This window comes from Aquiflexum lacus (assembly GCF_015476655.1).
In the GTDB taxonomy this organism is placed as follows: Bacteria; Bacteroidota; Bacteroidia; order Cytophagales; family Cyclobacteriaceae; genus Aquiflexum; species Aquiflexum lacus.
Window position 1 is genome coordinate 115,344 of sequence record NZ_JABFHF010000009.1, and the last position, 57,671, is coordinate 173,014.

48 protein-coding genes (2 of these 48 cut by a window edge) are annotated in these 57,671 nt (G+C 38.8%); 21 read left to right on the forward strand and 27 right to left on the reverse strand.

Annotated elements, in window-relative coordinates; all coding sequences use genetic code 11:
- The 3 genes in view from HMJ38_RS10260 to HMJ38_RS10270 are tightly spaced (at most 24 nt apart) and all read left to right on the forward strand, a layout consistent with a single transcriptional unit that may run on beyond the window.
- On the forward strand, nucleotides 1-1,806 hold the 3' portion of the coding sequence (locus HMJ38_RS10260; protein ID WP_194974298.1) for a PVC-type heme-binding CxxCH protein. 1,254 nt of this gene lie to the left of the window's left edge; 1,806 of the gene's 3,060 nt are visible here — the last part of the coding sequence; its start codon lies beyond the left edge, outside the window; the stop codon is at nucleotides 1,804-1,806.
- 6 nt (nucleotides 1,807-1,812) lie between these two features.
- Complete coding sequence (locus HMJ38_RS10265; RefSeq protein ID WP_194974299.1) at nucleotides 1,813-3,048, forward strand: FG-GAP repeat domain-containing protein; 1,236 nt, start codon at nucleotides 1,813-1,815, stop codon at nucleotides 3,046-3,048.
- Between the two features lie 24 nt (nucleotides 3,049-3,072).
- On the forward strand, nucleotides 3,073-3,327 hold the full coding sequence (locus tag HMJ38_RS10270) for a VF530 family protein (RefSeq protein WP_194974300.1): 255 nt from the start codon (nucleotides 3,073-3,075) through the stop codon (nucleotides 3,325-3,327).
- A gap of 175 nt (nucleotides 3,328-3,502) precedes the next feature.
- On the opposite strand, the gene HMJ38_RS10275 is transcribed toward HMJ38_RS10270, so the two are convergent.
- The 6 genes from HMJ38_RS10275 to HMJ38_RS10300 all read right to left on the reverse strand — a co-directional run bounded on the left by HMJ38_RS10275 (nucleotide 3,503) and on the right by HMJ38_RS10300 (nucleotide 12,601).
- On the reverse strand, nucleotides 3,503-4,459 hold the full coding sequence (locus HMJ38_RS10275) for a DUF1593 domain-containing protein (RefSeq protein WP_194974301.1): 957 nt from the start codon (nucleotides 4,457-4,459) through the stop codon (nucleotides 3,503-3,505).
- 252 nt (nucleotides 4,460-4,711) lie between these two features.
- On the reverse strand, nucleotides 4,712-5,773 hold the full coding sequence (locus HMJ38_RS10280) for a zinc-binding metallopeptidase family protein (RefSeq protein WP_194974302.1): 1,062 nt from the start codon (nucleotides 5,771-5,773) through the stop codon (nucleotides 4,712-4,714).
- Nucleotides 5,774-5,953: 180 nt separating this feature from the next.
- Nucleotides 5,954-6,688: a sugar isomerase domain-containing protein gene (locus tag HMJ38_RS10285; RefSeq protein ID WP_194974303.1), complete on the reverse strand. Its 735-nt coding sequence runs from the start codon at nucleotides 6,686-6,688 to the stop codon at nucleotides 5,954-5,956.
- A gap of 1 nt (nucleotide 6,689) precedes the next feature.
- Nucleotides 6,690-8,828, reverse strand: coding sequence for a chitobiase/beta-hexosaminidase C-terminal domain-containing protein (locus HMJ38_RS10290; RefSeq protein WP_194974304.1), 2,139 nt, complete (start codon nucleotides 8,826-8,828; stop codon nucleotides 6,690-6,692).
- Between the two features lie 13 nt (nucleotides 8,829-8,841).
- A complete protein-coding gene (locus tag HMJ38_RS10295) occupies nucleotides 8,842-10,293 on the reverse strand; it encodes a DUF1501 domain-containing protein (RefSeq protein WP_194974305.1) in 1,452 nt (483 codons plus the stop codon).
- Nucleotide 10,294: 1 nt separating this feature from the next.
- Nucleotides 10,295-12,601, reverse strand: a complete 2,307-nt coding sequence (locus HMJ38_RS10300; RefSeq protein ID WP_194974306.1) for a PSD1 and planctomycete cytochrome C domain-containing protein — start codon at nucleotides 12,599-12,601, stop codon at nucleotides 10,295-10,297.
- A 219-nt stretch (nucleotides 12,602-12,820) separates the two neighbouring features.
- Between HMJ38_RS10300 and fahA the strand changes: the two genes are divergently transcribed.
- Nucleotides 12,821-14,092 carry a fumarylacetoacetase gene (gene fahA, locus HMJ38_RS10305; RefSeq protein ID WP_228779994.1) on the forward strand — a complete coding sequence of 424 codons (1,272 nt, stop codon included), beginning with the start codon at nucleotides 12,821-12,823 and terminating at the stop codon, nucleotides 14,090-14,092.
- Between the two features lie 242 nt (nucleotides 14,093-14,334).
- On the opposite strand, the gene HMJ38_RS10310 is transcribed toward fahA, so the two are convergent.
- The 4 genes from HMJ38_RS10310 to HMJ38_RS10325 all read right to left on the reverse strand — a co-directional run bounded on the left by HMJ38_RS10310 (nucleotide 14,335) and on the right by HMJ38_RS10325 (nucleotide 16,941).
- A complete protein-coding gene (locus HMJ38_RS10310; protein ID WP_194974307.1) occupies nucleotides 14,335-14,952 on the reverse strand; it encodes a DUF4377 domain-containing protein in 618 nt (205 codons plus the stop codon).
- 78 nt (nucleotides 14,953-15,030) lie between these two features.
- Entirely contained in the window at nucleotides 15,031-15,201 is a 171-nt protein-coding gene (locus HMJ38_RS10315) for a hypothetical protein (RefSeq protein WP_194974308.1), read from the reverse strand.
- Between the two features lie 67 nt (nucleotides 15,202-15,268).
- Nucleotides 15,269-16,000: an energy transducer TonB gene (locus tag HMJ38_RS10320; protein WP_194974309.1), complete on the reverse strand. Its 732-nt coding sequence runs from the start codon at nucleotides 15,998-16,000 to the stop codon at nucleotides 15,269-15,271.
- 194 nt (nucleotides 16,001-16,194) lie between these two features.
- On the reverse strand, nucleotides 16,195-16,941 hold the full coding sequence (locus HMJ38_RS10325; protein WP_194974310.1) for an energy transducer TonB: 747 nt from the start codon (nucleotides 16,939-16,941) through the stop codon (nucleotides 16,195-16,197).
- 156 nt (nucleotides 16,942-17,097) lie between these two features.
- On the opposite strand from HMJ38_RS10325, the gene pgi reads away from it, so the two are divergent.
- Complete coding sequence (pgi, locus tag HMJ38_RS10330) at nucleotides 17,098-18,744, forward strand: glucose-6-phosphate isomerase (protein WP_194974311.1); 1,647 nt, start codon at nucleotides 17,098-17,100, stop codon at nucleotides 18,742-18,744.
- 76 nt (nucleotides 18,745-18,820) lie between these two features.
- On the opposite strand, the gene HMJ38_RS10335 is transcribed toward pgi, so the two are convergent.
- The 4 genes from HMJ38_RS10335 to pdxA all read right to left on the reverse strand — a co-directional run bounded on the left by HMJ38_RS10335 (nucleotide 18,821) and on the right by pdxA (nucleotide 23,978).
- On the reverse strand, nucleotides 18,821-19,837 hold the full coding sequence (locus HMJ38_RS10335; RefSeq protein WP_194974312.1) for a response regulator: 1,017 nt from the start codon (nucleotides 19,835-19,837) through the stop codon (nucleotides 18,821-18,823).
- A 270-nt stretch (nucleotides 19,838-20,107) separates the two neighbouring features.
- Nucleotides 20,108-21,280 (reverse strand): MFS transporter, encoded by a 1,173-nt coding sequence (locus tag HMJ38_RS10340; RefSeq protein ID WP_194974313.1) that lies wholly within the window; start codon nucleotides 21,278-21,280, stop codon nucleotides 20,108-20,110.
- An 8-nt stretch (nucleotides 21,281-21,288) separates the two neighbouring features.
- Nucleotides 21,289-22,947 carry an amidase gene (locus tag HMJ38_RS10345; protein ID WP_194974314.1) on the reverse strand — a complete coding sequence of 553 codons (1,659 nt, stop codon included), beginning with the start codon at nucleotides 22,945-22,947 and terminating at the stop codon, nucleotides 21,289-21,291.
- A gap of 5 nt (nucleotides 22,948-22,952) precedes the next feature.
- On the reverse strand, nucleotides 22,953-23,978 hold the full coding sequence (gene pdxA / locus HMJ38_RS10350) for a 4-hydroxythreonine-4-phosphate dehydrogenase PdxA (protein WP_194974315.1): 1,026 nt from the start codon (nucleotides 23,976-23,978) through the stop codon (nucleotides 22,953-22,955).
- 197 nt (nucleotides 23,979-24,175) lie between these two features.
- Here pdxA and rsmA point away from each other — a divergent pair, with 197 nt between their 5' ends.
- Both rsmA and mgtE read left to right on the forward strand, forming a co-directional pair.
- Complete coding sequence (gene rsmA, locus HMJ38_RS10355; protein WP_194974316.1) at nucleotides 24,176-24,958, forward strand: 16S rRNA (adenine(1518)-N(6)/adenine(1519)-N(6))-dimethyltransferase RsmA; 783 nt, start codon at nucleotides 24,176-24,178, stop codon at nucleotides 24,956-24,958.
- Nucleotides 24,946-26,313: a magnesium transporter gene (gene mgtE / locus HMJ38_RS10360; RefSeq protein WP_194974317.1), complete on the forward strand. Its 1,368-nt coding sequence runs from the start codon at nucleotides 24,946-24,948 to the stop codon at nucleotides 26,311-26,313. Before rsmA ends, mgtE begins: the two co-directional genes overlap by 13 nt.
- 150 nt (nucleotides 26,314-26,463) lie before the next feature.
- Here the strand turns inward: mgtE and HMJ38_RS10365 are convergent, their stop codons facing one another.
- Nucleotides 26,464-27,810, reverse strand: coding sequence for a DUF5723 family protein (locus tag HMJ38_RS10365; RefSeq protein ID WP_194974318.1), 1,347 nt, complete (start codon nucleotides 27,808-27,810; stop codon nucleotides 26,464-26,466).
- A 137-nt stretch (nucleotides 27,811-27,947) separates the two neighbouring features.
- Nucleotides 27,948-29,033 carry a DUF6544 family protein gene (locus HMJ38_RS10370; RefSeq protein WP_194974319.1) on the reverse strand — a complete coding sequence of 362 codons (1,086 nt, stop codon included), beginning with the start codon at nucleotides 29,031-29,033 and terminating at the stop codon, nucleotides 27,948-27,950.
- 187 nt (nucleotides 29,034-29,220) lie between these two features.
- On the opposite strand from HMJ38_RS10370, the gene HMJ38_RS10375 reads away from it, so the two are divergent.
- Nucleotides 29,221-30,345, forward strand: a complete 1,125-nt coding sequence (locus HMJ38_RS10375; RefSeq protein ID WP_228779995.1) for a hypothetical protein — start codon at nucleotides 29,221-29,223, stop codon at nucleotides 30,343-30,345.
- A gap of 4 nt (nucleotides 30,346-30,349) precedes the next feature.
- Here the strand turns inward: HMJ38_RS10375 and aceK are convergent, their stop codons facing one another.
- On the reverse strand, nucleotides 30,350-32,077 hold the full coding sequence (aceK, locus tag HMJ38_RS10380; protein ID WP_194974320.1) for a bifunctional isocitrate dehydrogenase kinase/phosphatase: 1,728 nt from the start codon (nucleotides 32,075-32,077) through the stop codon (nucleotides 30,350-30,352).
- A 486-nt stretch (nucleotides 32,078-32,563) separates the two neighbouring features.
- Between aceK and HMJ38_RS10385 the strand changes: the two genes are divergently transcribed.
- The 4 genes from HMJ38_RS10385 (at nucleotide 32,564) to HMJ38_RS10400 (ending at nucleotide 35,937) form a co-directional block, all read left to right on the forward strand.
- On the forward strand, nucleotides 32,564-33,226 hold the full coding sequence (locus tag HMJ38_RS10385; RefSeq protein ID WP_228779996.1) for a bifunctional isocitrate dehydrogenase kinase/phosphatase: 663 nt from the start codon (nucleotides 32,564-32,566) through the stop codon (nucleotides 33,224-33,226).
- On the forward strand, nucleotides 33,226-33,864 hold the full coding sequence (locus HMJ38_RS10390) for an NUDIX hydrolase (RefSeq protein ID WP_194974321.1): 639 nt from the start codon (nucleotides 33,226-33,228) through the stop codon (nucleotides 33,862-33,864). Before HMJ38_RS10385 ends, HMJ38_RS10390 begins: the two co-directional genes overlap by 1 nt.
- A 45-nt stretch (nucleotides 33,865-33,909) precedes the next feature.
- Nucleotides 33,910-35,160, forward strand: a complete 1,251-nt coding sequence (locus HMJ38_RS10395; protein ID WP_194974322.1) for a DUF819 family protein — start codon at nucleotides 33,910-33,912, stop codon at nucleotides 35,158-35,160.
- A 540-nt stretch (nucleotides 35,161-35,700) separates the two neighbouring features.
- Nucleotides 35,701-35,937, forward strand: a complete 237-nt coding sequence (locus HMJ38_RS10400) for a (2Fe-2S) ferredoxin domain-containing protein (protein WP_194974323.1) — start codon at nucleotides 35,701-35,703, stop codon at nucleotides 35,935-35,937.
- A 339-nt stretch (nucleotides 35,938-36,276) separates the two neighbouring features.
- On the opposite strand, the gene lepB is transcribed toward HMJ38_RS10400, so the two are convergent.
- The 9 genes from lepB to HMJ38_RS10445 all read right to left on the reverse strand — a co-directional run bounded on the left by lepB (nucleotide 36,277) and on the right by HMJ38_RS10445 (nucleotide 45,404).
- Nucleotides 36,277-37,353 carry a signal peptidase I gene (lepB, locus tag HMJ38_RS10405; protein ID WP_194974324.1) on the reverse strand — a complete coding sequence of 359 codons (1,077 nt, stop codon included), beginning with the start codon at nucleotides 37,351-37,353 and terminating at the stop codon, nucleotides 36,277-36,279.
- A 14-nt stretch (nucleotides 37,354-37,367) separates the two neighbouring features.
- Nucleotides 37,368-38,090 carry a 4-hydroxy-tetrahydrodipicolinate reductase gene (dapB, locus tag HMJ38_RS10410; protein ID WP_194974325.1) on the reverse strand — a complete coding sequence of 241 codons (723 nt, stop codon included), beginning with the start codon at nucleotides 38,088-38,090 and terminating at the stop codon, nucleotides 37,368-37,370.
- A 7-nt stretch (nucleotides 38,091-38,097) separates the two neighbouring features.
- Complete coding sequence (locus tag HMJ38_RS10415) at nucleotides 38,098-38,661, reverse strand: DUF5683 domain-containing protein (RefSeq protein WP_194974326.1); 564 nt, start codon at nucleotides 38,659-38,661, stop codon at nucleotides 38,098-38,100.
- A 51-nt stretch (nucleotides 38,662-38,712) separates the two neighbouring features.
- The gene (locus HMJ38_RS10420) at nucleotides 38,713-39,630 is read right to left on the reverse strand and encodes a ParB/RepB/Spo0J family partition protein (RefSeq protein WP_194974327.1); all 918 of its coding nucleotides are present in this window, start codon (nucleotides 39,628-39,630) and stop codon (nucleotides 38,713-38,715) included.
- Between the two features lie 13 nt (nucleotides 39,631-39,643).
- Nucleotides 39,644-40,423, reverse strand: coding sequence for a ParA family protein (locus tag HMJ38_RS10425; RefSeq protein ID WP_194974328.1), 780 nt, complete (start codon nucleotides 40,421-40,423; stop codon nucleotides 39,644-39,646).
- 7 nt (nucleotides 40,424-40,430) lie between these two features.
- Entirely contained in the window at nucleotides 40,431-41,114 is a 684-nt protein-coding gene (locus HMJ38_RS10430) for a metal-dependent hydrolase (protein WP_194974329.1), read from the reverse strand.
- A gap of 209 nt (nucleotides 41,115-41,323) precedes the next feature.
- Entirely contained in the window at nucleotides 41,324-43,123 is a 1,800-nt protein-coding gene (gene yidC / locus HMJ38_RS10435) for a membrane protein insertase YidC (protein ID WP_194974330.1), read from the reverse strand.
- An 88-nt stretch (nucleotides 43,124-43,211) separates the two neighbouring features.
- Nucleotides 43,212-44,831 (reverse strand): CTP synthase, encoded by a 1,620-nt coding sequence (locus tag HMJ38_RS10440; RefSeq protein WP_194974331.1) that lies wholly within the window; start codon nucleotides 44,829-44,831, stop codon nucleotides 43,212-43,214.
- Nucleotides 44,832-45,119: 288 nt separating this feature from the next.
- Nucleotides 45,120-45,404 carry a hypothetical protein gene (locus HMJ38_RS10445; protein ID WP_194974332.1) on the reverse strand — a complete coding sequence of 95 codons (285 nt, stop codon included), beginning with the start codon at nucleotides 45,402-45,404 and terminating at the stop codon, nucleotides 45,120-45,122.
- A gap of 364 nt (nucleotides 45,405-45,768) precedes the next feature.
- Between HMJ38_RS10445 and HMJ38_RS10450 the strand changes: the two genes are divergently transcribed.
- From HMJ38_RS10450 to HMJ38_RS10490, 9 genes are all read left to right on the forward strand, one after another.
- Complete coding sequence (locus HMJ38_RS10450) at nucleotides 45,769-46,449, forward strand: aspartate/glutamate racemase family protein (RefSeq protein ID WP_194974333.1); 681 nt, start codon at nucleotides 45,769-45,771, stop codon at nucleotides 46,447-46,449.
- Nucleotides 46,450-46,571: 122 nt separating this feature from the next.
- Nucleotides 46,572-47,045 carry a hypothetical protein gene (locus HMJ38_RS10455; protein WP_194974334.1) on the forward strand — a complete coding sequence of 158 codons (474 nt, stop codon included), beginning with the start codon at nucleotides 46,572-46,574 and terminating at the stop codon, nucleotides 47,043-47,045.
- Complete coding sequence (locus tag HMJ38_RS10460; protein WP_194974335.1) at nucleotides 47,042-48,460, forward strand: CCA tRNA nucleotidyltransferase; 1,419 nt, start codon at nucleotides 47,042-47,044, stop codon at nucleotides 48,458-48,460. Before HMJ38_RS10455 ends, HMJ38_RS10460 begins: the two co-directional genes overlap by 4 nt.
- Nucleotides 48,461-48,469: 9 nt before the next feature.
- Entirely contained in the window at nucleotides 48,470-49,183 is a 714-nt protein-coding gene (locus HMJ38_RS10465; protein WP_194974336.1) for a tetratricopeptide repeat protein, read from the forward strand.
- A gap of 210 nt (nucleotides 49,184-49,393) precedes the next feature.
- On the forward strand, nucleotides 49,394-50,986 hold the full coding sequence (locus HMJ38_RS10470; protein WP_194974337.1) for a tetratricopeptide repeat protein: 1,593 nt from the start codon (nucleotides 49,394-49,396) through the stop codon (nucleotides 50,984-50,986).
- A 189-nt stretch (nucleotides 50,987-51,175) separates the two neighbouring features.
- Nucleotides 51,176-52,255 (forward strand): phytase, encoded by a 1,080-nt coding sequence (locus tag HMJ38_RS10475; RefSeq protein ID WP_194974338.1) that lies wholly within the window; start codon nucleotides 51,176-51,178, stop codon nucleotides 52,253-52,255.
- Nucleotides 52,256-52,278: 23 nt separating this feature from the next.
- Nucleotides 52,279-55,077, forward strand: a complete 2,799-nt coding sequence (locus tag HMJ38_RS10480) for a TonB-dependent receptor (protein ID WP_194974339.1) — start codon at nucleotides 52,279-52,281, stop codon at nucleotides 55,075-55,077.
- A gap of 71 nt (nucleotides 55,078-55,148) precedes the next feature.
- Nucleotides 55,149-56,456 carry a purple acid phosphatase family protein gene (locus tag HMJ38_RS10485; RefSeq protein WP_194974340.1) on the forward strand — a complete coding sequence of 436 codons (1,308 nt, stop codon included), beginning with the start codon at nucleotides 55,149-55,151 and terminating at the stop codon, nucleotides 56,454-56,456.
- A gap of 11 nt (nucleotides 56,457-56,467) precedes the next feature.
- Complete coding sequence (locus HMJ38_RS10490) at nucleotides 56,468-57,238, forward strand: hypothetical protein (RefSeq protein WP_194974341.1); 771 nt, start codon at nucleotides 56,468-56,470, stop codon at nucleotides 57,236-57,238.
- Here HMJ38_RS10490 and HMJ38_RS10495 read toward each other — a convergent pair.
- A protein-coding gene (locus HMJ38_RS10495; protein WP_228779997.1) for a GNAT family N-acetyltransferase crosses the window boundary here: on the reverse strand, nucleotides 57,225-57,671 show its 3' portion. 30 nt of this gene lie beyond the right edge of the window; only the last 447 of its 477 coding nucleotides appear in the window; its start codon lies beyond the right edge, outside the window — the gene reads right to left on this strand; its stop codon occupies nucleotides 57,225-57,227. The genes HMJ38_RS10490 and HMJ38_RS10495 overlap by 14 nt on opposite strands.

Here is a 57,671-nt window from a genome sequence, read left to right on the forward strand (position 1 = left end):
ATAGCGGGTATGGGCAATCCCATCCTTCAGATAAGAATGACGGCAACGGATGAATTGGTGGATAGGTTAGGGGAATCGGCTGTGCCACAGCTTTTGGAATGGGTTAAAGAAGGTGAAACTGATCCTGTTCACTATATTCAGGGGATTTGGGCCTTATTCAGGTTGGAAGTTTTGCCAGATGAAATTTTGGAATCGGCCATCAAACATGAGGATAGGAGGGTAAGGGTACACGCCTACAAATTAATGGCAAACTATCTTCAATTATCAGAAGAGCAACTTTCCTGGGCGATAAGGGATTTATCGGATTCAGATCCTCATATCCAAAGGGCTGCTGCCGAAATGTTGAACAGACATCCCAACCCAAAAAGCTATAAAGCTTTGGTTACACTTCATACACAAGTCCCTTCCCATGATAGCCATCTGGCATATACAACCTTGATGGCGCTTTCCAATCATTTGCAAAAAAAGGAAATCTTGCAAATGGCCATAAAAGAAAGCTGGAATGAAGAGGAGGCAAGGTTGATCGCGCTTGTGGCTTCGGATATGAATTTGCCCGAAGCAGGGGAATTTCTTTTGGCACATGTAGAATCCTACAAACAACCAAAAGAAAAAAGTATTGCCTTTACCGAGTCAATTGCGCGGAGTGTTGATGCTGCGAAGTTGGGCCGTTTGCTGGGTTGGATTAAAAAAACTGTGGATTCACAGTCTGATGAAGCTTTTAGATGGGCTATTGCCTCAGATCAGGGATTTACCCAAAGGGGGATGAAAATGCCTTCTTCCTTTGCATCATGGTACCAAAGTTTGGCCAGTCAAATGCTGCTTGATATTCCAAACGAGATATCTTGGACCGATTCAGATAAACAAAGGCTGATATATGCCAATGGTGTAGCTGCCAGGTATAAAATGGCTGATTTGTCAACATCAATCATGAAATTGATTTCCACAAAAGAAGCTGATGAGGAAGTGAGATCTTCAGCAGCATTGGCGGTCATGCAGCTAAATCCTTTGGAGGGTGCAGAAAAAATTGCAGAAAGAATTTATGATGGAGAGGAAGAAATAAGTATCAAAAGGAAATTCGCAGTGGCTTTGGGAACATGGGATGATAATCGGTCGAGGAAATTACTTGGTGAAGCCATGAAAAATTCTCCCACGGAATTGCAAGAGACTATTGCTTCCGTATTGGCCAAAAGTCCACAGGGAAAAAGCCAATTGATGACTTTAATCAAAAATGGAGATGCTCCTGCAAGACTGTTAAAAGCAAGGTCCGTGGAAGAATCCCTGTTGGCCAAGCTTTCCTCAGAACAAATGAAGGTTTACGAAGAACTCACGGCCAACCTGACTCCGATTTCAGATGAAAGAGAAAAGTTGATCACCAGCAGGTTAGCTGATTTTGATCCAAATAATAGTCAGGTTGATGGTGGCCATATTTATGAAAGCAATTGCAGTATGTGTCATCAGATCGATAAAAAGGGCGGCCTGATAGGACCACAATTGGATGGCGTTGGCAATTGGGGAAAAACTGCTTTGGCGACCAAAATCCTGGATCCTAACAGAAATATTTCAGAAAACTTCAGAACCTACAACATCAGCCTTAAAAATGGTCAGACTGTATCAGGGCTCTTTAGAAGGGAAGAGGGACAAACCGTCGTATTGGCCAATCAGGTAGGGGAAGAATTTACCGTTTCCCGTCAGGAAATCAAGGAAATGGTTCCTTCCAAATATACCTTGATGCCGGATAACTTTCACACATCCTTATCAAAAGCAGAGTTTGACGGATTACTTGTTTATTTATTGAATATCAAATAAGAAGAAATGAAAACCCAAAATACCAACCAAAAGAATTTGGCCAAATCAATTAATAGAAATGTTCTCTTTCTTTTTTTGCTGACTTTGGTATTGTCATGTAATGATCAGAAATCCCCACAGCAGTCCCCACAAGCTGTAAAAGGTGAGCGGATAACTTTCAAAAAACATATCCTGACCCATGATTTTTTAGCCGAGGGAGTTGGCGTAGGAGACGTTAATAACGATGGACTCATTGATGTAATGGCTGGAGCTTTTTGGTTTGAAGCTCCCGATTGGACCATGCATCAACTCACCAAGCCCATGAAATTTGAATATGATAAAGGTTATAGCAATGCCTTTGTCAGTCAGGGAATGGATGTCAACCATGACGGTTGGGTAGATTTTGTCAGGATAGGTTTTCCCGGAAAGGAAGTGATGTGGTTTGAAAACCCGAAAAATAAGGGAGGCATTTGGAAATCCCATGCGATCTATCCCACACTAGGAAATGAATCAGCGGGATTTTATGATCTGGATGGAGATGGAAATCTTGAAATCATTGGTGGAAATTCTTCCACAGGAGAGATCATCTGGATAAAAGCCCCGGAATCTACCGAAAATTTGGAATGGAAAGTATATACCGTCAGTCGCAAAGATAGCCCTGGAGCAGCCCCATTTTCCCATGGATTGGGTGTCAGTGATATGAATAGTAATGGGAGAAATGACATCATTGTCAAAGAAGGTTGGTGGGAGTCGCCCGAAGACCCCCGGAGTCCGGATTGGAAGTTTCATCCCGCCAATTTAGGTGAGGCTTCAGCGCAGATGTATGCTCATGATTTTAATGGGGATGGTATGAAGGATGTGCTTTCCTCCTCTGCCCATGAATTGGGTGTTTGGTGGCACCAACAAATTAAAAATCTAAATGGTGAGATTTCATGGAAGACCCATTACATTGACAGTACTTATACCCAAACACACGGAGTGGCTTTTGTAGATGTCAATTCGAACGGATTGCCGGATTTTATCACCGGGAAAAGATTCTTTGCCCACATGGGTTCAGATCCTGGTGGGATGGACCCGCCTTATCTGTACTGGTATGAGTTTTTCTCTGGACAAAATCCACAATGGATTCCGCACAGAATAGATACTGATTCAGGAGTGGGCGTGCATGTCGTGGCAGAAGATATTACAGGTGACGGATTGGTGGATATCATTATTGCCAACAAAAAAGGAGTATTTGTTTTTGAGCAGGAAAGAAAAGAATAGTGATATAATCCTTATTTTTGAAAAATGGAAAATAATCACAACCAAGACCCCAAAGCTCAGCCGAATAATCCATTGCATGGTGTCAGGTTGATTGATATGATTGAATATTTGGTCAATAAGTATGGATGGGAAAGACTTGGAGAAAGAATAACTATCCGTTGTTTTACACATGATCCTTCCATCAATTCCAGCCTGAAATTTCTCCGCAAAACCGAATGGGCAAGAAAGAAAGTTGAAGATCTGTATGTGAGAACGGTAGAGAGGGAGAAGGGAAGATAGAAGGGTGCCATGTACCAACATTTCTCCTCCTTCAATAGAATTTCAATTGTATCAAATAAGTCAGGAAGTATTTAATTTGAGTAGTTTTTTTTATTTGAAAAGTTCACAGTAATTTGTTTAAAATCATTAAGGAGCTGATACTTAAACTTCCGATTTCAAACTTCCCACTTCTTCTCTATTTCAACCAATCCATTCTTCTTGACCAATCGTCCAGAAACTCATTTCTCCATTTGTTGACTGTTTTTGCACCGGGTCTATTGTTTTCTACCATAGTGGGATCTGGATTGTCTGTCCAATAGTTGGAGCCATATCCGGTTTTGACAAAAGATCCTCCCCAACTTTCCGACTCGGGATTTTCGGGATCTCCATGAAGCAAATAAAGTACGGAAGGTGTATCCCCCATCTTGATGTCTTTCTTCTGTTCCCAAAAAAGTCCTCCAAGAAAGCCGTGTCCTTTGATATGTTTTTTTACAAATGATATATTCCCATAATCTCCTGATTGGTCACCGCCCATATACATGCCACGGAAAGTTGTATTGTTTTCAATCCACCATAAGTCTTGATGGTTTCGGAACAAGTATTTCCTGGAATTTGGATCCTGATCTGTATTCCAACTGCCTATAGAATAAATCCTCAAGTTCTTTTTGATGCTAGGGTCATGATGTACGGCTTGGGCAACGTCTGTAATTGATCCCCAAACCAAAACATAAACTGGAGAATCTGGATGATCTCTTATTTGGGAAATTATAAAAGCAGCACCTTCGCTTAGGTTTTCGGGGATTTCGGAGGATTGAGGTTCTGTCGCTCCCTGTTTACTGACCTTTCTAAGATAGTCTGGTTCAGGGAAAGTTTTATTTTGAACCTGTAGTTTTGGGTAGTCTTTTTCATAGGCATCAATGGCTTCAAAAATGTGCACTACCCGGCCATCATGTGGTGGGGAACTGATCAAACCCAAAATATCAAATTTATCCGCATAGACCAGCAAATGCACCATAGACTGAAAATCATCAGGATCACTTCCTCCAATGTCCGTGGAAACAATTATTTTGGGTTTTTGGGCAATTGTGATTTGAAAATTTCCCAAAATGATGCAAATGCTCAGTATAATGAATTTAAATATAAAGCTCTTCATAAATTCAAATTGAAGATCCAGAATAGTTTATTGAAAGTTAAAAAAATTTGAAGTACGGTTTAATTTAAATTTTACTAAAGTTTACAAATATAAATTGGATTGGTAAGAAGGAGACTGGAAACTGCTATCCCAAGTGTCCCGAAGCCAAAGTCTTCTTACAACTGATGCACCTATCATTTCCAAAGATAATCCATTCAAAAATCTGCCTTCAAAAACCTGCGTGCTGTCTGGTCTAAAATCTTCAATCTAAAATCAACTCACCCCATGAATCACCTCATGGATAAATTTTAATTTTTCTTTCACCTTGGCATTGATCACAAAAGGATACAAATCCTTTGCCCCCATACTTCTATTTAGGCTGTTCATGGTAAAAGTGAGGGGAAGCCAGAGTTGGTAAATGGTCTCAAAGTCTTTGCAAAAGTAGGCATTTTGGTCAATGACCGCAGTTTTGACCTCCAGTTTTCTTGCGATTTGAGGGTCAATGGATAAGCCATAAGAATATGCAGTTTCCAGAGTATCTACCATGTGCATATAGTGAGCCCAAGTTTCGGCCCAACTTTCCCAAGGATGCATGGTGGCATAGGCACTGATATAATTTTGGTTCCAATCTGCCGGAGCTCCATTTTTATAGTAATGGTTCAAGGCCTCCTGATAACTGTATCTCTCATCCCCATAAAGTTCTCTGAATTTTGGAAGTATATCTGTGCCCTCAATTAGTCTTTCCCAATAATAATGTCCGATCTCATGTCTAAAGTGTCCCAATACTGTTCTGTAAACTTCATCCATATTGTTTCTGGCCATTTCTCTTTCCACATCATCTGCCTCTGCGATGTTCATGGTAATCAGGCCATTGGCATGGCCTGTCATCACCCTTTGCCCATCAGGCATTGCGGAGTCAGATTTGAAATTGAAAGCCAATCCCCTTTCATAATCCACCGATTTGGGAATGATAGGAAATCCCCACCTTAACAAAGCATAAATCAATCTGTGCTTTGCCAATTCTATTACTTTCCATCTTGATAGGTATTCAGGTTTTGATAAGTCCGGAATGATCCTGTTAAGGGAACAAGCTATACAGAATTTATCAGGATTTTCGTAAGGAATTACCCAATTGCAGACTCCGTATTGCTGATTGCTGCAATATTGATAGCCTTTGCCTGAAATAGATTCTGTTAAAGTCCCATCTTCATGAAGATGCATGGAAACCATCTTAAGTTGGTCGGCGTCAAAACCCAGTTTGTTTTGACATTTCAAACAATGGGTATTGTCAAAATACACCGGTTGACTGCAATGATCACATTTAAAAACCTGCATGGATGGAATTATTCAAGGGAATACTTCTAGTACGGTAAAAATGGAAATTAAATCGATATTATGGTTATAAAGGAAAGGTTCTATTTTGATTTTTTTTGGAATTCAATATCAGTCTACAAATTGCCTTAATTCCATTCTTCAAATTCTTCATCTTCAAAATCATTAATCCATACCAAGTTTTCACAATCCCTTCACAATCCCCTTATATTTCTTGATCAAAGCCTCATTGTGTTCTTCCCCCTCATCCGAATTGGAACTGCTGAATACCTCTGGTTTAAGGCCCATTTGGATCAGGTTTTCGGTAGCCTGCACCATGATACTTTGAAGAATGACGGTACCAATAACTGTGGATGTAGCGCCAACTTTGAATTCGAAACCTTCAATAGTTACAGCCGCATCTCCTATTTCACCCCCATTGTCAAAAAATACATCCGCAATTTCATATAGTTTTTTTCCAGAGGGATGTCTTGAGTCTATAGACTGGGTGTGTTTCAGGTTGGTGATAACAATTAACCTAGCGCCACTCTCTTTGGCAATCATTGCCATTTCGATGCTTACAGTGTTTCGGCCGGAATTGGAAGAGATGATGAAAACATCCTTTTCCGATAATGGAAATCCTTCAAGAAGCCTTGCCCCATATCCTTCCATCCTTTCCACCTCGGTACTGTGAGAAGCGTCTTTGTGCAGCATCAGGGCATCATCTAGGATTGCTACTACCCGGGCAAATCCTCCCGCCCTGTAAAATATCTCCTCTGCAAAAATATGTGAATGACCTGTGCCACTGGTATAAATAAATCCGTCATTGGAGAGGCAATCTGCTATCCATTTTGCAGCTTGCTCAATCTTTTCAGTTTGCCCGAAAACAGTCTTGAGTTTGGTTTGAATTTGCTCAAAATACCGCTGGTAAGCTTTCATATCAATTGATCAGGATTTCATCAATAAATACCCATCCTTTACTTCCGGCACCGGGGTGCCATTTCGGTAAAGGATTGACAGGAGTGAGTTTTGCTTTGATGGCAGTGACCTCACTTTGGTTGATATTGGTTTCAAACATCTGTAGCATTCTGTCACGATTACCTGTTGGCTGTTCAGGTTTCTGCGTATCTATCAACTTCCAGTCCGTGTTATGGGTTTTGATCCAAACTTCCACTTTGGAAGGCGGGAAAATATATGACCCCACTGCTGCCAAGGTGCTGAATGCAATATTTTGGAGACTTTGGGGTGATTTGAAATCCATTTGAATTTCAAAGGGAGTGTCCTGAAAACCCAACCATTTTCCCGTTCCAAAATCCTCATCTCCTTTTTCAAGGTCAAATAGGGTCAAGGCACCATTTCCTTTATATGATTCACTGGGAGGAAAGGTAAGTTTGTAGCTGTCAGGCTGAATTTTTGAACTGAAAAACACAGCTTGTTTTTCCGTACTTCCCAGCCATCCGTCTGCAAAAGCCCTTGCCCGTAAAGTTGTGTTTTTATTCAAACTTATGGGGCCTGAATACACCTGATGGTTGCTGCTGTCGGGCATGGTATTGTCAAGGGTATAAAAAATCTTTACAGTGCCGATGGGATGCTTGAGCGTGACCTCTGCATTATCAGTGAAAATTGATTTTTCAAATTCTATTTGTGGCGCATTTAATTGATATAGCGTACCATTGTCCTGAAATCCTCCTTCAATATTTGTATTAGGCAAATGGGATTTTAGTGAGGCAATGGCATCTGCGTTTTTATTAGTCCATACATACAGATTCTTTAGCTGACTAAAATCTTTAAGGCTTTCAAAAGCTGCTTCTGAAAGCGGATTACCACTGAGGGAGAGATGCGTCAGGTTTTTGAGGTTTTTCAATTCCCTTAAATTGTTCCCTTCGATTCCTGTAAAATTAAGGTTGAGCAACTCAATATTTGGATAGTTTGCAATCTTTTGAAGGTCTTCATCTTTCAAAGGCATGTTTTGAAAATTCAGTTCTACCACTTGCTCTTTGACTTTTTTCAGGTCATCGATTGTATTGGGATTAAACTGGTTTTTTCCAAAAAATGTAACCCTGAGACCGGGAGAATCAGGATAAATAGCTACGACTTTTCTGTAGTCATTGTTTAGACCTGTAATAGTTTTGGTACTTGCAGCCTCAAAGGAATAGGATTTGATATCCTTACTTGCAAATTTCTCTTTTGATAAAGCAATGAATTCGCTTTCGGGATTGTAGGCTGTCAGCTTTTTTTCAAAGTGTGCAGAATCCAAAATCCAGCTTTGTATCAATGCAAGTTCAGTTTCGGTCAATTGAGGTTTTCCTTTGGGAGGCATGTGATATTCATCCTCCAACGGATACAATATATGAATCAAAATCTGGGAATTTTCAAGATCTTGCATATCGATGGCAGGACCCATTTCGCCACCTTTCAGAATATATTGGACTTCATCCATTCTCAGCTCACCTTTGACTTTTCCTTCTTTGTGGCAACTGATACATTTTTGATCCAAAATTGGTTTGATGACATGGTCAAAAGCCAAAGCTTCTTCGAAACTTACCTGGGGCAAGTATCTCTCACTTTTTAAAGGTGCAAAAAGAAAATCCTCCCCATGTGTCAATGAAGCTCCCAAGTGGCCTGTAGCTAAAACCAAAGCCAATACAACTAAGGAAAGGCCTTTGGCAATGGAAAGCTTTTCTTTGGCCCAAAACCAATACCACAAAGTTCCCAGCCAAAATACCAGCAATCCTGTCCACTGGTGGTTTTCAAAATCCTCTTTGACATAGCCGTCCTCCACGCTGAGAAAAAGCCCTGCAAGAACAGTCATACCTGTGAAGAATAGTGCGGAAAGCAAAAGCCATTTCATAGCATTCCTCGAGTTGACTCCCAAGGCATCAGGAAACCAAAACAGCAATGCGGCCAAAAACAGCATGACGATAGGGAAATGGAGCAGCAAAGGGTGCATTCTACCCACTACCTCCAAAAAAGACGGTAATTGTATATGGTCTTGACCTATGACAAGAATGAGAATCAATCCATGTAAAGCAATCAACGAATTTTCTAGAATCGCAAAGATTTTTTGGTTTTTGGGCATACTATTAGAAATGTTAAACCAAAATGTCTTTTACAACTTTACCGTGTACATCGGTCAACCTATACCTTCTACCAAGGTGTTTGTACGTAAGCCTTTCATGGTCAATTCCCATCAAATGCAAGATGGTGGCTTGGAAGTCGTGGACGTGAACTGGGTTTTCCACAATGTTGTATCCGAATTCATCTGTTTCACCATAAACCATTCCTGACTTGACACCTCCTCCGGCCATCCAAATTGAAAATGCCCTAGGATGGTGGTCACGGCCATAATTGTCCACCTGAATTTTGCCCTGACAGTAGTTAGTTCTTCCAAATTCCCCACCCCAAATCACCAAAGTCTCATCCAATAAGCCTCTTTGCTTCAGGTCTGTGATCAATGCAGCAGAAGCCTGATCCACGTCTTTTGCCTGACCGACCATTTGATTGGGCAGGTTATCGTGAGCATCCCATCCCTGATGGTAAAGCTGTACAAACCTTACTCCATTCTCAGATAACTTCCTTGCCAAAAGGCAGTTGGCAGCATAAGTTCCGGGAATCAAACAATCCGGCCCATACATTTTGATGATACTGTCAGGCTCTGATTTGATATCGGTGACTTCCGGCACAGCGGTCTGCATGCGGAAAGCCATTTCATATTGTTGGATTTTGGCCTGTATTTCAGGGTCACCAAAAGTCTCATAATTCATGTTGTTCAATTCGGCCAGCTTGTCCAACATCCTTCTCCTGTCCTCTCTGTTCATTCCTTTTGGATCTTTGAGATATAACACAGGATCTTCACTTGCCGAAAACTGTACTCCCTGATGGACTGAATCCAAGAAACCATTGGTCCAAAGTTTGGAATAAACACCTTGTCCATTTCCTTTTCCACGGCTCAGCAACACACAAAAAGAAGGTAAGTTGCTGTTTTCACTGCCAAGTCCGTAACTCAGCCAAGCTCCCATGCTTGGACGGTTACCCACTTGGGCTCCCGTCTGGAAAAAAGTTAAAGCAGGGTCATGGTTGATGGCTTCAGTGTGCATGGACTTGATGATGCAAATGTCATCCACCACTTTGGCAGTATGGGGGAAAGCTTCAGAAATCCATGCCCTTGATTCTCCATATTGGTTGAACTTAAAGAAAGAGCCTACTAATGGGAAAGAGCTTTGTCCGGCAGTCATGCCTGTCAGCCTTTGCCCTGCACGGATGGAGTCCGGGAGTTCCTGTCCAACTTGTTGGTTGAGCAAAGGCTTGTAATCAAATGTCTCCAACTGTGAAGGTGCACCGTTTTGAAAAAGATAAATAACCCTCTTTGCTTTTGGTGCAAAATGAGGCAATGCCTCCATCAAGGCATCTTCGCCGCTTTTGCCTTTGAACAGATCGGGAATCAGTAGACTTCCCAAAGCAACACTCCCCAAACCCAAACTGACCTTTGAAAGAAACTTCCTCCTGTTCTCGTTTAATCCATATTCAAATTGTTCCTTTTCCATCTCAGATTTTGGTTATTGCTTCTTCAAGGTTATACATCGCCAGGATAACCTGCATCATGGCGGCGGTGTTTGGGGTTATTTTTTCTTCTTTGATCGGGTATTCACCCACTCTAAACAAATCATCAGCAGAAGCTTGGTCTTTGCTGAATTTTGAGAACTCTTCTTCAAAATAACTGGAAAGAATATCCAGCTCCTTCGAATTTGGAGCCCGGCAAAGGATTCTTTTGAAAGCTTCCTCAATGGCTGTTTCCGGTTCGGATTCTTTTTCTGTCAACTGACTCGCCAAAACCCGGGATGCTTCCATTACCAATGGGTCATTCATCATGACCAATGCCTGAAGCGGTGTATTGGTTCTACCTCTATTGACTTCACATTGATCTCTGTTTGACCCATCAAATATAATCGGCATCGGAGGGGGGGAAGTCAGTTTTATGAAGGTATATAGTCCTCTTCGGTAAAGTTTTTCACCTTTGTCTTGTTGGTATGTTTTGAGTTCACCACGACCTGATGTAGCAGCCTCCCAAAGTCCTTCAGGCTGGTAAGGTTTTACACTTGGCCCACCTATTTCCGGGACCAGAAGTCCAGAGCTTGCCAATACCAAGTCCCTGATATTTTCAGCAGGCAACCTGAGTCTAGGTGATCTAGCCAGGTAGACATTATCAGGATCAGTATTCAAATGTTTCTTAGTGACTTTGGAAGACTGCATGTAAGTAGCCGAAGTCATTATTTTCTTAAGGAGGTACTTTATGTCCCAACCATTTTCCATAAAATCAACAGCCAGCCAATCCAAGAGTTCAGGATGGGAGGGGAGATCTCCCTGCATTCCAAAATCGCCCGTGGATTTGACAATGCCTACACCAAATATCTCTTGCCACATCAGGTTGACAAATACTCTTGCTGTGAGCGGATTGTTTTTGTCCACGGTCCATTGTGCCAATCCAAGTCTGTTTTTGGGTAGATTGTCAGGAAAGGAAAAAATATTTTCAGGAGTGTTTGGGCTGACAGGAGTCGTACGTGCGTCGTATAAACCCCGGTTTAGAATGTAGGTCGTTCTTATGGTGTCAAGTTCCTCCATTACTGAGACCATGATCTTACTTGTGTCCTGATGGTTGATGAATGAAAGGAGTTCGTTGATATCATCTCTATCTATCCAAAGGATTGGTGTTTTGGCAGGTTTGGATTGGGAGACATCGCCTTCATATCCTTTTTCAGGAGTATTGTTAAAAAAGGCAAACATCTCGAAAAAGTTTTTCTGTGAAATCGGGTCATACTTATGGTCATGGCATTGTGCACATTCCATGGTAATTCCAAGGATTCCTTTGCTGAAGGTATTGGATTTGTCCAAGACATATTCCACCCTGTATTCCTCGGGAATGACACCGCCCTCCTCGGTATATTTATGGTTTCTGTTAAAGGCTGTAGCCAATATTTGTTCCTTGGTCGCATTTGGTAACATATCCCCAGCCAACTGCCAAGTGATAAATTGGTCGTATGGAATGTTTTTATTGAATGCATGAATGACCCAATCCCGGTATGGCCATTGGGTTCGGATATTATCATCCTGATAACCATAGGAGTCCGAATATCTGGAAATATCCATCCAAAGAACAGCCATCTTCTCTCCAAAGGTTGGCAGACCTATAATTTTGTCCAATGCTTTTTCGTATGCTTCTGGGCTCTTGTCCTTCTCAAAAGCATTGATCATATCAGGTGTAGGCGGGAGGCCTGTCAGGTCAAGGCTTACTCTTTTCAATAATTCATGCTTTTCTGCCTGATCGTTTGGATTCAGACCCAACTTGTTCATTTTGGCCAAGGTGAAATAATCAATTTCATTTCTAGGCCATTTTTCGTCTTTGATTTTAGGTAATTCTCCTTTTTTAGGACTTACAAAAGCCCAATGCGGCTCATATTCAGCGCCTTGTTCAATCCATTTTTTTATCAATTCAATCTCCTCTTCGGTCAAAGAGAGGTTGGATTCAGGAGGGGGCATCAGTTCGTTGGAATCTGTGCTGACTATTCTGTGGTAAAGTTCTGAACCGTCGAGGTCATTGGGAATAATGGCAAATTTTCCCGGACTTTCTTTTAATGCCGCGTAGGCCGCCTCTTCCACATCCAATCTCAATCCTGCTTCCTGCTTGTTGGCATCAGGTCCATGACAGGCAAAGCATTTGTCTGAAAGGATAGGCCGTATGTGGAAATTATAGCTAAGTTGCTCACCATCCCCAAAAGGGATATCTGGAGAAGTGCTTGATTTACAAGCTACAAATAGGTTGAGAAACAGTATGATTAAAGGACTGAAGTACTTCATGGTTATTTTTGGCAATAATCTATTCAAGTTTGTAATTTCGAAAAAAAATCAACTAAGTTCAAACTCTTATTTAATATTTTATACAAATAGTGGAAATTAATATCTTTAATTGATTTAAGGATTATGACTACAATTTATCTTCCTCTAATATCCTGAATTTTCTTTGATTTTTTCTTCCCTGTTAAAATTCTATCTTTGGCCTTGAACAAATTTTTAACCATGAGTGAATTAATAGTTCCGTCTTTGAAAAGCTGGGTACCTATTCCCAAAAATTCTGATTTCACAATTTATAATCTTCCTTTTGGTATTTTCCAAAACAAAAGACTCTCTCCTCGGGCGGGAATTGCCATTGGGGATAAAATCGTCGATTTGGCAGTATTGCATGAAGAAGGATTTTTCTCTGACATGACACAATTGCCGCATGGTGTTTTCCAAAAGGATACTTTGAATGATTTTATAGCATTGGGAAAGCCCACTACTAAAAAGGTCAGGGAGAAAGTTCAGGAATTGCTCAAAGAAGAAAATGGGTCACTACGAGATCATCAAAGCCGAGGAAAAGCAATAGTGACTAGAAAGGAAGCACAGATGCTTTTGCCGGTTAAGATCGGAGATTATACGGATTTTTACAGCAGCATGGAGCATGCCACCAACGTTGGGACCATGTTCCGTGATCCTGAGAATGCCTTATTGCCCAATTGGAAACATCTTCCTGTTGGTTATCACGGAAGGTCTTCCTCTATTATTCCATCCGGAATTCCCATTCACAGACCCAAAGGACAATACAAGGATCCAAATATGGAGACTCCTGAATTCGGACCAAGCCGAAGATTGGATTTTGAATTGGAAATGGCCTTTATTGTAGGGAAATCCACCAAGATGGGGGATAGTGTGAGCACAGAAGATGCTGAGGATTACATTTTTGGTATGGTGCTATTTAATGATTGGTCGGCAAGGGATATTCAGGCTTGGGAATATGTTCCTTTAGGTCCCTTTTTGGGTAAAAGCTTTGCATCAAGCATTTCGCCTTGGATTGTGACATTAGAAGCTTTGGAACCCTTTAGGGTTTCGGGACCTAAGCAGGATCCGGAGGTTCTTCCTTATTTACAATACCAAAAAAACCATGCATTTGATATCAACTTAGAAGTCTATATTCAACCTGATGGACTACAAAGTACCAAAGTCTGTACTTCTAATTTCAAGTACATGTACTGGAATATCGCCCAACAACTTGCCCACCATACTGTAAACGGCTGCAATATCAATGTAGGAGACATGATGGCTTCTGGTACAATTTCCGGCCACACTTTGGATAGTTTTGGTTCCATGTTGGAACTTGCATGGAAGGGCACAAAACCTTTGAAATTGGAAGAAGGTGGTGAAAGGAAGTTTATTGAAGATGGTGATACGGTGATAATGAAAGGCTACTGTGAGAAAGCAGGTATCCGTGTTGGATTCGGAGAGGTGGAAAGTAAGGTGATGGCGGGAAAGTAGGGGATGTTTTAAGAGCCAAGAGACAAGAGACAAGAAGCGATAGCTGAGAAACTAGTGTCAAGGACCAAGAGATAAGAACCAAGAAGCGAGAGCCTTGAAACAACAGCCTAGAAACCAATAATCATTAAAGTTTATGGAATTGGGAATTGATTGATTTTGGTTAGCACAATTATTATGTTGTCTGATTCGTCCTTTAAGTACCAAATACTATCATCAAGCTGATATTTTTTTGCTTTTAACAATCAAAAAATAAATTCGTTATCTACTGATTTAGAATAATCCATCAAATCACCGTGACAAAATTTTTGGGTAACATTTATTACAGAAAAAGCAATTTCATTATCTGTTATATTTTCGAGTTTTATGTGTGCTGAATTGCATTCATAGGAGGTTAAAATGAATCTAACCAATGGAATGTATGATAAATATTTTGGGAATTTTTCTATCAGCTCTTTTTCTTCAAAACCTGGAAGATCCTTCAATTTCCACAAACCATTTAACTTATAACTTTCATCTTTGACTTTGGCTAAGGTCTTGTTCAATTGATAAGTAATTATTGGTGGCATACTTGGGGTTTGCCTTGGGATAGTGTTGATCTTTACCTCCAAAAGAGTAAAATACCCCTGATCCAATTGAAATCCTTCAATGCTATTTTCTAACATTTCCCATTGGGCATCTTCAAAAGAATCAGTCTTGCTAATCAAATAACATAGTTTAGCCCCAGGGTCCTGATTGCACGGAATCATATCTCCAAAAACCCAGAATCTCTCCAAATTAAATGGAATTTCTTCATCCTGTTTACAACCTAACAACATGCAAAAGGATATTAAAATATAAACAAGTTGTAATATGGATTTCATCCCCAAAAATTAATCATAATTGTTTGAAAAATAACGAGATATCGTGATGGGAATTGGTGAAAACCAATAAAATTGAAATTATTTTTTGCAGATTTTTAAAAATCCAATCACCTCATCTTTTGACGTCCCTATTTCGATTTTTTTAAAATTTGAAAGATTTTTTCTGCCTTGAAATTCTTTTAAAATAAAATTCCCTGTGAGTAGAATTGCTGATAACATGATAACTGTTTTGATGGTTTTTCTTTTCACGAAGATTTTAAATCTATAAATCCACTACCCCAAGACTTGGGATTTAATAAGTCCATCAAACCATTTTTTAACCCCGTACAAAATTAATTGGAATTGTCATTTGGGATTTTTGTGGAATGCCGTTTATAGTCAAAGGTGTCCAGCCTTTATCAAATAATTCTACGACACGTTTGGCTTCATCTTCTAATGCAGGATGATTTTCACCTTTGTTAATTATTTTTACATTTTTGATTTCTCCATCCTCAAAAACATCAAATCCTACCAAAACCAAGCCAACTGCCTTGGCTTTAAATGCTTCCCTTGGATATCTTAGCTTTGATATCAAATGTTTATTCCAAGCCTGTAAACCACCTACAGCTTCAGGTTTGACAATTTTATCTGAAGATTCAAAAACACCATTGTCATCGTAATTAACCCTTGATGAGATCATTCCTGTTTCATATTTTTCAACACATTTCTTTTTCCCATTATCATGGTAATAAGTGATTTCCCTATTTTTTTCTTTGATCAAAAGTGATTGATGGATAGTTCCTTCAGAATTGAATAGTTGAATCTTTCTTTCACTTAGAGCACCTGAAAATTTATCTATGGTCCATTCTTCCGAGCCGATTTTAGTTTCCATTGAATCTAATAGGATAAAACTCAATTCTTTATTTCCAAAAGGATTCACACGGTAAAATACCCTGGAAGAATCACCAGTCAACTCATTAAAATCTTTGTCAAGGGCGATTTTTTTCTGACTGAATGAAGTATGGTGAAGTGAAAGAAATATTAAGGTGATAAAGAATGTTTTTTTCATATTTTAGTCGACTTTAAAAAGAAAAAATTAAGTATGGTTGAAATTTTTAGAAAACACAATACATTTTCAGAAAATCCGTTTTTAATTAAATTAAAAAAACACCATTAAACTAGCTCGACAATATCCAGAATATCTAATATCCTTCAATATCAAAAAGCATACATTGGAAACAGCAACCCCTTATCCAATCAATCTCACCCCAAACTAAACCTCACAGGCACATACATCCACTTCCTGACAGGATTTCCATCCATGTCCAAAGCAGGTCTGAATCCCTTATCGTAATTTGCGATCACCCTTTTTGCTTCTTCCTGAAGAATCAAGGATACCCCATCGTTGATGACTTCCATGGTGTTGACAGTACCGTCAGGCATGATTTCTAAGGCTATGGTGACGGTCCCCTGAATACTTTTATTTCTCGCTTCTCCAGGATAATCAATGTTGGTCCTAAGGAATTCTTTGAATTGCTGTTTTGAAACTGCAAAACCCGGTTCAAATTCATTTTTGGATGTTTCAACATTTTCACCATCAATCACCCGTAGTCCGAAAACAACCTCATTGTCATCACATAAGAATCTACCAACCAATTTTCCATTGTGAAAATATTCAACCATTTCTTTATTGGTCTTTATCTCAAACGTAGAGATTTTAAAAACACTTTCATTGTCTCTATAATATTCAGTAATGGATCTGATGAGATTTTTTTTCGCATCAAATTCATTGGTAATTAACTTTACCAATTTACTGTTCAGGTCTAGAATCTGTTCAGTTTGTTTTCCTTCAGAAAGCGGTAAACTGATTTTTTGATATTGAGCATTTTCAGTGTCCTTGTTGGACAAAGGCAAAAAATGTTTGTCAAGAAATACAATCTTGGTTTTTTGAGCAAACACGAAAGAAGAAGATAAAAAAATAAAAGTTGCGAGATAGATAAATTTCTTCATACAGCAGTCAGAAGGTTTAATCTTATAGTTAATCGTTCGGCAAACAAAAAGGTTACAAAAAGAATGCCTACAAACGAGGATTATGAAATTTAAGATTTCATACCCTCATTAATAATCTTATTTTTGCGATGCCAATCTTAAAAAACCTATCTATCCATGAAACGCATCGACCCAACTACCACAACAGCCTGGAAAAAACTCCGATTTTTGGCCGAATCCCACCAACATACTCAAATCAAAAATCTTTTTAATGATCCTAAAAGGTTTGATGACTATACAATACGACTGGAAGATATTCTCGTGGATTATTCAAAAAATAGGCTGGACAGTGAAATCAAATCTGCCTTGATCGAATTGGCCGAGGAGATCGGATTGAGGTCTGCCATAGAAGCCATGTTTGATGGAGAAAAGATCAATGGTACAGAGGACAGGGCAGTACTGCATACTGCTTTGAGAAACCGGTCCAATAGCCCTGTAAATTTTGAGGGAAAAAATGTTATGCCTGATATCAATGCAGTATTGGGGCAGATGAAAACTTTTGCTGACAAAATCTCTAATGGGACTTGGTTGGGATATACCGGTAAGCCCATTAACGCATTGGTGAATATTGGAATCGGAGGTTCTGATTTGGGTCCCGTGATGGTGTCAGAGTCCTTGAAACCTTATCAAAACCCCAACTTGGAAATTTATTTTGTATCCAATGTAGATGGAACTCATATAGCAGAGACACTGAAAAAAGTCAATCCTGAAACCACCCTGTTTTTTATCGCTTCCAAAACTTTCACCACGCAAGAGACCATGACCAATGCGCATACAGCAAGGGATTGGTTTTTGGATTATGCAAGGGAAGAAAAGGCTGTATCTAAACATTTTGTGGCCTTATCAACCAATGAAAAAGGGGTAACTGATTTCGGTATTGACCCAAATAATATGTTTGCTTTTTGGGATTGGGTAGGGGGCAGGTATTCAATTTGGTCAGCTATTGGATTGCCAATAGCTTGTGCAGTTGGTTTTGACAATTTTGAAAAACTATTGGAAGGTGCGCACAGTATGGACCTTCACTTCAGAAATGCTCCATTTGAAAAAAATATTCCTGTGATATTGGCTTTGGTAGGTATTTGGAATACCAATTTCTTGGGTGCGACTTCTGAGGCGATTTTACCTTATGACCAATACCTGCACAGATTTGCAGCTTACTTTCAGCAGGGAAATATGGAATCCAATGGGAAATATGTCAGCAGAGAAGGTGGCAAAGTGAATTATAGCACAGGCCCGATTATTTGGGGAGAACCTGGCACAAATGGACAGCATGCATTTTACCAATTAATCCATCAGGGTACCCATTTAATCCCATGTGATTTTATTGCTCCTGCAATTTCGCATAATCCCATTTCTGATCACCATGTTAAGCTGCTTTCGAATTTCTTTGCGCAGACTGAGGCCCTCATGAACGGTAAGACCATGATACAGGTCACCGCAGAAATGACCAAGGCAGGAAAATCAGAAACTGAAATTGCAAAAATCGCCCCCCATCGGGTATTTGAAGGCAACAGACCTACCAATTCTATTTTGGTGAAACAGATTACGCCTTACACTTTAGGACAGTTAATTGCCATGTATGAGCATAAGATTTTTGTTCAGGGGGTGATTTGGAACATCTACAGCTTCGATCAGTGGGGAGTGGAATTGGGAAAAGTGTTAGCAAATGCCATCCTTCCTGAATTGACCCATGATGACCCTATACAAAGCCATGATTCCTCTACAAATGGTTTGATCAATGCTTATAAGAAAATGAGACAATAGGTAGGGAAATGGGAAGTATGGAAATAGGGAATAAGGACAATGGCTACTGAGGTTGCACCATTTAGTTCGACACTATTCAATTACCATTGACATCAATTTTTTGCGCCTTTTCAACAATATCTCTGACAACATTATCCAGTTCGTTGGCCGATTCTTTGACATGGTCCAAAAAATCTCCCAACTCAATTGTACTTAGATTTTCATTTTTAAGAATCTCTACCAGACCTAATAGTCTTGCCAAAGGGGCCCTGACCATGTGTGATTGAATCCAGGCTATGTCTCTCAATTTTTCGTTTTGAGTTTCAATGGCCTCCAGGTATTTCAGTTTTGAAGTAATATCATTTGCCAAAACCAACCATGTGTTTTTTTCACCTTGGCTAAGGGGATTAGAAATCACTTCTACCCTGATAATTGATTTATCCTTTTTTTTGTGATTCAAAATCCCTCTAAAAAAGCGAATATTCTCATCCTTGATTTTTTTAAGCGTTTCAATCATAATTGGAATATCCTCATCTGGCCGGATTTCAGAAATGGACATTTTCATAAACTCTTCATAGCTATATCCATAATGTTTGATGGCGGCTTGATTGACATTGAGGAATTTCAAATTCTCCATATCATAAACCCACATGGGTTGGGGGCTAAGATGGAAAAGGTCGGCATACTTTTGTTCAGATTCGAGTAGTTTTACCAGATTCTTGTTCCTCTCTATATTGTAAACCACACTTTTATAAAGTGTTGTAGGACTGAGATCATCTTTGAGCAAATAATCAGAAATCCCCATGGACAGAGATTTTACAGCAAAATTTGCATCTGTATATCCAGTCAAAACAATAATCGGTAGGCCTTCTGATATCTCAATGACTTCATTGATCAGAGTTTCACCGCTTTTATCAGGCAATGAAAGGTCAAGAAGCACCACATCCAAGTTTTCATTCTCCCTTAGAAGAATCTCCTTGGCCTGTTTGAAATTTTCACATCGTATAATTTTTGGTGAAAGAATGGTTTCATCCAAGTATTCCTCCACGAGCATAAAATCTCCCGGATTATCTTCTACAATCAAGATTTTATACTCTTTGTTGTCTTTACGCATTGAATATTTGATTTAGGCAAGGCAGCTATTGAGCTTATAAACATTAAAACAGCTTTCCTAGTCTATTGAGGTCATTCGAATAATTACCCAATTAACGTATTTCTTGGGAATTGTGAAAATAAAAATTCCTCACTTTTTTTGTTTCGACTTTACCCAAACTTTCCTTTATGAGATTTTATGTGTTTTATTGAATATGATGACGTCTCATTTAAGAGCTTTAGAATCTTTGTCAAATAGACTAAGCTGTCCAAAGAGTCAATCAAATAATTATTAAATGGAGGGATTAAGAAACCTGAGCTTGACCATTGCGATCAGTCCGAAAAACGGGCCTAGTGCAAGTATTAAAAATAAATATTGGACATCTATAAGCTCCGAAAGCAGGCTTAAAGCCTGAATGCTGATGATGGTTATGGCAAAGCCCAAACAATTCACAATGGTGAGAGCTGTACCTCTTGCAGTATCGGGTGAGTTTTGGGCTACCAAAGTGGAAAACATCGGTGAATCAGCGGTTATGGACAAACCCCAAATCAGCAGAAAAAGCAAAAGCAACTCTGAAAAAGGCTGCAGTAAAAAGATCGGCGAAAGGAGACAACATATTCCAGAAAGACCAAGGGCAAAGGAAGCTATATATTTTGGGTTAAATTTTTCTGATAGTACTCCGCCGAGTGCACAGGATATCCCTCCCACAGCAATGATAATAAATGACCACAAAGGAATATTGAAATTTGTACCATGAAGTGTAGCGAAAGATTGGAGGATAAAAGGGATAAAAGCCCAGAAAGCATATAATTCCCACATGTGGCCAAAATAACCAAAAGCAGCAGCACGAAATGCCCTGATCCGAAAAACGGACAAAAATGCGCTGAAATGAAATTTTCTACCAGGCTTTCTAAACGGACCGTCTGGAACAAGGCTGAATAATAGAATGCCACCGACCAAAGCAAAAAAAGAGGTGGTGTAAAGCACGGTCTTCCAAGGCAATCCATCCGTCACACTCTTGACCAAATGAGGAAAGGAAGTTCCTAAAACCAATGCGCCAACTAAAAGTCCCAATGATTTCCCGAGCCCTTTTTGAAAATAGTCAGCTGCGATTTTCATTCCTACTGGATAAATACCAGCAAGAAAAAAGCCTGTCATAAACCTGAAAATTAAGATATCAATCGCATTCATCCCATCAAGACTGACCATAAAATTGAATGAACTCCCAAAAATGGAACAGATCAAAAAGACTCGGGATGGAGAGAATTTATCGGAAATCGTGAAAACTGCAAAAACCAAGGTCCCTGTAATAAATCCCAATTGCACTGCACTGGTCAAGTTGCCCAAATAAGTTTGGTCAAGATTCAGTTCAAAAATCAAATCAGGTAAAACTGAATTTCCAGCAAACCAAATGGAGGTGCAAAGGAATTGACACAGGACAATAATGGGTAAAACATTTTTCATTTTTGTCACTACTGATCAAACCCTTTTGGAATATTTGAATGGTAGGATTGTCTGTTTTGAAAAGCTTCTGCCAGAGCAATAAGTTTTGCTTCTTCAAAAAAATTACTGATCAAAGTGATGCTAGTCGGCCTGCCTTTGCTATCAAATCCATTGGGCAGGCTTAGGGCAGGATGCCCTGTGAGATTGGTAATTAGCATTTGTCTTCCTCCGAAAGTTGGGCAAATGACTACATCGTATTCTTTTAGAATTTGGTGGGTTTCATTTATTAACAATCGCCTGTGTCTGTTGGCCTGAAGATATTCTACCGCAGGAATAAACCTTGATTGTCTGAGGGAGTTCGCCCGCGAACCTTTATGCTGTTCGACCATTTCACTGTGTTTTCCAGTCAGAACCAATTCATCAAAAAATGCTCCTGATTCTGCCCGAAGAATGATATCGAATATAGCAAATGGATGATTTTCCGGCAATTTTACCGCAACAGGTTCTATGCCCAAAGCTTTAAATTCAGATAAAGTTCTTTGATTGTGAATATTGTTTCCCGTAGAATCCGAATCAAAAGAAGAAGCTAAATATCCTATCTTTAAGTTTTGTATTGTTGTTTTATTTTCATAACCAAATGATGCGTCCTGAACAGACCGATCGATTTTGTCTTGTCCCTTAATGAAATCATAAACAATTGCGCAGTCCGATGCCGAACGGCAAATTGGGCCAACTTTATCCATGCTCCATGAAAGTGTCATGATGCCTGTTCTACTCACGGCTCCGAAAGTTGGTCGTAATCCAGTCACACCACAGCGGGTAGATGGAGAAACTATGGATCCCAATGTTTCTGTCCCGATGGAAAAAGCCACCAAACCCGCCGAAGTGGCCGAACCGGAACCTGCAGAGGAACCGGTGGCACCTTGCTCCAGGTCCCATGGATTTTTGGTTTTCCCCCCAAACCATACATCACCTCTTGCCAGGCTTCCCGAAACCAATTTACCAAGTAGGACTGCACCGGCGTCCTCGAGCTTTTGTACCACAGTTGCGGTTTGGTCAATGACCTGATTTTTATAAGGTTCTGATCCCCAAGTTGTAGGATATCCAGGTACAGAAGCCAAATCTTTCACACCGTAAGGAATACCGTGAAGAGGGCCTCTATACAGTCCATTTGAAATTTCCTGATCAGCAATTTTTGCTTGTTTGATTGCCAATTCTTCTGTGACAGTGACAAAGGCAAGCAATTGAGCATCATATTTTTTGATTCTTTGAAGATAAATTTCGGTCAGCTCTAGTGATGTGAGTTTTTTGGATTTGATAAGCCCGGCAAGTTCCTGTATAGATAAAAAAGCAAGCTCGGCCCTGTTTTCCGGAAGTTTGATGGATTCGTCAATATCCCAGTCATGGAAGCCATTTGAGGGTCTAATGATAAGATCCATGGGGTAGGGGTCAAAAGTAACTGCCGGGGACACATCATTTTCCAGATGATATGTTCTCATGGAATCATATCCCTTTCTGTTTCTTTCCAAATAGCCTATCATGGTATCTATTTCGGATTTTGAAAAATCGAGGTTAAAAAGATTTTGAGCAGCTCTGATTTCCTTTCGGGAAATCGAATCAATTTTTTTGGAAAGGGCGAATCCGAAAAATATTCCAACGATGAAAAGCAACCATATGTGTTTTTTCATCTTAATCAATCAAGGTCTTCTTCCCAGTTACCTCTGTTCCTAACTATATCGTATGCCTGAAGAATAGCAGCTTGCATTGAACCTTCATCAGCCAAACACTTTCCGGCAATATTGTAGGCAGTTCCATGGTCTGGGGAGGTGCGAACTATCGGTAAACCTGCGGTGAAATTTACTCCTGTTTCAAAAGCAAGTGATTTGAAAGGTATCAATCCCTGATCGTGATACATTGCCAACACCCCGTCAAATTTCTTTTGGTGCATCATACCAAAAAAACCATCGGCTGAATAGGGACCGAATACCAGGTGACCGTTGTCTTTAAATTCTCGGATAACGGGGGTGATAATATTTTGCTCCTCTTCTCCTAAAAGTCCATCTTCGCCTGCATGCGGGTTCAATCCCAATACTGCTATTCTAGGTTTACCTATTCCGAAATCGTTTTTCAGAGACTGGTTCATGATGTCAAGTTTGTTTTTGATGTTTTCAGCAGTAACGTTCTCAGCCACGTTTTTAATGGAAACATGGCCTGTGACTAATCCTACTCTGATGTCTTCTGCTACCAAAAACATGAGGCTATTATTCACTCCAAAAGCTTCAGTTAGGTATTCCGTATGGCCAATGAATTTTCTTTCAGGAGAATTGATGTTATTTTTATTTAGAGGTGCAGTCACCAATGCATCGAGTTTGTTGTCCTTTAGGTCCTTGATGGCACAGTCAAGAGCTGCCAATGCCATTTTTCCAGCTTCTTGGGTTTCCACTCCGGGAATGACTTCAGGACTTTCTTCCAAAACATTGATCACATTTATTTTTTTGTGATGAACTTCTTCAATGCTTCTGATCTGCATAAAGTTAAAATCCTCAAGTCCTAATTGCTTCCTATAAAAAGAAAGAACCTTTCCATGTGCATATATGACAGGAGTTACCAATTTTTGCAATCTGTTATCCAGAAGTGCTTTGATAATGACTTCCGGCCCTATACCATTGATGTCTCCAATACTGATTCCTATTAGGGGTTTATTTTTTCTTTGATTCATTAAAATATTGCTATTGCTTATGATATGATTGCTTAGGAAAATTTTATTTTAACGCTTTCAAATCTATTCTGAACCAGAATTGTTAAAAGCTTACAATGAGAATTAGCCAAAAGTCCAAAGACAAATAATAGTAGGGCTTCAGGATAATTCTCTTAATTTTGAACTGCAATTTATATAAAATAATCATAGTATAGCCAATGGAGAAAGTCAAACCCAAAAAACACCTTGGGCAACATTTTCTGACAGATCTTAGGATTGCAGAAAATATAGCGAAGGCAGTGAAAGGTCATTTGGGAGTAAAGAAAGTCCTGGAGATAGGTGCGGGTATGGGTGTGTTGACTGATTTTCTTTTGGCAGAGCATTGGGAACTACATTTGGTAGATATTGATCATGAATCCATTCAATACCTTCATAAAAAGTATCCTGATTTGGGAAATAAGATTATTGAAGCTGATTTCCTAAAGGCAGATTTTGCATCGATTATGGATGGTCCTTATATCATTGCCGGAAATTTCCCTTACAATATTTCTTCCCAGATCTTTTTCAAAGTGTTGGAACAAAGAAATCTGATTACCGAGGTAGTATGTATGCTTCAAAAAGAGGTGGCCCAACGCATAGCTTCTCCAAAAGGAAATAAAGATTATGGTATTTTATCTGTGATGTTACAGGCATTTTATGATATAGAATATTTGTTTTCTGTGCCGCCTGAGGTTTTCAATCCTCCACCCAAAGTTAATTCCGGGGTGATCAGGTTAATTAGAAATGACGTTGAAAAATTGGATTGTGATGAAAAATTGTTTTTCAGGGTGGTCAAACAGTCATTTGCCACAAGACGGAAAACGCTGAGAAACTGCTTAAAATCTTTGGGTTTATCAGCAGCATTGAATCAGGATCCAATTATGGATAAAAGAGCTGAGCAGTTGGATGTGCAGGAATTTATTGGATTAACTCAAAAAATACAGGAATCTTGGAACCAATAAAAACATTTGAATTATCCAAAGAATACTTGGAAAGTCTCCGAGAGGGGATAGAAACTAATGACAATGATTTTATCATTCAGTCTCTAGAAGGAGTAAATGTGGCGGATATTGCTGCCATACTCGATGAACTGAATATGGACGAAGCCATATATGTTTTGCGTTTATTGCAAGCAACTGTTTCAGCTGATATACTTATAGAATTGGATGAAGATTCCCTGATCAAAGTGATACGGGAAATGGAGGCGATAGAATTGGCCTCATTGATTGATCAGATGGATTCTGATGATGCAGCAGATATACTGATTCTGATGCCTTCCAAAGAAAGGGAAGAAGTGATTGCCAACCTTCAAGAGCGTGAAAAATCAGCCAATATTCTGGAATTGCTGCGCTATGATGAAGATTCTGCGGGGGGGCTGATGGCCAAGGAATTTATCAGGGCCAACCAAAACTGGAATGTTGTACAAACGATAGAAGAAATTCGAAGGCAGGCTGAGAATGTAGAAAAAATCTATTCCATCTATGTGGTGGATAATCGGCAGCATCTCCTTGGTAGGGTATCACTGAAAAAAATCATTCTTGCTTCATCCCAAACCAAAATCTCAGATATCTATGAGCCTGAATTGATTTCTGTACCCACTTATATGGATGGTGAAGAAGTAGCAGAAATCATGCGAAAATATGACTTGGAATCTCTTCCTGTGGTCAATGCCAAAAATAGACTTGTCGGTAGAATTACTGTAGATGATATCCTGGATTTGATCAGAGAACAATCGGAGGAAGACATGCAGGCCATGACCGGTATCTCAGCAGATGTGGAGGAATCTGATTCCGTGTTTAGGATTTCAAAAGCTAGACTCCCTTGGCTATTGATTGGTGTAATAGGTGGATTGATGGGTGCGGGTATAATTGATTTTTTTGAGGCAGGCTTACAGAAAATCATAGCTTTGGCATCTTTTATTCCATTGGTGGCAGCCACAGGAGGAAATGTTGGGATTCAATCTTCTTCCTTGGTCGTACAGACATTGGCATCCAAATCCGTTTTTGATGACACCCCTTGGCAAAGATTCGTAAAGGGGCTATTAATTGCTTTGGTCAATGGAGTTGTTCTTGGGAGTTTTGTAGTCCTGGTTGTAGTCTTTTTATATAAACATGAATGGATTTTTGGCATAACCATTGGCCTTGCCATGTTCTGTGTGGTATTGATGGCCTCATTTATGGGTACAGTCACTCCCCTCGTTCTTAATAAATTCGGAATTAATCCAGCCATAGCCTCAGGTCCATTTATTACTACCGCAAATGACCTGTTGGGTTTGGCAGTTTATTTTGGAGTAGCTATGTGGTTGTTGCAGATTTAATATTTAGAGGCGAGAGATTAGATACAAGAACCAAAGCTTGTCCTAAAGAATTTCGGGGAAACTAGAGCCAAGAGATAAGAACCAAGATGCGAGATAAAAAATCTAAAATCTACCTTCTAAATTCATCCTTCATCCCTCATCCTTCATCCTTCACTTCACTTTCCCAAACCCCCAACTCAGTCCCATGTGGAAATCGACTTTTCGGGTATCAGCTATTAAGCCTGAAATGACGGATTGTGAACCGATGAAAAATCCCCCAAATCTCAACCCCAAACCGCCATTGAGTCGTGAAATTTCATTATAAACCCAAGGTGAATAAATTTCAAATTTTCCGATTAAAATGCTGGGTGTAAGTGAAACCATATTAAAGATTGGTATCTGGTTGTTCCTGTTTTCGTTATTCAGATTTTTTTGGCCATAGAATGCCACATATAAAATAGAGGTCAATCTCATTTCGGCATTTAGTGCAATGACAGAAGGGAGGTTAGCTCGGATGCCCTCTTGCTGATTTTCATAACTAAAATATCCACTTTCCAGAAATTGCGTTTCAATAGACCTTAAATCTGATTCCAAAAGGTCAATTCTGAATTCTTCACCAGCTGGAATATCCATTCGGAAGGTGTGGTTTACATGGCCATCCGTAAATTTCATCGAGCCTAAGTTTCTGAATGCCAGTCCTGAACTGAACCAGATTCCTTTTTCATCCTTCAATTGGTAATTTAGACCAAGGTCAACACCAAGTCCATTGACCCTGCCAATTCCTATTGCGCTATAATCAATAGAAAAATTCTGTGCATCAATAAACCCGGAGTTATAAGAAAAATTAATATTTCCCAAGGCATCGGAAAGAATGACCTCACTTCCCCGGGTATTGATCGCCCCTTGGAAATTCTCAACACCTACATTGAGATATTGATATGGAAAAAGCAATTTGAAATTGGTGCCTACAGATAACTTGCTTTTGGAATTATCCCATATTTCCCTTCCTACCAAAATTCCTGTTTCAAACCAAGTAGAACTTTGGGTTCTTTGGTTGGTGGAAGATATCAAACTGAGTGCTAATTGCGTATTGGCCCATTCACTATCAGTGACGTATTGAGCTAAATCCGGATCTACATTCAAAAATGCAGCACTTGTATGAATTTGTGAAGCAAATCCCAAAGACCATTTTCCTAGTTTTATTCCAACCGATGGGATTAAAAAAGATACATTTGCAATACCTGTAATGGGTATATCCGATTCTTCAAGTAGGTTTTGCCAGATATCTGAATTATTGTTTACAATTTCTCCAAAACTCAGGGTATTATTGATTAAGGAAGCATTTGTTGCAAAGAAATTGACTTCTACTGGCTTGGACAAATTGTTCAATTCTGCAGGATTCATCATGGCGCTGATCATGTTTTTTCTTTGACTGCTCTGGATTCCTATATAAGGACTTTGTGCCAAAGTCAGGAATGAAAAACCTGACAGGAGTAATGTAAAAAGGATCTTTTTCATTTTTTTGAAAGAAGTGAGGAATTTAGTTTGTCTAATTGTCCATGACAAAATAGAGAACAAATAAAATGAGAATCCCCCAAGAATGTTAGGTTCAGAAATAATTTAAATGTTGTAGGTTTTATGCTTATGTTTCTAAACTAAAATTTATACTTTTTTACTTCAAATTGTGACCAAGTCCAATCACCTTCATCCAATCGCCATGTAGCATTACATCGTACCGGTATTTTTATCCCATTCAACACTTTGGTTTCCAGAACCTTTACAACCCACTCTATCTTTTTGGCTTCTGGACCACTTCCCATGTACCGCAAGGCTGAGAATTGCTCAAGTTCACCATGGTCATTGAAAGTAAAAATCCCCGAACCGGTTGTGCCATTAAAGTTCATGGTGCCTTTGGCGGATCGATGGTCAACTGCTTCCCATGTGATATAATCTTCCAAAGCAGCTGTAGGGATCCAAACAATCTCACCCAAAAACCTTTGCAGAGCAGCCTCATTTATTTGGGGATTATTTCCATCCTGGGCAACTGGAAAGATTGAAAGTATTTTAAAAAGCATTTCACCTTTGCCATCAATGAATTTATCCCTTCCGATAGTACTTAGAAAACGCATGATTTTTAAATCCGCCTTCCAGACAAATGCTGGAGGGTAGCTACTGATATATTGTTCTGCATCTGCATAGAACCAATCATTTTGCTCAGGTTTAAGTTTGATTTCAAATGCCTGTTCCATTTCAACAATCCTCATGACCGGTTTTCCTACAACCCCACTTTTTTCGAGCCAGTTTTTTACAGGGTAGGGTAAATCCGTAATCATTTCTTTGGTTATGGTTTTGTTGTCTATTATGCCATATTCTTTTTGAATAAAAGCTACCTCTTTGCTCACCATATCTTCAAAATTGGTTTGTGCATAGGCTGCAATTGATACCAAAATGATGATAAGGTTTGGGATCGAACCGAACTTGGCTTCAGACCAAAATTGAAATATCAGGATCTGCGAAAGAACTGCCCCAATACTGCCCCATATCCACCAATTGGGATGATTGATCATCATTAAGATAGATGAGAGGATCAATAAAACTAATGTCAGTAACCATATCAATCCCATGGGTTTGGAAACAGGACTGGTAAAATCTTTTAATTCGGCCAAGTCAAAAGCTTTTAAAAATGCCAGAATATGGATTAGGGCATGTAAAAAGATGAGGATCAGGAAGAGGACTTTCATTGCATTAAGGTTTAATGGATGGAAGTTAGTTTGAAAATCACCAAATACTACTGACAAGAATCATGTATTCAATTGATTTTGGTTTTGACTAAAATCATTGGTTGAAGATATATTTGGGTTCAAAAAAAGTCGCGAATTTCCATGACTTCTTGGATTGATTAATTTCACTTTTGACAAATAGTTAAACTTGAATACATTTCTAATGGCACATGCTGAATCCATATATCAAAATAAAAATAACCAAAAGATATTGAATCCATTTTCCTTTCATGTTGACCCAATGGAAAGGTTGCTTTTGGTCAATTTTGAAAGTAACCCCGATGTCATATACAAGGGATTCGAACCCCAATATTTTGATGATGACATTCATGGCAAAGGCCTTTTGGTCATTGGTTGGAAAAACGACATGAAAGTGGATGTCTATTATGAAAAAGGGTTAAAGATCAAAGCTGAAACTTATGATATTGCGGGTAAAGGCCTCAATCAAATGATTGAAAGAGAATTTGAAAGTGCTGTTTTTAATATACTGGATGAAGGAGTTCATGCTGATATTGTTTTTGATGACATTCTTGGCAGAAAGGTTGAAATCAGGATTTTTGAAAAACACCCAAAAAAGAGAGAACCATTTGGGCTATTGGCACCGATGGGTGATGCTGCGGAAAGTCCCTCTGCTATGCCTTTGGTCTATGTTCATGATTTTTACTTTGTGAGGAGGAAACACACTGATTTTCAAATAAAAATATCGGGTAAACACCTTAAACCAGACAAATTTCCAATCCCCTTGGATGGGACATGGATGTATTTTGCCAGATATTCTGCCGATCCCTTTATTGTCACCTTTAACTCTGCGATAGATGGGAAATTGGAAACATTGGATTCTTTTAAAAACCGGTTGGTTACAGATGGAAATACCAAACTGGAAATATCGCCAAACGGTCCGGCGATGGAAATCAAAAAGATGACCAATAAGACATCTAAGCATGAGGTCATTTTGGATTTTGAACCTGCCTTTCCACAAGTAAATTTGCTGAAAGGAACTGTGGAAGTGTCAGGAAAATTTTCCGTAAAGGGCCATAGTAGCACCGGAAGGATTGATGGGGATTACAAGATTCAAAAAAACAACAAGAAAATAAGGATTTTACTTGAACCGACAGAAGGTTGGATTCCCAATGAAAACAAACTTACTGTCAGATTTTTGTATGCTGTTGTAAAGACTTTCAAGAATTGGCCAAAAACCTACAGGTGGATCGCTGATTTGGAAGAGTTTAATGGAAGTTGGGAAATGAAATCTGATTGGGAGCGGTTGAAATGATTTGTTATATTTTCACATACGGTCTAAACCTGATTTTTTCCGGGTATGGGAAAGCATGGATAAATTCACCATCCAAGATTCTTTTCTGGATTTTCTGCCAGTATTCAGGGACAAACAAATCTTTGTGGTATTCAAAAAAATGTTCCTTGACATCCGGCCTACCAATCATAAATCGTTTGAAATCTTCCGGAAACACATCATTTGGAGCTATATCATACCAAGGGCTTGAGGCGTAGATCTGCTCATAATTATCAGGTTTGGGTTTCCATCTGAAATTCATATCTGTCATAAATTCAATCTCATCATAATCATAGAAAATCACCCTTTTCTGTCGGGTCACCCCAAAGTTTTTGGTCATCATATCCCCTGGAAATATATTTGCTTGCGCCAGTTGCAAAATTGAATTGCCATATTCTTCCACAGCGACTTTCGCCTCTTCATGAGTACAAGTTTCCAGATAAATGTTTAAAGGAATCATTCGTCTTTCAATGTATACATGCTTGATGATCAGTTCATTGTTATTTATTTCTATCAAGGAATTGACGGTATTTCTAAGCTCTACCATAAGGTCAGGATGAATTCTCTCCAAAGGCAAATGGAATTCTTCGAATTCATGGGTATCGGCCATTCTTCCAACCCTGTCATGAAGTCCGACCATTTTATACTTATTTTTGACCTCCTGTCTGGTCATTGTCTTTGGTGGGTCGAAATAATCCTTGATCATCTTAAAAACTATGTTGTAGGAAGGAAGTGTAAATACCGTCATCACCATTCCTTTGACACCTTCTGCTACTACAAACTGATCATCACTTTGATCCAAATGATTTAAAAAATCTCTATAGAATTCCGTTTTTCCATGTTTGTTGAATCCAATAGAATTATAAAGTTCATGGATTTTTTTTTGAATAATCACTGAATTAAGAAAGGAAACCAACTGCGAAGGTATGTAAGTTTCGACCATGAAATATGACCTTGTAAAGCTGAAAAGCCCACTCATTAAATTGGGATTAAAAATCAAGGTATCTACAGCTACACCCGCTTTACTATGAATAAAAGGTATTACAAATGGCATCCACTTATTTCCAACCCTAGTTCTTCCAATCAGATATGCTGCTTTATTTCTGTAAAATACGCTTTTTAAAACCTGAGTAGTGGTATCTTCAGTCGAATTGTATCTTGTCAAAATCACCTCTTTGATACTCCTGACCAAGAACTGCACATCCTCTTTTTTATTTAAGTAAGGAACACCAAAATCAAAATCCTCCAAGATTTTCTCGATAATGGTTTTTAGATCCCATTCTGCGGGATAGCTGTAAAAAAGACCTTCCACAGGATAGATTTCACAAGCGTTAAATCCCTCGTGTACAAACATCAGCTCATCATTAATAGCAAGGCCTGGATAGGTTTTTCTGATTACAGAATTGAAAAAGGTTTCTGCGAGTTCTTTGTCTTTTCTTTTTGAAATGATCTCGGAATATTTTGTTTTTGATTCATGCCAAAAATCAAAGTCAGCAACAGTTTCGCCAAGGTATTCGCTTACCTTTTCCCGTGTTGACCTGACTTGGTCTTTATACAATCTGAGCCTCTTGCGATGATTTAATTGCATGCCATTCCAATCTCTTTCTTTGAAAAAATGAGGGGCGAGTTTTGTTAATTCTTTGAAGTTTTTGAAGTAAGTCTCAAAACCCTCAGAGATTTCAAGGACTGTAGGATGAATTTTTTCGTTATCCATAAAATTTTTTTGCCTAATTATTTTATGAAATTAGTGATGAAAACCTGAAAGAAAATCGATTTGAAATATAATTAGAATTAAAGTTTATCTGGTCTAAATGAAATAAAACTCTTTAAAAAACACCGTTTATAATGCGCAAAATTGGATTTAACAATCAACAATATTTATATAAACTGAAACAGAGGTGTTTAGGCGTTTTTAAAATATATCAAGATAATTTTCAGGCATTTGACAAAAAAAAATTGATCATATTCGGGTCTCAATGAAGCGAAAATACTATTAGGTTTTTGACAAAATAAAATTTTCGCAATCGATTGTTTGGACATTTTAAAAACATTATTTACCTTTCCAATGTGTTATTCATACAATGAATATCTACAATAGGTTTAATAGGTTTGAGAGATGAAAAAGGTCGGCGCAATGTTCCGACCTTTTTTGATTTTTGGGATTTTTATGTTTCATTCGTAGTCGTTTAGCACTTAAGAGATGAGCCTTTTTTCTTCCATTAGACCCTTGATGATATTTTCTTTGGCCCTTCTTGGTAGCTGTACATTTGAGAAGGAGAAAAAAGAAGAAATAGTTTTAGAAACTGAAGTAAGTCTGGAAGAGGAGCACAGGCAGTTACTTGCCATAGGGCTTCAGCAAATCCCAAGGTGGGGGAGTTTCTGGAAAAAAATAGACGCCGGTTTTGATCCCACCGCATTCAGAATGAGTAGAGAGATATCCTATGAATCTCTGGAGTGGCCGGAAGAAAACTACATTCAACCAGGAAGCCCTTTTTACCAATATTTAATTCCACATCCTGAGGGAGACGGAGTTGTGGATATTTACAGTTATAAGGTGGTAATTCCCGAAGAGGACAAAGTTTCTTTTAATCCTGACTCTGAAGTAATTTATTTCAAATCCAATGGCATGCGCGAAAGGTTACTTTTTATGGGTCCATCCGGAGGTTTTGAAGAAGCGGTTTGGATTAGCCCTGAGTTATTAATGGTTTCAGGTTTTTTTGAGGATGAAGTGGGAACAACTCCAAAGATATGGCTGATCAATCCTGAGGAACAAGTTTATTTTGAATATATTCATCCTTTTCACACAACCCAATATCAGAAAACAAAGTACCTAGAAGAAAAACTTGATAATATTGATTTTTAATGGATATAGGGGAAGTAGTAAAGAAACTTGAATTAGTGCTTCAACTCCCTTTGCCGGGAAGATTGGGTCAAATCACCATGGCACCCCAACCTGTGGATGAAGAGCGCTTTGTTTCCATGATCAGAGATGACCATAGAAAAGGGGCCGTATTAATGCTATTTTACCCTGATGCAGGAAGGAGTTTTGTTCCCTTTATAAAGAGGCCGAGCTACCCAGGTGTTCATGGTGGTCAGATTGCATTTCCAGGAGGGAAGTGGGAACCCGAGGATGCTGACCTGAGTGTCACAGCTATCAGGGAAGCTGAGGAGGAAATTGGGGTCGATGGGAATAAAGTCAGGATTTTGGGAAAATTATCAGATGTTTATATTCCGCCGAGTAATTTTATGGTTTCACCATATATAGGTTTTGTAGAGGAAAAACCTAAATTCAATCCGGATCCCAAGGAAGTTGAAAGGATTATCAACTGCCCTTTTTCAATGATTCTTGACAAAAATATCCGGAAAAAGACAAATGTAAAGGCCAGTTCCGGACTGAATCTTGAAGCGCCTTATTTTGACATAGAAAGAGAGGTAGTATGGGGTGCCACAGCTATGATGCTGGGAGAATTCACCTACTTATGGGATTCCCATGAGTTTTGAAGTTTGTGGCTTTTGTGGTATTGTTGTAAGCCTAACTAAGAAACTATGGAAGCAAATTCCCCTTTGATCAGCAATGATGCAGTTGTTTTTGGATTGTTGATGACAGTTTTGGCTCTGGTTTTTTCCACCTCCTCGAGCAAATCTCCTTTTTGGGTCAAATTCTACAGGGTAGTCCCTTCTATTTTACTCTGCTATTTCATTCCTGCTTTGTTAAATTCTTTTGGGGTGATTTCCGGAGAAACTTCAGACTTATATAAAGTTGCTTCAAGGTATTTGCTTCCTGCTTCATTGGTATTGTTGACATTGAGTATAGATTTTAAAGGTATCCTCAAACTTGGCCCAAAAGCATTGATCATGTTTCTTGCAGGAACTGCAGGGATTATTATCGGTGGGCCTTTGGCATTGTTGACCGTTTCAACGATCCATCCTGATATTCTGGGTGGGGCAGGACCTGATGAGGTGTGGAGAGGCCTGGCAACCATCGCAGGCAGTTGGATAGGAGGGGGTGCTAATCAAACAGCCATGCTGGAAGTATTCGAGGCAAGTCCATCTTTATTTTCACAAATGATTGCGGTAGATGTTTTGGTAGCGAATGTATGGATGGCAGTCCTGCTATACTGGGCAGCAAAACCCGGGACGATTGATAAGATCTTCAAAGCTGATAGTTCTGCCATACATGCATTGCAGGTAAAAGTAGAGAATTACCGAGCGGGCCTGCTCAAAATCCCAACAATGGCTGATACCATGAAAATCTTTGGAATTGGCTTTGCCATTACAGGTTTTTCCCATTTTATCGCGGATATTGTAGCTCCTTATATTGGGACAAACTACCCCCAACTCAGCCAATATTCATTGGATTCACCGTTCTTTTGGATTGTAGTTATCGCCACCACTGGAGGATTGATTCTTTCTTTTACCAAAGCAAGAGAATTGGAAGGTGCCGGCGCTTCAAGGTTGGGTTCAGTATTACTGTATGTCTTGGTAGCGACTATTGGGATGCAAATGGACCTGATGGCAATATTTGACAGTCCTATTTTTTTCCTGATAGGAATCCTATGGATGTTATTTCATGTAATGATCATGTTGATTGTCGCATTTATTATCAAAGCACCGTTCTTCTTTGTTGCTGTAGGTTCACAGGCCAATGTGGGTGGCGCGGCCTCTGCACCGATAGTTGCCTCAGCCTTTAATCCATCTTTGGCTCCGGTCGGGGTATTGATGGCTGTCTTGGGTTATGCGGTTGGAACTTATGGGGCGTATATTTGTGGTTTATTGATGCAGATTGTGCATGGGTAATTTGAGATTTGAGACTTAAGACACAAGACATAAGATACAGGTAGGAGAAGTGCGAGAGGAGTAGTGAGAAGCGAGAGCCGATAAACGAGAACAGTCTAACCTTTGAGGTCTTTTTTTGACCTCGAAGGTTTTGCCCAAAGGGAAGTGAGAATTTAGAGACAAGAGCCAAGAGACAAGAACCAAAGCCTGCCCCGAGAATCGGGGAGACAAGAAACAAGAACCAAGAAACAAGAGCCAAGAGATAAGAACCAAGAGCCAGGAGACAAGAATTAAGAGCCAAGAGACAAGAACCAAGAAACAAGAACCAAGAGCCAAGAGATAAGAATCAAGAGACAAGAACCAAGAAATAAAAACAAAGATGCTAAGCCCGGCCCGAGTATCGGGAGACCAAGAATCAAGAAATGGGAACTGAAAAAGAATTACAAAATGTTAAAAAATGATAACCCTTTTAGCTTCGGCAGGCAGTATTGTTAACTCAACAATCAATAAATATTTATAACCTGTCCGCTAGGGCAGGACCCCTGTTATCCCTAAACCAAAATGGCAACTTATCGCAAATTTATATTTATCTGCAACGGATCTGATTGTAAAAAGGCGGGTTGTAAGAAATTGCAGAAGGAAATCAAAGACCTGATTGCTTCAGAAGACCACAAAGGTCAATACAAAATCATCAAGACCAAGTGCATGGATTTCTGCAAATCAGGACCTGTGGTGGTGTTGAATAATGAGGTGATGAAAAAAGCAGAGGTAGGAGGGGTGAAGAAGAAATTGGGGTAGGTTGATTGGTTTAAATTATTTCATTTCCGTGAATCTATGCTATAATCTGAAAGATATAGAAAAACTTTTCTATTGTAGATTTTCGTATTTTTCCGATGGGGTTAAACAGATCAAAATTTAACAACTTATAATTACTTCAAACCCAGAGTAATTTATCGTAATCAAAATCCAAGAGTAAAAAGGAAAAATCAGGCAGGAGTTTTCAATAAAAACTTATTCACTTTCAATCCTCTTATGGCCTGTTCTGCTCTTAACCGAAGTTAGCAAAAAGTCAATTTATTAAAAACAGCCAAATAAAGTCCAAAAAAAAGCCAGGTTTGAAAGACCTGGCTTTTTTTATCAGTTGATTCCGTTGAGGAATCTATTCCATCTTATTTTGCTGAACATGGATTTATGTTTGTCCAGGGATAGCCATAGGAACCATGCCTTGCCCACAATATGGTCTTCGGGGACAAAACCCCAATAACGTGAGTCAAGCGAATCATGCCTGTTGTCTCCCATCATAAAAAAATAGTCTTGTTTGAAAGTATAGCTTGTTACTTTTTGACCATCAATAAAGAGTTCATTGTTTTGGACTTTTACATCTTTATGTCCTTCGAATCGTTCGATAGTGAATACATATTTGTTGATATTTTCCTGATCCATTTCGATCGTCCAGCCTTTTCCAGGGATTTCCAAAGGACCCAAATTGTCTTTGTTCCAACCGAAATAAGCTCCGTCGGGAAATACTCTTGGATCACCAAAGTCAGCCCTGTCAACTCTCATGGTTACAGATCCTACTGCGGGTGACTTTTCCAATCTTTCGGCAGTTTCAGCAGTGGCCATTACCATGTATCCTGATCCGTTGGAAAAAGGCATATAGCTGTCAACGTTGACACCATAATCATCAAAAAAATCAGGGCTTAGGGTCCTATCTGTCATTACATCATAGGAATACTGCATCTCTTCGGGATTCTCTCCAAGTTCACCATTGATGTAGATCTGAGTTTTTTTGATCTCTAAAACATCCCCAGGTATGGCCACAGCTCTTTTGATATAATTAGTTTTTAGGTCAACAGGGTACTCAAATTCAGCAGGATAGTTGAATACAACCACATCATTTCTTTTAACTGAGGTGAATCCAGGAAGACGGAAATAAGGTAGTTCGATCCAGTCCAAATAGGAATTGGCATTGGTGCCCCATATTTTTTGATGAGTCAGTGGTACCTGTAAGGGTGTTCTAGGTATTCTTGTCCCATAGTGCATTTTGCTCACAAAAAGAAAATCACCTACCAAAAGGGATTTTTCCATGGATGCTGTAGGAATGGTAAATGGTTCCAGCAAAAGCCATCTTATAAGAGATGCAGCAATTACCGCAAAAACCAATGCGTCTGCCCATTCGCGAGCAGCTGACTTTTTATTTTTTGGTTGAGTCATTTTAGTTTAAAATTTTAGAAAGATAGGAAATCATCCATTGATAAAACACCTTTTTTATTTTTTATCCACTCCGCCACCAAAACTGCACCAACTGCAAATCCTTTCCTACTGTGGGCGGTATGGGATAACTCAATATCGTCGATTTCAGAACTGTAGCGAACTATATGGGTACCTGGTGCAGGATCGATTCTTTTAGAGGTTATTGGAAGGAACTGTTCGGGAATGGACATTCCTTCGGACAGTTTCCATTCCTTCAATTTTGAAATTTCTTGAAGGATGCCTTCGGCAAGCGTTATGGCAGTACCGCTAGGGGCATCTTTTTTTTCGGTATGGTGGATTTCCTCCAAGCTGACTTGATACGCGCCCTGTTCCTTCATCAATGAAGCGAGGAAACGGTTGACTTTGAAGAAAATATTCACACCTATACTGAAATTAGAAGCATAAAAGAATGCAGCATCTTTTTCCATGGTCAGGGTTTCAATGAAGGGCTTCTTTTCAAGCCATCCTGTCGTACCTGCGACGACTGGGATTCCTCTTGAAATAGCCCAGCTGATATTTTCAAAAGCAGCATCTGGTTGGCTGAATTCTATAGCGACATCAATATTATTGGCATCAAGTTCATCAAGTTCCTCCCTGTTGTCAATATTGATTTTGGCTGTAATATGGTGCCCTCGGGATTCGGCGATTTCTCCGATGATTTTTCCCATTTTACCATATCCGAGTAGTAGTATATTCATGTTGTAATCAGAAATTTATTTTTAGGGACAGCCCAATCAGGTTTCCACCACCTGCCGACAAAGATTCATATACCGGTTCAAACCTAAATGTAAGGTCCTCACTGACATCAAAAGCAGACAAATGGGCATCCACATTTGCATCCACAATATTCAATGCATAAATACCTATAAACAGGAAATAATTCAAATCTCTGTTTCTACGCCAGAAGTTTACATTTCTAACCAAACCGTCCCTGTTGAGGTTGGGGAATGCACGATCAGGGTCATTTTGGTTGATATCAAAAGCTTTGAGGGCATTTATGAAGAGCTGATATCTTCTGTTATTGAATTCAATAAAATAAATATTGGCAGCAAACCCACCATAAATCAAAGGGACTTTCCATGCCTTGCCATTATAAACCTGACCTGCACCAGGTAGGATGGCAGATAGAATCGTAGCCTTTCTGGGATCCTTAATATTCTTTTTACTGAAGTTGACTTGTATGGTATCTAACTTCAAATTTTCATCTTGAGCCTGTGAATTAAAAACAGGCAATAAAACAAAAACAGCAATGATAAAGATATATATCATTGCTTTGAAGTTGTGGTACAAAAGCCTTTTAATTGTTTCCTTTTCCAAGGTTCAGATAATCTCCAATATTTCCAGGATTCTATTTAGGTCCTCAGATGACCTGAAAGGGATTTTTATTTCACCTTTACTTTTGGCATCGGACTTTAACTGCACCTTGGCACCAAAATGGTTAGCGAGGCGGTTTTGTATTTTACCTATTTCGTATTTTCTGACAGGATCCAAAGCAGGACTTTTTGCACTCTCTTTTTCTTCCTGAGTTCCGTTGATGGCCTGCACCAATGCTTCTACTTTTCTGACACTAAGCTCCTCTTCAATTGTTTTTCTGAAAATCGCTAACTGCCTATCTATCTTTTCTACATTGATCAGCGCACGTGCATGACCCATTGTAATTTTATTGTCTCTTAAACCTGCCTGAATATCAGGAGGTAATTTTAGGAGTCTCAGGTAATTATTAACAGTTGTTCTGTTTTTACCAACCCGGTCGCCTAGTTCTTCTTGTTTGAGGTCGCACTCAGCCAAAAGTCGCTGATAGGAGTGGGCGATCTCAAGCGCATTTAGATTTTCTCTTTGGATATTTTCGATAAGGGCCATTTCCAGCATTTGCTGGTCATTGGCAGTACGGACATAGGCAGGTATTTTTTCAAGTCCTGCCATTTTGGAAGCTTGAAATCTTCGCTCACCTGCGATTAGTTGATATTCACCTTCCTCTAGTCTTCTGACAGTTATCGGTTGTATGATACCTTGTGTGACGATGGAGTCTGAAAGTTCCTGAAGTGCATCCTTGTCAAAATGGGTCCTAGGCTGAAAGGGGTTTACCTGTATTTCAGAAAGGGGGATTTCAAAGACTCCAGCTGAAGGAATTCCGGGAATCAGGGTTTCGGGTTTGTTTTTTTGTGGGGAATCCTGCAGCAAAGCTCCTAGTCCTCTTCCCAGTGCACTTTTCTTTGGTGTAGGTTTTTTATCAGTCATAAATATTTTACAATCAGTTTACTTTTTCCATTCCGTTTTTGACGGCAATTTCATGGGCAAGGTTAAGATAGGCTACTGCACCTTTTCCTTCTGCATCGAAAGCGATTACAGGCAGGCCAAAACTCGGTGATTCACTTAAACGGACATTTCTGGGAATGATCGTATCAAAAACCAGATTTTTGAAATGCATTCTTACTTCTTCCACTACTTGATTGGACAACCTCAATCTAACATCATACATGGTTAATAAAATGCCTTCTATTTCAAGTTCGGGGTTGAGTCTGGTCTGGATTATTTTTATTGTATTCAATAGTTTACCGAGACCTTCCAATGCAAAATATTCACATTGTACAGGAATGATTACAGAATTGGCTGCAGTCAAGGCATTGATGGTAATCAAACCCAGTGAGGGAGAGCAATCAATGATTACAAAATCATAGTCATCTTTGATTTTGCTAATGACTGCTTTCATTTTTTCTTCCCGATTTTCCAAATTGATCATTTCGACCTCAGCACCTACGAGGTCAATATGAGATGGGATCAGGTCAAGTTTCTCTATTTCGGTTTTATGGATAATGGAACGGATATCTATTCCATCTACCATGCATTCATAGATACTTGTTGTGATTTCTTTTGGATCGTGTCCAAGTCCGGATGTCGTATTGGCTTGCGGGTCGGCATCTACCACCAACGTTTTGAATTCCAAGACAGCCAAGCTGGCAGCAAGATTCATGGCAGTTGTGGTTTTTCCCACGCCTCCTTTTTGGTTAGCAATTGCTATAACTTTTCCCATAAAATGTTCAGAGCCTAATAGATTCACCAATATTAAGCAAAATCAAATCTTTTCCTGCTTCCATTGCAGCTTTTTTTGCAGCTTCAGTATCAATCTCTATGTATGGAAAGGTGTCATAATGCATCCCTAAAATCTTTTTCGTTCCCACAAAATCAGCAGCTTTGATGGCATCCTTGATGCCCATTGTAAAATTATCTCCAATTGGAAGTATGGCAAAATCAATCTTGAATTCTTCACCTATCAGCTTCATGTCATAAGAAAGCGCAGTATCTCCCGCATAATAAAAACAACCTTCATCGTGCTTTATAACAAAACCTCCCGCAACGCCTCCTGAAGAACCATCCGGAAGCGTGCTGCTATGTACGGCATGTACATATTTGACTTTACCAAAATCAAATTCTTTGCTACCCCCATGGTTCATGGGATGATACCTTTCAATGCCCTTTTCAGCAAACCATACAGCGATTTCATAATTGGAAACCAACATGGCATTATTCGCTTTGGTAATTGATTCTGCATCTGCTACATGGTCCTCATGACCATGACTGATCAGCACATAGTCCGCTTTAATTGCTTCAACATCGACACGCGATGCTTTTGGATTTGGGCTGATGAAAGGGTCAAAAAGAACAGTTTTTTGGTTGATATTTACGAGATAGGACGAATGTCCATAATAGGTCAGTTCGATCATGAGAATAGATATGCTTGTTTTTCCTAATGTTACAAATATATCATTTAAATTTTTGCATGAAATATAATGTTATCCACAGGCCCTTGTGGATTACAGTAATGGTCTAATTGTGAGCATTTTGAAAGGTTTTTGTAGAGAGCCTAATCCTTTATTTACAATTTTATAAAATTGAGATAACTAAAACGAGACCCTTGCAGGTCTCGTTTTTATCAGGATTTCTTTTTATTGGCATCTGCTGCTTTCATCGCATCTTCCAGTTTTTGTTGGAATTTTGACTTCTTTTTGTTGACATTCTTCAATTTATTTGCCTCTACCTTCTCCCGGATTTTGGCATCATCTACAAAGAGTTTGATGATGGCCTGCTGACCAAATGTAACCATGTTGGAAACAAAATAATAGAAACTCAATGCCGCTGGAAATGAATTCAGCACAAACATAAATACTACCGGCATGATGTATCCAATATTTTTCATTGGGCCTGTCTGGGCAGTCAGCTGATTATTGAAGTGGGTATAGGCAATCTGGGATACCGTCATCAGAATTGTAAACAAACTGACGTGTGAACCATAGAAAGGTATGGTGAAAGGTAAGCTCAGAATGGAATCGTAAGTGGACAAGTCATGTGCCCAAAGGAATGACTCTTGTCTAAGCTCTATAGAATTGGGAAAGAAAAAGAACATGGCAAACAAGAACGGCATTTGGAATACCATGGGTAAACATCCCGAAATGGGGCTTACACCCAACTGCCCAAAGAGTTTCATCTGCTCTTGTTGCATCTTCGTGGGGTCATCAGGGTATTTTGCCTTCAGCTCATCAATTTCCGGTTTGATGACCCTCATTTTGGCCATTCCAATATAGGATTTGTAAGTTAGTGGTGACAAAACCAATTTAATGATCAGCACAATTAATATGATGATCACACCATAATTGGTGAAGTATCTTTCAAGAAATTGGAAAAGATTGACAATAATGTACTTATTGACCCAACTGACAAAGAAATAACCCATGTCCACATTGTTTTCAAATCCCGGCGTGATTTTTCTCAACAAATTGTAATTATTTGGACCAAAGAAATAACTTACCTCAGCTCTTCCATTTTCCAAAGGTAACACCAAAGCGGCTTTCATATTTTTGACTGATAGCGTATCGCTTGGAGTTACCTGCTCCAATTTAGCTGCATTGAATTGATTTGCGGCTATAATTCCTGATGTGAAAAACCTTTGACTGAAACTGACCCACTTTAATGGTTCGGTGACTTCATCATCATCTGAATCCGAAGTCAAGCTGAGATAATCATGCTTGCCTTCACTTTTATAGAAGTTGAGGTTGGTTTTTCTCCGTGATTCTTCCAGATCGGCTTCTTGCTTGAGCAATCTGTCATCCCAGGTGATCTGAATGTTTGAATCTGTGAGATTTCCTGTCAGGCCAACAAACTCCAAACTTTTGTTCAAGACATACTCTTCATCAGGTAGGGTATATGTTCTTATGATCTGCCCAGAACCAGATTGTGCTATAAACGTCAGGACGGAAGCATTTACTCCTTCAATATCAATTGTCGATAGGGTAGGATTAAAATAGAATTCATTCAAACTCAAAAGCCCTTTATCTGTTTGGATTTTGTAATCTAGGTTTGAGCTGTTTTCATCCAAAAGAACCAATGGCCTTTGGTCCCATGTCTTAAATTCTTTAAGGACAACATTTTTTATTTCTGCTCCTTTAGTAGAAAAAGTGATTGATATTTTATCATTTTCCAAAACAACATTCTCTTGTTGGCCTTTGGTAAAAGCCGCAAAAGTACCGAATTGCCGCTGAGCAATGATGTTTTGTATACTGTCAGGTTCAGTTTGAGGTATTTCCGGCACGGAATCAATTTCATTGTTGATTACGACTTCCTGATTGGTTTCCTGATCCTCTATAGCAATAGGTTCGGGTGAACTTGCAAAGAAAATCGAATAAACCAACAATACTGCTGCGAATAGGATCAGTCCTGTCGCTTGGTTTCTATCCATATTTACTAATTAAAACTGACTATCTAAAATTTCACCAAAATGTTCAATGGAAACTTCCAAGGTGTTTTTCCGACAGACAAAAACTAAATTATTTATTTTTTTTATTTTCAATGGTAGCTTGTATAAACTTCACAAACAAAGGATGTGGGTTCAATACAGTGCTTTTGTATTCCGGATGAAACTGTGTGCCAACAAACCAAGGGTGGTTTTTCAACTCAATAATTTCAACCAATCCCGTATCAGGATTAATTCCTGATGGGATCATACCATGTTCCTGAAACTGTTCTAAGTACTTATTGTTAAATTCATACCTATGCCTATGTCTTTCCATGGTTTTGGTTTTACCGTAAGCTTGGGCAGCTTTGCTTCCTTTTTTCATTTCACAGGGGTAAGAACCTAATCTCATAGTACCACCCATTTGAACGATATTCTTTTGCTCTTCCATTAGGTCAATGACAGGATGGGAGGTGTTTGGATCCATTTCAGTGCTATTGGCTTTTTCCAAACCTATCACATTTCTGGCAAATTCAATCACAGCTACCTGCATTCCCAAACATATACCGAAGAAAGGTATATTATTTTCGCGGGCAAATTTAACAGTTTCTATCTTTCCTTCAAGGCCTCTTTCACCAAATCCTGGTGCAACCAAAATTCCATCTAAATCCTGAAGTTTTTTATTGATACTTTCTGGATGAAGTTCTTCGGAAGAAATCAATCTGAGATGAACTTTACACTCGGAAGATGCCCCACCATGGATAAACGATTCAATGATTGATTTATATGCATCAGGTAGGGAAACGTATTTTCCAACAAGGCCTATATTGACTTCTTGCGTTGGATTTTTGAGCCTGCCAAGAAAATCTTTCCATTGTTCGAGATCAGTATTGCTTTTGGAGCTTAATTTCAGCTTTGACAACACCCTTTCATCAAGTTTTTCCTTTTTCATCAATAAGGGCACATCATAGATGGTGTCAGCATCCATAGCCTCTATCACGCAATTCAATTCCACGTTGCAGAATAGTGCAAGTTTTTTCTTTACGTCCAAAGGTAAATGATGTTCCGAACGGCAAACCAAAATATCCGGCTGAATTCCGGCTTCCAGCAATTGTTTGACCGAGTGCTGGGTTGGTTTGGTTTTCAATTCTTTGGCGGCTGCCAGGTATGGGATCAATGTAAGGTGTATGACCAATATATTGTTACTTCCTATATCCCATTTTGCCTGCCTGACTGCTTCAATAAATGGTAATGATTCTATATCACCAACACATCCACCGATTTCGGTGATTATGACATCGTATTTTCCATCTTCTCCAAGTTTGAAGAAATTTCTCTTGATTTCATCGGTAATATGTGGGATTACCTGTACAGTTTTTCCCAAATATTCACCCTTTCTCTCTTTGGTAATGACATTGTTATAAATTCTACCCGTGGTTACATTGTTCAATTGGGAGGTTGGTGTATTGAGGAACCTTTCGTAATGTCCTAGGTCAAGGTCGGTTTCTGCACCATCTTCAGTAACATAACATTCTCCGTGTTCATAAGGATTGAGCGTTCCTGGATCAATATTAAGATAGGGATCAAATTTTTGGATTGCGACGTTGAACCCTCTAGCTTGTAGGAGCTTGGCCAAAGAGGCCGCGATTATACCCTTTCCAAGTGAAGAGGTCACGCCTCCTGTAATGAAGATGTATTTGGTGGATGGAGCCATAAGAATGGAAGGAAGTTATTTTGTTTTGATTCTTATGGGATTCAAAATTAGGTAAAATATTTGATTCGGAGGCGGAATGCAGAAAGGAAATTTTGAATAATCATTTAGGGAATTGAGAACGAAGAATCAATTTGTTGATTAAATCAAATAATTTAGCCCATTAACCTTGCCTACCACAGTTGATTCCCTTAAAAATGATTGGAATAATGGGCTGCCCAAAATATTTTTAGATTAGCTTTTATTTTTTGGGCTTTGAGAATTGCTGCAACCAATGTGGGGAAAATTAATTTAAATGATACATAAATACCTCAGTACCGCACAAACTATAGAAACTCCCCAAATCAGGCTGATTGATTCAGACCAAAGATCCCTTTTTAAAAAGTAAAAAATCAAGATGGGAATGCCTGATGCTAGCGTGATATAACCAAGGTATTTTAAAGAAGCTCCAAATCCGAATCCGATAATATACGGAACATATTGTCCTACGAATGCCTCGGAATTAAAATTCAGAATTATTATAAAAACAATGAAAGATCCAAACGCCATAAGCAGGTGAGAAACAATCTTTTTCATGATCTTAAATTTTAAAATACTATTGATAAGAATTATGGATCTTGTTTTATTTAAATACATTAAATAAATATTTTTTTAAAGTCAAAAATTTAAATAAAATAAACTAAAAATACAATATCAACTTCACCTATCTGACTTTTTGAATTAAAAATTTTGTTCACATGGCTAATGCAAAGTTGGAAATTAAGGATTTTTGAAATTCCCCAAGATTTCCTTGCAGACTTTGGAGGTTTTGGAACGTCTTATTGCCTCAGAAAGTGGATGGTAATTCTTTTTATAAGATAATTGACATTTTGAATATTTTGTGTTGCACATTGTGTGATTGATCACAATATAAAATGCTTTGACAGCTTAATTTTAAAGTATGAAACTATTAGGACTTATTGGTGGCACATCTTGGCATTCCACTATCGAATATTACAAATTGATCAATGAATTGGCTGGTAAACGGATGGGGGAAGCACAGAACCCTTCGATGTTGATTTATAGTCAGAACATCCAATTGATGAGAGATCAAGACAAAGACCTTATTAGAAAGACCTATCTGGAGATTGCAACAAAACTTGAAAAAGGTGGAGCGGAGGGTATCGTCATTTGTGCCAATACCCCTCACATGGTTTATGATTTTGTACAGCCAAAGATTAACATACCGATTCTGCATATTGCAGAAGCAGTTGGTAAAAATGCAAAGGAAAAAGGTCTGAAAACCTTAGGCTTGTTGGGAAATAGGCCCACTATGACTGGGGCCTTTTTTCCAAAATATCTAAAAGAAAATTTTAATATTGATACAGTGATCCCTGATGACAAGTATTTGGATCAATCACATCATTATGTTTCAAAAGAACTTACAATGGGAAAATTCACCACTGAAGCCAAGAATTTTTATTTGGACCAAGTGCTGGTTTTAAATAAAAAAGGTGCAGAAGGAATAATTTTGGGATGTACAGAATTACCCCTACTGGTCAAGCAAGAAGAGGCGAATGTTCCGCTGATTTCGACCACTGATTTACACGCTGCTTTGGCAGTGGATTTTATTTTCAGTTAAGTTGGAAAAATAGAGTATTTACTTAAATAAATTTTGTCTGAAATATCAAAACCTTCAAACTTTATTTTCACCTTTTTCGCTCCTTACAAATATCTGCCTTATTTTTGGAAGAAAATTTTGTAATGGAAATCAAAGATGCCGTCAGGGCCCTAAAAGATAAAGGAAGAATCAGGATTAAAGATGGTCAGGGTACTATCTTGGAATTGATTGAAATTTCCAATTGGGATGCTTCAATGGATGATCAGGAGGGGATTTTTCTCTTTTTTGATCTTTTTCAGATTAGATCTGTAGCCGAGCCTTTTTCAGATGTGTCTCTGGATATCATTGAGTATGCCTCAAAACCAACAATATACCATAGTCCGGTAAACAGGGTTTTGAAATCTGGACCCATCAAAGAAAGTGTAGTGAAATTCGCAATCATCAGAAAGGATTTTTGGAATAGGCTATTGTTTGCCTATTCACAACCTCTGATTCTTCAATACGGTAAATCCTCTCAATTTGATTTCGAAACCAAAGAGTACTTCCCATTATTGAGTGCAGGAACAAAAGAAATTTTTTTGAGTCCGGAAGGGGATATCAGAATATTGAAAGCATGAATTTTAAAGAACATTTAAGTAAAATAGAGATTTTTGGCCGAGTTGGAAGGATAGCCGATAGCATGGGCTTGGAAACCTATGTTGTTGGTGGGTATGTACGAGATTTGATTTTAAAAAGACCTTGCAAGGATATAGATTTTGTCTGTGTAGGCAGTGGGATTGCAATGGCACAAAAAGTAGCTGATAGTTTTGATCAGCATGTGCCACTTTCAGTTTTCAAAAATTTCGGTACAGCTAATATACGGTTGGAAGAATGGGAAGTGGAATTTGTCGGTGCCCGAAGGGAATCCTACAGACATGATTCCCGAAAGCCAATCGTAGAAGATGGGACATTGCAAGAAGATCAGGAGCGTCGGGATTTCACCATCAATGCGATGGCTATCTCTGTCAATGCCCATAATTTTGGGGATTTGATCGATCCTTTTGATGGTATGGGTGATATCAAGCGGAAAATCATGAGAACTCCGACTGACCCCATCATCACTTTTTCTGATGACCCTTTAAGAATGATGAGGGCCATTCGATTTGCGGCTCAACTGAAATTTGATATTGAGCCGGACACCTTTCTTGCCATTGTCCATGATGCCCATAGGTTACAGATTGTTTCGGCTGAGAGAATTGTTGATGAGCTCAATAAAATCATCATGACGGATAAGCCTTCCTATGGTTTCAAGTTATTATTTGTCAGTAAACTTTTAAATGAAATTTTCCCGGAAATGGTGGAACTTCAGGGTGTTGATTCAGTGGGTGATAAATCCCATAAGGATAATTTCTACCATACCCTTCAGGTTTTAGACAATATCTCTTCGGTGACTGATGACATTTGGTTGCGATGGGCGGCCATCATGCATGATATTGCCAAGCCTGCTACAAAAAGATTCAATAACAAAGTTGGCTGGACTTTCCATGGACATGAAGATAAGGGAGCCAGGATGGTTCCGGGAATTTTCCGAAGGATGAAACTGCCGATGGATGACAGGATGAAATATGTTCAAAAGCTCGTCAAGCTTCATCTCAGGCCAATAGCGCTAGTTTCGGATAAAGTAACCGATTCAGCTATCAGGAGGTTGCTTTTTGATGCAGGAGACGATGTGGATGACCTGATGAAACTTTGTCGGGCTGATATCACCTCCAAAAACAATAATAAAGTCCAGAAATTTTTGGCCAACTTTGACAAAGTAGAACAAAAGATTTTGGAGGTGGAAGGAAAAGACCATGTGCGCAACTTTCAACCTCCTGTTTCGGGAGAAGAAATCATGCAAATGTTTGATCTTAATCCTTCCAAGATCGTTGGGGATCTGAAAGAAGAAATAAAAGAAGCAATCTTGGAAGGACAAATTCAAAACAATAAAGATGATGCTTTAAACTTATTGTATAAATTAGCCGCCCAGAAAGGAATATCAAGAAATAAATAATCTATGAAAATGAATAAATTGATAATGACTGTCGCAATGGTGTTCATGTCGACAGTTGCCCTATTTGCACAAAATGAACAGCCTGCACAGCAGGATAGTGAAGCCAATAGAAAGAGAAGTGAATCTGACAGAAAAGTTTATCAGTTGGCTTTAAGGTACAATGACCTTCCTGCTGCCAGGGTGAAACTTTTGGAATTGATCGAAAGAAACCCGACCAACATTCAATATGCAGAGACCCTCGCGTCATTGTATTTTGAGTCAGGTCAATATACTTCGGCTGCTATTTCAGCCTTAGATGTACTTGAAGTCAGTGACAAAAGTTTGACTGGACTGGAAATTGCCGCGTACTCTTTGGAACAATTGGGTGCCATGGACCGTGCGCTTCCTAATTTTGAACGTCATTACCTTTTGACGGGTAATCTTTTTAGTCTTTACAAAACTGCTTACATGCAGTATTCGCTCAATAGACAGGAAGAAGCCTTGAACTCCATCAATATGTTGGTAAAAAGCAATAAATCCAGCGAAGAAAAAGTCGGTTTCCCAAAAGAAGACAATACACAACAGGAAGTAACTTTGAAAGCAGCTGCCCTTAACCTAAAAGGCATGGTCCACATTTACCAAAAAAACAAGGAAGAAGCAAAGGAAGCTATTATGCAAGCATTAGAACTACAACCTGATTTCGAATTGGCACAGGAGAATCTGAAAGAGGTTCAAAAAATGTAACTGGAGAAGGAGAAAAATTAGAATATTATGTAAAAATGGGCATGTATCTGCCCATTTTTTATTTTTAACAAGATGCTCAAAGTAAAAGGCAATTAATTTAACACAGGGAAAACATTTACTTAACATATATTTTGTTGGGTATAGACATCTTTGTAAATGATGTTGAAGCAATGTGTTATTCTTTATCTTTTTATTATAATTCCTTTAATTGTGCTTTCTACACCAGCTAAGGATCAAAGTGAAGACCTTACAGTTGTTTTGCTAAAAGCAGAAAGTACGATTATTTCTGAACCCGATTCAAGCTATTTTTTTGCAAATAAAGCGCTGGAATTGAGCAAAGAAATTAATGATAGAATCCTCTTGGCCAGGATTCATCATCTCTTAGGTAAACTATTATACTTTAAAGGTATTTATTCTGAATCTGCGAGGAATTTACTTTTGGCAGAAGAATTATTTGTAAAGGAAGAATTCAGTCCCTTGCTTATAGATAATTATAATTTTAGAGGAAAAGTCGCTTATAAAACTCAAAAAATTGAAGATGCAGTTAAGCTTCATCAGAAAGCCTATGACATTTCTTTAAGCAATAATGATGAGATCAGACAAGCGATTTCTATTGGGTTAATAGGATTTGTACATGAAAAAAAACAAGAATATCAAAAAGCCCTAAACTATCAATGGACTGCACTATCAATTTTCAAAAAATTGGAAAAAGAGGATTTAAGTGCAGAAATCAATGAGAATTTAGGGAGTATCTATGAGGATCTTGAAGTCTTTGATTCGGCTACTTTTTATTTTCACAAGGCTTTTGAATTGAATGTAGAGACTGGAGATAGTCTGAACCTGATAAGTATCATAAACAATATAGGGGATGTTTACAGAAAAGGAGGACAGATCGAGGCCGGGATTATCAAATCAAATGAGGCATTGCTCCTCAGCAGGATTCTGAATCAACCCTATGAAGAAAGCAGTGCCCTCAGAGACCTGGCAAAAAGTTACTTTGAATTGAATGATTTCCAAAAAGCCTACACTTTCCTAGACAGCAGCAGAGTCATTTATCAAGATATTTATAACAAAGAGACTGCTACCCAAATGGCTTTGATGGATGAATTGTTTCAAATGAAACTGAAAGATCAGCGGATTTCTGAATTAGAACAAGTGAGAGCCTTTGATGCTAAAATTCAGTCACTTTTTATGGTTTTGATACTTTTCCTTGTAGGTACTAGTTGGCTGATAATCAGTAAAAAAAATATGCAATCAAAAGTGAAAATGCAGTTGTTGGAAAGTGAAAAAGAAATTATGCTGACGCAACAAAAGTTGATGGAAACAGAGCTTTCAAATATTCAACTTAGGGACGAAACCCTTAGAAAGGAGTTTGATTCAAATGCCAAATCCCTTACTGCCCAAACGCTACATGTGATAGACAAGAATAAGATGCTTGAAGGAATAAGACAAAAACTTCAGGGTTTGCTTGATAAAGACGCAAGAGAACAAAAAAAGAATATCCGAAATTTGATAAAAATGATAGATTTCAATTTTGTTCAGGATACAGATTGGGACGACTTTAAAAATAACTTTGAAAAAGTTCATGGCGATTTTTTCCGAAAACTGAAAAGCCAATCTGGCGATTTAACACCCTCTGAACTTCGATTGGCTTCTTTGATGCGTATGAATCTAAGTTCAAAGGATATCGCTTCAACCTTGAATATTTCACTGGATAGTCTTCGGATTTCAAGATATCGATTGAGGAAAAAATTGGCTCTCGAGAAAGGTGAAAGCTTACAACAATTTATTCTTGGTATATAGTTTACGATTTGTTAATCTATTTTTAACGTTTAATAAGTTATTCATTATTAGGCCTTTAAATATGTTTTTTTATTCTACTGCTATCGTTTTGTTAACGTTTTAAAATGCTGTTGTTGCCTTTTTGATAATATAAAACGGTAGGTCAGTTTTCTCTAGGTATCTAATTTTGCACTAAACAAAAAGATACACATGAATAACAAAATTCTACAGTCTGTTTTTGGTTTGTTGCTTGTTTTTTCCTCCTGTGGCACAAAAGACTCAGGAAAACAATCCCAATCCTCGAAAGCCAAAATCGAACCTCTTTATATCACCGAAAAGGTGATTCATGATACGGATGATCCTGCGATTTGGATCAATAAATCTGATCCGGGTAAAAGCCTCATTATAGGTACCGACAAAGATAAAGACGGAGCTTTATATGTATTTGATTTAAAAGGAAAGATCATAGATTCTTTGGTGGTGAGAAATTTACAACGACCAAATAATGTTGATGTTTCTTATGGTTTGAGCTTAGGTGAGGAAGAAATTGATTTTGCAGTCACAGGAGAGAGACTTACCTCTAAGTTGCGGTTTTTCAAACTACCAGAAATGATAGAAATCGAGGAAGGTGGAATTGAAATATATCTTGGAGAATCCCAGCCGGATTACCGAGATCTCATGGGTGTAGCTGTATATCATGACAAGGAAAATGGAAAGCAATATGTGATAGCAGGCAGAAAAGACGGTCCAACTGATGGTACCTATTTATGGCAATATCTTATCAAGACCGAAGGTGGTCGATTGGAACTTGAATTAGTTAGAAAATTCGGAAAATACAGTGGTAACAAGGAGATCGAAGCTATTGCTGTTGATAATGAGCTCGGGTTTATTTATTACAGTGACGAGGGAGTAGGGGTCAGGAAGTATTATGCCGACCCGGAGAAGGGAAATGATGAACTTGCACTTTTTGCAACAGAGGGCTTCACATTGGACCATGAAGGGATTTCTATTTATAAGCATGATGATGGTACAGGATATATTTTAGTCTCAGATCAGGAAGCAAATTTTTTCCATGTATTTCCAAGAGAAGGGTCCTCAGAAGATCCTCATTTACATAAAGTAATAGCTAAACTTCCAATGTCCACTGTTTCCAGCGATGGTTCAGAGGTGGTCAATTTTAATATCAGTTCAGAATTTCCAAAAGGGCTATTTGTAGCCATGTCAGATGACAAGACTTTCCAGATTTATGATTGGAGAGATTTGGAAAACTATATCAAGAATTCAAATTAATCTAATAAACAACCAAACTTTATATGAAACACAGATTACTAATTTCAGCAATTTCTTTGTTTATGCTGTTTGCACAGGATTTGTATGCACAGGCAGTTTTAAGAGGTAAAGTCATTGACGATCAAAACCTCTCCCTTCCGGGTGCAAATATCATCCTCGAAGGAACCAACAAAGGCTCAGTGTCCAATCAATTGGGAGACTTCTTCATTCAGGGAATTCCAGCAGGGAATTACACTGCTATTGTGACTTATTTGGGTTACATTTCTCTGACAAAAGATATCAGCCTTCAAGACGGACAGACTCTGGATTTGAGATTTATAATGATGCCGGGAACTTTAGAAAGCGGTGAAGTTATCGTGTTCGGAGACAGGCTCAAAGGACAGGCCAGGGCTTTGAACCAGCAAAAAACCAATTCCAATATCACCAATATTGTTGCAGCAGATCAAATCGGACGATTTCCTGATGCCAACATTGGGGATGCCATGAAGAGGATACCCGGAATCACCATGCAGAATGATCAGGGAGAGGCCAGAGATATCATCATCCGAGGTATGGCACCTGAATTGAATTCGGTCATGATCAACGGCGAAAGGGTTCCTTCAGCAGAAGGAGATAACAGAAGAATACAGATGGATTTGATTCCTGCGGACATGATTCAAACCATCGAGGTGAATAAATCAGTATTGCCTGATATGGATGCAGATGCCATTGGTGGTGCTGTAAACTTGGTTACCCGTAAGGCTCCCAATGGTCTTAGGGTTTCAGGAACTGCTGCTTCTGGAGTCAATTTCCTTACAAACAAGCCAATTTGGACAGGAGGATTAATCATTGGAGATCGAATAGCCAATGATAAGCTTGGGATTATATTTTCTGGTTCTTACAATAACCACACCTTTGGTTCAGATAATTATGAGGCAAGATGGGTTGAGACAGATAATCCAAACCATCCTGTAGTAGTAGATAGATTTGACTTAAGAAAATACGATGTGCAAAGGGTAAGAAGAAGTACCAGTTTGGCACTTGATTACGATATTAATAAGAACCATTCTATTGTTTTCAATGCCATGTATAATTGGAGAGATGATTGGGAAAATAGGTGGAGATTGAGAGTGGACAGGATGGATAGGCCATTTAATAATGGAAACTTTTCTGAATTGCAAAACGGAGTATTTCAATTGCCTGGAAGGGCATCCATTCAAACTAAGGGTGGAATTGATAATGATAGGGTTAAAAATACCCGGCTAGAAGCCCAAAGTGTTTTGAACACCACCTTATCAGGCACCCACTTATTCAATAAACTGAAGATGACATGGAATACCACCTATGCCAAAGCCATGGAGGATCGACCCAACGAACGCTATATAACACATAGGGGTAATGCTGATATGATTTTGGATTTCCGGGATCCGTTCAAGGTTTTGACCACATTTGCAGACCAAAATGATGAATTGGGATTGGGCTTAAATGAGATATATGAATCCAATAACAATACTTATGAAGAGGATTTTAATGTCAGGTTAGACTTTTCACTTCCTTATGCTGCAAATAAAGGATTGCTGAAATTTGGAGGAAGATTGAGGGATAAATACAAACAAAGAACTGATTCCTTCGATGCATATGATCCTATTCAAGATCTTGGAACTAATGGAAATGATTTAGGTGACCTTCCATTTAGTTTTCAAAATGACAGGGTGTTTTTAAATGGTCCCCAATATGTTCCTGGACGGTTTGTAGACAGGGAATTTTTGGGAGGATTAGACCTTAAGAATCCTGCATTGTTTGACTTCGAAGATGTGGTAGATGAATATATAACGGGTAACTATGAGGCTTCAGAAACCATTACTGCCGGTTATGTGATGACAGATTATCAATTTAATTCACGTCTGTCAGCCATTTTTGGGATTCGATTAGAAAATACTAATCTGGAGTATAGGGGTTATGAGTTTGACGAAGATGAAGAGGATTTTAGACAATCTGCAACTGTTTCTGATAATTATACCAATTTGATGCCGGGAGCACATTTCAAATATGATATTTCGGATAACCGAATTCTTAGGTTTGCCTGGGCAAATACCATAGCAAGGCCGAATTACTTTGATTTGGTACCCTTCGCAATTTTCTCACCTGATAACCAAACTTTGGAAAGAGGAAATCCAAATTTAGTTCCTACAACCGCTATGAATTTTGATTTGATGTTCGAAAATTACTATGAATCAGTAGGAGTATTTACCTTTGGTGGTTTTTATAAAGATATTGATAACTTCATTTACCAACGTACAGAATTCAATGTGGTAGATCCTGTTTTTGGGGAATTAATTCAAAGGACTCAACCTGAGAATGGTGGTACAGCAGATGTTTATGGCTTTGAAACTTCGATTCAAAGGCAATTTGATTTCCTTCCCGGAATTTGGAAAGGACTGGGTATTTTTATGAATTACACCTTTACGGATTCAAGGACCACGGGAGTTGAAGGTCGTGAAAATGATGATTTGAAACTTCCCGGAACGGCCAGGAATATGTTCAATGCCTCACTTTCCTTTGAAACCGAAAAAATTGTTCTGAGAGCTTCCCTGAACCATGCCAGTGGATACATTGATGAGATTGGGGGTTCAAGTTTTGATGATGCTTTTTATGATAGGCAAACTTTCCTTGATGTTAACGCTTCCTACGCATTTACTCCAAATTGGAGGGTGTTTTTTGAGGCAAATAACCTGACCAATCAACCTTTGAGGTTTTATCAGGGAATAAGATCCAGGACACAGCAAGAGGAATATTATAATATCAGAATCAACTTTGGTGTAAAATTTGACCTTTTCAATTAATCTATTCATTACTTTTGAGCGGCTTCCGATTTACATGGAAGCCGCTTCATTTATTCAATATCCTCTTAAATATGAAATTATCTCGATCAGCTAGCCTAGCCCTATTTTTATTATTTTCTTTTTATTTGACTTCCTGTAATTCAAAAGAGGAAAAGCAAGAAACCCTAAATAAGCAAGAAGAACTTGGGCCTAGGCATTTGAGGGTCATTTGGACTGAGGACCCATCTACCTATGCAATAATATCATGGACTACCATGCTTGAGCATGGTAAAAAACACACTGTATATTATGATACGGTAAGTAGAGAAGGGGTTAAGCTAGATTATTCATTTCAAGTGCTCGCTTCCAAAAATGGGGCGATTTCCATGGTGGAAGAGGATTTTAAGGAAGGAGTTTCGCAGGGATATTATCATCATGCAGATTTAAAAAATCTCAAGCCCTCTACTACGTACTATTTTGTTGTTGAAACCGATGATTTGGTTTCTGACGAGTTCTATTTTATATCCGGTCCTGAGGACGATAGAGCATTTTCTTTGCTTTGGGGCGGGGATTCCCGGCTGGGTGGTCCTGATCCTAGGTATGCAGGAAGAACCCCACATGTTGACAGACAGGCGATGAATAGAAGAATCAAAGCCTTGATGGATGAAGATCCAAACATACTTGGATTTATTCATGGAGCTGATTATGGTACCACGGCAGATTGGAGGCATTTATATTGGTGGTTTGAAGATCATGAACTAGTCATTGGGGAAGGCAATAGACTTTTACCTTTGATTATTTCGAGGGGAAACCATGATATGCAAATTGGATTTGAAGAAAATTTTTGGTTAGGCGATACACAAAGAAAAAGGGGCTTTGATTATTATTTTTCAACTCAATTGGGTTCGGAAACTGCCATTCTCACCTTAAACACAGAAATAAGTGTTGCAGGTGATCAAAGGGATTGGTTGGAAGAAAATCTCCCAAAAAAGCGCGAGGAAAATAGATGGCTTTTGGTCAACTACCACAGACCTGCGTATCCCGTTGTTAAAGACTTTGAAAATGCAACATTTAAAAGAGTCAGGGATACCTGGGTACCTTATTTTGAAAAATACAATATCGACCTTGCTTTGGAATCCGATGGACATATTTTGAAAAGGACAGTTCCGATTCGGAATAATAAATATGATGAAACGGGCATAATATATATAGGAGAAGGTGGCCTTGGAGTTCCCCAAAGAGTTGCGGACAGTACAAGGTGGTTTATTCAACCTCCCGGATTTGCCATGAGTGCACACAATGTTCATAAACTCACATTCTCAGAAGATAAAATCTCAATTAAGGCCTTTGGAATGGAAGGAGAAATTTTGGATCAATTTGAAGTCAAACCCCGAAAATAGAATTGAAGTAAATGATGAAGGTTGTTTCAGTTGAGAGGGTTCTTTGGCTTTTAAAATCTGCTTTACTTCTTCAATGTGTTGGTGTGTTCTTTTATCTCAAAGGTGGCAGTCCCATCGAAACCATGCTTTTTATGGAATTGGGTTTGGAACAGTCCCAATCAAAATTTCTTGAGAATATTGTGGCTTGGGTATTTTTAGTTTTTGGAGCAATAGCTTTTTTCAGGCCCAACAGATATTTGCTGGTGTTTATTGCCCTGTTAACCTTGGGATTGGCTTATGTCATCAAACGACAAGCAGGCAGTCCATTCACAGATTGGAGTATTCCAGCTCATTTTGTGAGGATAATTTTGCCAATAGGCATCCTCTCATTAACAAATTATAAGAAAAATGTTAATGTTGCTTATTGGATACTTTTGGTAGGATTGTCCATTACTTTTATCACACATGGACTTGAGGCATGGTCATTACATCCAAGATTCATTGATTATCTTTTGATTTCATCAGAGAATACTTTTGGGATCAGGCTAAAACAGTTTCAGGCAGAAATAGTACTTAAAATTATAGGATTACTTGATATCCTAGCGGCATTGTCGGCAATTGTATTTTCAACCAATGCTGTTTTATATTGGATGGCATTTTGGGGATTCATCACTGCTTTTGCCAGGGTCACTGAATTGGGCTTAGGCTTGTACCCGGAGGTACTTATCAGGGCAGGACATTACTTGGTTCCTATTGGATTGGTATGGCTCAATGGAATCAGGAAAGAACCTAAGGCTCCATAAAGAATCTCATCTTCTGTTTTCCGATACTGCCAAGTCCCACATAAAATTTGATCGCCATGGCATTGTATTCGGGGGTTTGCCATTGGATATTGACACAATTTTTATCTTTGGCTACTTTTCTGATTCTTTCCATGATATCAGTACCTATTCCTTTTCCTCTACATACCTCGCTAAGGTAAAGGCAATCCATGTAAAGAAAAGGTGCTGCTTCCCAAGTTGAGAAGTCTATGGTGAAGGAAGTAAAACCTTCAACCTTACCGTCGATTTCCACCATCCAACAGTTTAATTTTTTATTAGCGCCAAAGATTGCATTTCTAAGCCCCTCTTCTTTCCCCTCCGGTGAATACTCCGCCTTTTCATATTGCGCATGAGCAGCACATAACGTCACGAGTTCGGGTAGGTCTTTTTCTTCACAAGGTCTGATAATATAATC

What these genes read in the sequence shown, in the direction of transcription:
- HMJ38_RS10365 (WP_194974318.1), bottom strand. Translation starts at nt 27,810, where the DNA reads ATGAAAAAGATCCTTTTTACATTACTCCTGTCAGGTTTTTCATTCCTG.
- HMJ38_RS10385 (WP_228779996.1), top strand. Translation starts at nt 32,564, where the DNA reads ATGAGCCTTTTTTCTTCCATTAGACCCTTGATGATATTTTCTTTGGCC.
- dapB (WP_194974325.1), bottom strand. Translation starts at nt 38,090, where the DNA reads ATGAATATACTACTACTCGGATATGGTAAAATGGGAAAAATCATCGGA.
- HMJ38_RS10265 (WP_194974299.1), top strand. Translation starts at nt 1,813, where the DNA reads ATGAAAACCCAAAATACCAACCAAAAGAATTTGGCCAAATCAATTAAT.
- HMJ38_RS10345 (WP_194974314.1), bottom strand. Translation starts at nt 22,947, where the DNA reads ATGAAAAAACACATATGGTTGCTTTTCATCGTTGGAATATTTTTCGGA.
- HMJ38_RS10290 (WP_194974304.1), bottom strand. Translation starts at nt 8,828, where the DNA reads ATGCCCAAAAACCAAAAAATCTTTGCGATTCTAGAAAATTCGTTGATT.
- pdxA (WP_194974315.1), bottom strand. Translation starts at nt 23,978, where the DNA reads ATGAATCAAAGAAAAAATAAACCCCTAATAGGAATCAGTATTGGAGAC.
- HMJ38_RS10465 (WP_194974336.1), top strand. Translation starts at nt 48,470, where the DNA reads ATGAATAAATTGATAATGACTGTCGCAATGGTGTTCATGTCGACAGTT.
- HMJ38_RS10310 (WP_194974307.1), bottom strand. Translation starts at nt 14,952, where the DNA reads ATGAAATCCATATTACAACTTGTTTATATTTTAATATCCTTTTGCATG.
- rsmA (WP_194974316.1), top strand. Translation starts at nt 24,176, where the DNA reads ATGGAGAAAGTCAAACCCAAAAAACACCTTGGGCAACATTTTCTGACA.
- HMJ38_RS10450 (WP_194974333.1), top strand. Translation starts at nt 45,769, where the DNA reads ATGAAACTATTAGGACTTATTGGTGGCACATCTTGGCATTCCACTATC.
- HMJ38_RS10295 (WP_194974305.1), bottom strand. Translation starts at nt 10,293, where the DNA reads ATGGAAAAGGAACAATTTGAATATGGATTAAACGAGAACAGGAGGAAG.
- HMJ38_RS10460 (WP_194974335.1), top strand. Translation starts at nt 47,042, where the DNA reads ATGAATTTTAAAGAACATTTAAGTAAAATAGAGATTTTTGGCCGAGTT.
- yidC (WP_194974330.1), bottom strand. Translation starts at nt 43,123, where the DNA reads ATGGATAGAAACCAAGCGACAGGACTGATCCTATTCGCAGCAGTATTG.
- HMJ38_RS10300 (WP_194974306.1), bottom strand. Translation starts at nt 12,601, where the DNA reads ATGAAGTACTTCAGTCCTTTAATCATACTGTTTCTCAACCTATTTGTA.
- HMJ38_RS10275 (WP_194974301.1), bottom strand. Translation starts at nt 4,459, where the DNA reads ATGAAGAGCTTTATATTTAAATTCATTATACTGAGCATTTGCATCATT.
- HMJ38_RS10335 (WP_194974312.1), bottom strand. Translation starts at nt 19,837, where the DNA reads ATGCGTAAAGACAACAAAGAGTATAAAATCTTGATTGTAGAAGATAAT.
- HMJ38_RS10445 (WP_194974332.1), bottom strand. Translation starts at nt 45,404, where the DNA reads ATGAAAAAGATTGTTTCTCACCTGCTTATGGCGTTTGGATCTTTCATT.
- HMJ38_RS10430 (WP_194974329.1), bottom strand. Translation starts at nt 41,114, where the DNA reads ATGATCGAACTGACCTATTATGGACATTCGTCCTATCTCGTAAATATC.
- HMJ38_RS10340 (WP_194974313.1), bottom strand. Translation starts at nt 21,280, where the DNA reads ATGAAAAATGTTTTACCCATTATTGTCCTGTGTCAATTCCTTTGCACC.
- HMJ38_RS10390 (WP_194974321.1), top strand. Translation starts at nt 33,226, where the DNA reads ATGGATATAGGGGAAGTAGTAAAGAAACTTGAATTAGTGCTTCAACTC.
- HMJ38_RS10415 (WP_194974326.1), bottom strand. Translation starts at nt 38,661, where the DNA reads ATGATATATATCTTTATCATTGCTGTTTTTGTTTTATTGCCTGTTTTT.
- HMJ38_RS10425 (WP_194974328.1), bottom strand. Translation starts at nt 40,423, where the DNA reads ATGGGAAAAGTTATAGCAATTGCTAACCAAAAAGGAGGCGTGGGAAAA.
- HMJ38_RS10285 (WP_194974303.1), bottom strand. Translation starts at nt 6,688, where the DNA reads ATGAAAGCTTACCAGCGGTATTTTGAGCAAATTCAAACCAAACTCAAG.
- aceK (WP_194974320.1), bottom strand. Translation starts at nt 32,077, where the DNA reads ATGGATAACGAAAAAATTCATCCTACAGTCCTTGAAATCTCTGAGGGT.
- HMJ38_RS10280 (WP_194974302.1), bottom strand. Translation starts at nt 5,773, where the DNA reads ATGCAGGTTTTTAAATGTGATCATTGCAGTCAACCGGTGTATTTTGAC.
- HMJ38_RS10420 (WP_194974327.1), bottom strand. Translation starts at nt 39,630, where the DNA reads ATGACTGATAAAAAACCTACACCAAAGAAAAGTGCACTGGGAAGAGGA.
- HMJ38_RS10480 (WP_194974339.1), top strand. Translation starts at nt 52,279, where the DNA reads ATGAAACACAGATTACTAATTTCAGCAATTTCTTTGTTTATGCTGTTT.
- HMJ38_RS10440 (WP_194974331.1), bottom strand. Translation starts at nt 44,831, where the DNA reads ATGGCTCCATCCACCAAATACATCTTCATTACAGGAGGCGTGACCTCT.
- HMJ38_RS10475 (WP_194974338.1), top strand. Translation starts at nt 51,176, where the DNA reads ATGAATAACAAAATTCTACAGTCTGTTTTTGGTTTGTTGCTTGTTTTT.
- pgi (WP_194974311.1), top strand. Translation starts at nt 17,098, where the DNA reads ATGAAACGCATCGACCCAACTACCACAACAGCCTGGAAAAAACTCCGA.
- HMJ38_RS10320 (WP_194974309.1), bottom strand. Translation starts at nt 16,000, where the DNA reads ATGAAAAAAACATTCTTTATCACCTTAATATTTCTTTCACTTCACCAT.
- lepB (WP_194974324.1), bottom strand. Translation starts at nt 37,353, where the DNA reads ATGACTCAACCAAAAAATAAAAAGTCAGCTGCTCGCGAATGGGCAGAC.
- HMJ38_RS10270 (WP_194974300.1), top strand. Translation starts at nt 3,073, where the DNA reads ATGGAAAATAATCACAACCAAGACCCCAAAGCTCAGCCGAATAATCCA.
- HMJ38_RS10370 (WP_194974319.1), bottom strand. Translation starts at nt 29,033, where the DNA reads ATGAAAGTCCTCTTCCTGATCCTCATCTTTTTACATGCCCTAATCCAT.
- HMJ38_RS10455 (WP_194974334.1), top strand. Translation starts at nt 46,572, where the DNA reads ATGGAAATCAAAGATGCCGTCAGGGCCCTAAAAGATAAAGGAAGAATC.
- HMJ38_RS10395 (WP_194974322.1), top strand. Translation starts at nt 33,910, where the DNA reads ATGGAAGCAAATTCCCCTTTGATCAGCAATGATGCAGTTGTTTTTGGA.
- HMJ38_RS10400 (WP_194974323.1), top strand. Translation starts at nt 35,701, where the DNA reads ATGGCAACTTATCGCAAATTTATATTTATCTGCAACGGATCTGATTGT.
- HMJ38_RS10485 (WP_194974340.1), top strand. Translation starts at nt 55,149, where the DNA reads ATGAAATTATCTCGATCAGCTAGCCTAGCCCTATTTTTATTATTTTCT.
- HMJ38_RS10490 (WP_194974341.1), top strand. Translation starts at nt 56,468, where the DNA reads ATGATGAAGGTTGTTTCAGTTGAGAGGGTTCTTTGGCTTTTAAAATCT.
- fahA (WP_228779994.1), top strand. Translation starts at nt 12,821, where the DNA reads ATGAGTGAATTAATAGTTCCGTCTTTGAAAAGCTGGGTACCTATTCCC.
- HMJ38_RS10325 (WP_194974310.1), bottom strand. Translation starts at nt 16,941, where the DNA reads ATGAAGAAATTTATCTATCTCGCAACTTTTATTTTTTTATCTTCTTCT.